General features: G+C 73.7%; 36 protein-coding genes and 1 pseudogene (1 of these 37 running past the window's edge). 18 read left to right on the plus strand and 19 right to left on the minus strand.

Going from position 1 to position 44,363, the window contains the following annotated elements; translation table 11 throughout:
• From RNC47_RS01975 to RNC47_RS02035, 13 genes are all read right to left on the minus strand, one after another.
• Nucleotides 1–497: the 5' portion of a YoaK family protein gene (locus RNC47_RS01975; protein WP_311594864.1), read on the minus strand. The gene continues 166 nt to the left of window position 1, outside the view; only the first 497 of its 663 coding nucleotides appear in the window; it begins with the start codon at nucleotides 495–497; the stop codon falls past the left edge of the window.
• 7 nt (nucleotides 498–504) lie between these two features.
• Nucleotides 505–1,602: an acetamidase/formamidase family protein gene (locus RNC47_RS01980; RefSeq protein ID WP_311594866.1), complete on the minus strand. Its 1,098-nt coding sequence runs from the start codon at nucleotides 1,600–1,602 to the stop codon at nucleotides 505–507.
• Complete coding sequence (locus RNC47_RS01985; protein WP_311594868.1) at nucleotides 1,599–2,360, minus strand: cysteine hydrolase family protein; 762 nt, start codon at nucleotides 2,358–2,360, stop codon at nucleotides 1,599–1,601. Before RNC47_RS01985 ends, RNC47_RS01980 begins: the two co-directional genes overlap by 4 nt.
• A complete protein-coding gene (locus RNC47_RS01990) occupies nucleotides 2,345–3,928 on the minus strand; it encodes an amidase (RefSeq protein ID WP_311594869.1) in 1,584 nt (527 codons plus the stop codon). The genes RNC47_RS01985 and RNC47_RS01990 overlap by 16 nt, the downstream gene beginning before the upstream one ends.
• An 8-nt stretch (nucleotides 3,929–3,936) precedes the next feature.
• Nucleotides 3,937–4,362, minus strand: a complete 426-nt coding sequence (locus tag RNC47_RS01995) for a cupin domain-containing protein (protein WP_311594870.1) — start codon at nucleotides 4,360–4,362, stop codon at nucleotides 3,937–3,939.
• A gap of 10 nt (nucleotides 4,363–4,372) precedes the next feature.
• Nucleotides 4,373–5,158 (minus strand): creatininase family protein, encoded by a 786-nt coding sequence (locus RNC47_RS02000; protein WP_311594871.1) that lies wholly within the window; start codon nucleotides 5,156–5,158, stop codon nucleotides 4,373–4,375.
• Nucleotides 5,159–5,171: 13 nt separating this feature from the next.
• Nucleotides 5,172–6,563, minus strand: coding sequence for an FAD-binding oxidoreductase (locus RNC47_RS02005; RefSeq protein ID WP_311594873.1), 1,392 nt, complete (start codon nucleotides 6,561–6,563; stop codon nucleotides 5,172–5,174).
• Nucleotides 6,563–7,738 carry a hypothetical protein gene (locus tag RNC47_RS02010; protein ID WP_311594875.1) on the minus strand — a complete coding sequence of 392 codons (1,176 nt, stop codon included), beginning with the start codon at nucleotides 7,736–7,738 and terminating at the stop codon, nucleotides 6,563–6,565. The genes RNC47_RS02005 and RNC47_RS02010 overlap by 1 nt, the downstream gene beginning before the upstream one ends.
• Before the next feature lie 58 nt (nucleotides 7,739–7,796).
• Nucleotides 7,797–8,672 (minus strand): ABC transporter permease, encoded by an 876-nt coding sequence (locus RNC47_RS02015; RefSeq protein WP_311594877.1) that lies wholly within the window; start codon nucleotides 8,670–8,672, stop codon nucleotides 7,797–7,799.
• Nucleotides 8,669–9,415 carry an ABC transporter ATP-binding protein gene (locus RNC47_RS02020; protein WP_311594880.1) on the minus strand — a complete coding sequence of 249 codons (747 nt, stop codon included), beginning with the start codon at nucleotides 9,413–9,415 and terminating at the stop codon, nucleotides 8,669–8,671. Before RNC47_RS02020 ends, RNC47_RS02015 begins: the two co-directional genes overlap by 4 nt.
• A 107-nt stretch (nucleotides 9,416–9,522) precedes the next feature.
• Nucleotides 9,523–10,719, minus strand: coding sequence for an amidohydrolase family protein (locus RNC47_RS02025; protein WP_311594881.1), 1,197 nt, complete (start codon nucleotides 10,717–10,719; stop codon nucleotides 9,523–9,525).
• Nucleotides 10,716–11,624 carry an MBL fold metallo-hydrolase gene (locus RNC47_RS02030; protein ID WP_311594883.1) on the minus strand — a complete coding sequence of 303 codons (909 nt, stop codon included), beginning with the start codon at nucleotides 11,622–11,624 and terminating at the stop codon, nucleotides 10,716–10,718. The genes RNC47_RS02025 and RNC47_RS02030 overlap by 4 nt, the downstream gene beginning before the upstream one ends.
• Nucleotides 11,621–12,145 (minus strand): flavin reductase family protein, encoded by a 525-nt coding sequence (locus RNC47_RS02035; RefSeq protein ID WP_311594885.1) that lies wholly within the window; start codon nucleotides 12,143–12,145, stop codon nucleotides 11,621–11,623. The genes RNC47_RS02030 and RNC47_RS02035 overlap by 4 nt, the downstream gene beginning before the upstream one ends.
• Nucleotides 12,146–12,320: 175 nt before the next feature.
• Here RNC47_RS02035 and RNC47_RS02040 point away from each other — a divergent pair, with 175 nt between their 5' ends.
• Nucleotides 12,321–12,983, plus strand: a complete 663-nt coding sequence (locus RNC47_RS02040; RefSeq protein WP_311594887.1) for a helix-turn-helix domain-containing protein — start codon at nucleotides 12,321–12,323, stop codon at nucleotides 12,981–12,983.
• A gap of 78 nt (nucleotides 12,984–13,061) precedes the next feature.
• Here the strand turns inward: RNC47_RS02040 and RNC47_RS02045 are convergent, their stop codons facing one another.
• Nucleotides 13,062–15,914 carry a helix-turn-helix transcriptional regulator gene (locus RNC47_RS02045; protein WP_311594888.1) on the minus strand — a complete coding sequence of 951 codons (2,853 nt, stop codon included), beginning with the start codon at nucleotides 15,912–15,914 and terminating at the stop codon, nucleotides 13,062–13,064.
• Nucleotides 15,915–16,028: 114 nt separating this feature from the next.
• Here RNC47_RS02045 and RNC47_RS02050 point away from each other — a divergent pair, with 114 nt between their 5' ends.
• Nucleotides 16,029–18,902, plus strand: coding sequence for an AAA family ATPase (locus tag RNC47_RS02050; RefSeq protein WP_311594890.1), 2,874 nt, complete (start codon nucleotides 16,029–16,031; stop codon nucleotides 18,900–18,902).
• Between the two features lie 482 nt (nucleotides 18,903–19,384).
• Here RNC47_RS02050 and RNC47_RS02055 read toward each other — a convergent pair whose 3' ends face one another.
• Both RNC47_RS02055 and RNC47_RS02060 read right to left on the minus strand, forming a co-directional pair.
• A complete protein-coding gene (locus RNC47_RS02055; RefSeq protein WP_311594892.1) occupies nucleotides 19,385–20,770 on the minus strand; it encodes a cytochrome P450 in 1,386 nt (461 codons plus the stop codon).
• Nucleotides 20,771–20,993: 223 nt separating this feature from the next.
• On the minus strand, nucleotides 20,994–22,352 hold the full coding sequence (locus RNC47_RS02060; RefSeq protein ID WP_311594893.1) for a tetratricopeptide repeat protein: 1,359 nt from the start codon (nucleotides 22,350–22,352) through the stop codon (nucleotides 20,994–20,996).
• A 401-nt stretch (nucleotides 22,353–22,753) separates the two neighbouring features.
• Here RNC47_RS02060 and RNC47_RS02065 point away from each other — a divergent pair, with 401 nt between their 5' ends.
• From RNC47_RS02065 to RNC47_RS02125, 13 genes are all read left to right on the plus strand, one after another.
• On the plus strand, nucleotides 22,754–23,860 hold the full coding sequence (locus RNC47_RS02065; protein ID WP_311594894.1) for a polyprenyl synthetase family protein: 1,107 nt from the start codon (nucleotides 22,754–22,756) through the stop codon (nucleotides 23,858–23,860).
• Nucleotides 23,857–24,921 (plus strand): polyprenyl synthetase family protein, encoded by a 1,065-nt coding sequence (locus RNC47_RS02070; protein ID WP_311594895.1) that lies wholly within the window; start codon nucleotides 23,857–23,859, stop codon nucleotides 24,919–24,921. Before RNC47_RS02065 ends, RNC47_RS02070 begins: the two co-directional genes overlap by 4 nt.
• A gap of 37 nt (nucleotides 24,922–24,958) precedes the next feature.
• The gene (locus RNC47_RS02075; protein ID WP_311594896.1) at nucleotides 24,959–25,981 is read left to right on the plus strand and encodes a terpene synthase family protein; all 1,023 of its coding nucleotides are present in this window, start codon (nucleotides 24,959–24,961) and stop codon (nucleotides 25,979–25,981) included.
• Nucleotides 25,978–27,438: a protoporphyrinogen/coproporphyrinogen oxidase gene (locus tag RNC47_RS02080; protein WP_311594897.1), complete on the plus strand. Its 1,461-nt coding sequence runs from the start codon at nucleotides 25,978–25,980 to the stop codon at nucleotides 27,436–27,438. Before RNC47_RS02075 ends, RNC47_RS02080 begins: the two co-directional genes overlap by 4 nt.
• Nucleotides 27,435–28,808, plus strand: coding sequence for a protoporphyrinogen/coproporphyrinogen oxidase (locus tag RNC47_RS02085; RefSeq protein ID WP_311594898.1), 1,374 nt, complete (start codon nucleotides 27,435–27,437; stop codon nucleotides 28,806–28,808). Before RNC47_RS02080 ends, RNC47_RS02085 begins: the two co-directional genes overlap by 4 nt.
• Before the next feature lie 116 nt (nucleotides 28,809–28,924).
• Complete coding sequence (gene mvk / locus RNC47_RS02090; protein WP_311594899.1) at nucleotides 28,925–29,929, plus strand: mevalonate kinase; 1,005 nt, start codon at nucleotides 28,925–28,927, stop codon at nucleotides 29,927–29,929.
• Entirely contained in the window at nucleotides 29,916–30,962 is a 1,047-nt protein-coding gene (gene mvaD, locus RNC47_RS02095) for a diphosphomevalonate decarboxylase (protein WP_311594901.1), read from the plus strand. Before mvk ends, mvaD begins: the two co-directional genes overlap by 14 nt.
• Nucleotides 30,962–32,095, plus strand: a complete 1,134-nt coding sequence (locus RNC47_RS02100) for a phosphomevalonate kinase (RefSeq protein ID WP_311594902.1) — start codon at nucleotides 30,962–30,964, stop codon at nucleotides 32,093–32,095. Before mvaD ends, RNC47_RS02100 begins: the two co-directional genes overlap by 1 nt.
• On the plus strand, nucleotides 32,092–33,150 hold the full coding sequence (gene fni / locus RNC47_RS02105; protein WP_311594904.1) for a type 2 isopentenyl-diphosphate Delta-isomerase: 1,059 nt from the start codon (nucleotides 32,092–32,094) through the stop codon (nucleotides 33,148–33,150). Before RNC47_RS02100 ends, fni begins: the two co-directional genes overlap by 4 nt.
• A complete protein-coding gene (locus RNC47_RS02110) occupies nucleotides 33,147–34,232 on the plus strand; it encodes a hydroxymethylglutaryl-CoA reductase (protein WP_311594905.1) in 1,086 nt (361 codons plus the stop codon). The genes fni and RNC47_RS02110 overlap by 4 nt, the downstream gene beginning before the upstream one ends.
• The gene (locus RNC47_RS02115) at nucleotides 34,222–35,397 is read left to right on the plus strand and encodes a hydroxymethylglutaryl-CoA synthase (RefSeq protein ID WP_311594906.1); all 1,176 of its coding nucleotides are present in this window, start codon (nucleotides 34,222–34,224) and stop codon (nucleotides 35,395–35,397) included. The genes RNC47_RS02110 and RNC47_RS02115 overlap by 11 nt, the downstream gene beginning before the upstream one ends.
• A 5-nt stretch (nucleotides 35,398–35,402) precedes the next feature.
• Entirely contained in the window at nucleotides 35,403–36,419 is a 1,017-nt protein-coding gene (locus RNC47_RS02120; protein ID WP_311594907.1) for a 3-oxoacyl-ACP synthase III family protein, read from the plus strand.
• A gap of 198 nt (nucleotides 36,420–36,617) precedes the next feature.
• Nucleotides 36,618–36,980, plus strand: a complete 363-nt coding sequence (locus RNC47_RS02125) for a hypothetical protein (protein WP_311594908.1) — start codon at nucleotides 36,618–36,620, stop codon at nucleotides 36,978–36,980.
• A 318-nt stretch (nucleotides 36,981–37,298) separates the two neighbouring features.
• Here RNC47_RS02125 and RNC47_RS02130 read toward each other — a convergent pair whose 3' ends face one another.
• Nucleotides 37,299–37,670 carry a ClpX C4-type zinc finger protein gene (locus RNC47_RS02130; protein WP_311594910.1) on the minus strand — a complete coding sequence of 124 codons (372 nt, stop codon included), beginning with the start codon at nucleotides 37,668–37,670 and terminating at the stop codon, nucleotides 37,299–37,301.
• Between the two features lie 1,250 nt (nucleotides 37,671–38,920).
• Here RNC47_RS02130 and RNC47_RS02135 point away from each other — a divergent pair.
• A complete protein-coding gene (locus RNC47_RS02135) occupies nucleotides 38,921–39,277 on the plus strand; it encodes a serine hydrolase domain-containing protein (protein ID WP_311594912.1) in 357 nt (118 codons plus the stop codon).
• Nucleotides 39,278–39,310: 33 nt separating this feature from the next.
• Here the strand turns inward: RNC47_RS02135 and RNC47_RS02140 are convergent, their stop codons facing one another.
• Entirely contained in the window at nucleotides 39,311–40,717 is a 1,407-nt protein-coding gene (locus RNC47_RS02140) for a glucoamylase family protein (RefSeq protein WP_311594913.1), read from the minus strand.
• An 876-nt stretch (nucleotides 40,718–41,593) separates the two neighbouring features.
• On the opposite strand from RNC47_RS02140, the pseudogene RNC47_RS02145 reads away from it, so the two are divergent.
• Nucleotides 41,594–41,894, plus strand: a pseudogene (locus tag RNC47_RS02145) (hypothetical protein); the annotation flags it as partial.
• 23 nt (nucleotides 41,895–41,917) lie between these two features.
• Here RNC47_RS02145 and RNC47_RS02150 read toward each other — a convergent pair.
• The gene (locus RNC47_RS02150) at nucleotides 41,918–42,859 is read right to left on the minus strand and encodes a LysR family transcriptional regulator (RefSeq protein WP_311594915.1); all 942 of its coding nucleotides are present in this window, start codon (nucleotides 42,857–42,859) and stop codon (nucleotides 41,918–41,920) included.
• Nucleotides 42,860–42,942: 83 nt separating this feature from the next.
• Between RNC47_RS02150 and RNC47_RS02155 the strand changes: the two genes are divergently transcribed.
• Nucleotides 42,943–44,253: an aspartate aminotransferase family protein gene (locus tag RNC47_RS02155; protein WP_311594917.1), complete on the plus strand. Its 1,311-nt coding sequence runs from the start codon at nucleotides 42,943–42,945 to the stop codon at nucleotides 44,251–44,253.
• Nucleotides 44,254–44,363 lie beyond the last annotated feature (110 nt).

The raw sequence follows: 44,363 nt of genomic DNA on the forward strand, positions 1-44,363 counted from the left end.
CGGCGTGGCCACGGCTGGGCCCGGCCGGCCCCGAGTGGGGAGTCGGCGGAGAAGGCGGTCAGGGTGGAGGTGACCACGACCGTGGTGACGTCCCTGACCGCGAGTTCCCTGGCCGCGGCGGCCTGCGCCCCCATCGCGAGGGCCAGGGCCCCCGCGACGGGCACCTCGGCTCCCCCGGCGAACAGGGCCGCGCCGGAGCCGGCGGTCGCCAGGCCGCCGCCGCCGACCAGCGCCGTGTGCCGGACGTTCCAGCCCGGCGGGGAGGAGCGCAGCACGCGCCCGCCGGCCGCCGCCCCGAACACGAAGCACGCCAGGGTGACCCCGGGACCCACGGCCGGCAGGTGGTCCGCGCCGGTGATGGCGGCGCCGATGATGATCACGTTGCCGGTCATGTTCCCGGCGAAGACACCGTCGAGGGACAGGAAGGAGACGGCGTCCACCATTCCGGTGGTGAAGGTCAGGACAAGCAGCAGCCGGAGGTGGATCTCGGGGCGCATCGTCGGATCACCGGTCCCCGGCCGCGGTCCCGGCCGGAGGCGCCGTCAGGTCCGCCTTGGTCATGCGGCCGTGTACCCCTTTCACCCCGTCCACCACCTGGGAGATCTGGAAGTCGGCGGCGGCGCTGAGGTAGGCGAGACCCACCGGGCCCGGGATGCCGTGGCGGTGGTCGAGGAGCGTGAGGGCGTCGCGGACCGCGTGCCGCACCGCCTCGTCGAGATCGGTGTCCAAGCCGAGGACGATGACCTCGTCCGCCGTCTCGGCATAGGGCGCCCGCAGCCGCGCGGCCAGAGCGCGCGCTTCGGGGTCACTGTGCAGGGTCAGGCGCAGCGTGGCGCGGAGCGGCGCCTCGAACGCGGTGAGGGCCACCTCCCCGTCGCCCTGGGCGAAGTGGGGGTCGCCCGCGTAGAAGAGGGCGTCGGGGACCTGGACGGGCAGGAACAGGCGGCTGCCGGCGAGGAGGTGACGGACGTCGAGGTTTCCGCCGTGCCGGCCCGGTGGCACGGAGTGCACATGGGCCTCGGTGGCGGGGGCGACGCCCATGATGCCGAGGAACGGGCGGAGCCGGAACGACAGGTGGCGGCCGTCACCGACGGCCAGCCTGCCGCGGCCGTCGTCGCTGACGGTGGCGACCAGGCTGTGCACGGTGGCGGGTGGTTCCGGGTACTCCGTCGGCAGGGCGCCCCTGCCATGCCGGTTGCTGATCACTCCGTAGGGTGCCCGGCGGCGCAGACTCAGTACCTCGGCCTCCAGGACGTCACCGGGGCGTGCGCCGTGTACCGCGATCGGTCCGGTCACCACGTGCGGGCCCCGGGTCGCGGCGTCGTGCTCCCGGGGCGAGGCGGCCAGCGCGACGGCGTCGGCCAGGAGCGCCGTGCCCGGTATGCCGGCGGCGCCGAAGAAGGCGGCCGGGTCGCGCCCCTGGTCGGCGAGGATCCCCTCGTGGCTGATTGTGTCAAGGGTGACGGTCTCCCCGGAACGGATGGTCAGGGCTGGCTCCGACCGGGCGTTGGGCAGGAGGCCCCAGTGCACGACCTCCGGATCTGCCGGCAGGTAGTGGTCCCCGTCGACGGGACCGGCCCCGGGCTGCAGCAGGACCGTCACAGGGACTCCGCCAGGGCCGTGCCGGTGAGCGTGAAGCCGAAGCACTGGCGGACGTTGTAGAGGGTGGCGTCCAGGCAGAACGGCGGGGAGGTGGTGGCGACGGCGTCCTGGAGCACGAGGACGTCGTAGCCGAGGTTGGCGGCGTCCATCAGGGTCGCCAGGACACACTGGTCGGCGTTGACCCCGGCGAAGAGCAGGGTGTCGACGCGCAGGTTGCGCAGCACGCTGTCCAGTTCGGTGTCCTGGAAGCCGCTCATCCGGTACTTGGCGACGTGCACGTCGCCGGCCGCGGGTTCGAGTTCCGCGACGACGGCGGCGGAGGGGCTGCCTCGTTCCAGGACGGGCCCCCGGCCATCGGGGAGGACCGCGCCGATGCCGCCGCCGGTGCCGTCGGCGTCGTAGACGTGGAGAACACCGGGCGGGAGGTTGGCGCGGTCGGGGCGGTTGCCCCAGTTGAGCCAGACCACGGGGACGTCGGCGGCGCGCAGCCTCGGCAGCAGGTCGGCGAGGACGGGGATGGGCGAGCGGGCCGGGGTGATGTCGACGCCGATGGACGCGAGCCAGCCGTCTGCGGCGCAGAAGTCGTTCTGCATGTCGACGACGATCAGGGCCGTTGCCGCGAGGTTCAGGGTCACGGTCTGGGGGAGCGCCTCGACGGTGACGGGGCGCGGGGCGCGGGCAGGGCGCAGCAGGCTGACTCCTCCGGGCCTCGCTGTCCACGCGTTGCGGCGGTTGGGACCTATCAGGCCGTCGGGCACCTCGGGAGTCCTTCCGGGCGGGCGGCCTGGGCGGCCAGGTTGAGCAGGGACAGGTCGGCGCCCGGCTCGCCGAGGGCGCACAACCCCACGGGCAGGCCGTGGACGGCGAGCAGCGGGGAGACGACCGCGGGCAGTCCGGCGAGCGAGGCCAGGTGGGTGAGGCGCAGGGTGGCGGCGCGGGTGTCTTCCACGTCGGCCGGCGGGGCTCCGACGCGGGGTGCGGGGCCGCTGGTAGCGGGGAGCAGCAGCGCCGTCCCTGGCGGGAGCGCGGAGGTGATCAGGGAGCGGGCGTCGGCCAGTTCCCCTTCGGCGGCGGTGAGCTGGGCCGGCGTCACCTCCCGCCCGGCGGCGAAGCGGGCGGCGACGTCCGGTGCCAGCGCCCCGGGGTGGCGGTCGATCCAGGCGCCGTGGCGTTCCCACGCCTGGGCGGCCTGGACGGTGCGGAAGGCGCGGAACCAGGCGTCGAGCCGTTCGGTGCCCGGTACGGCGAGGCGGGTCAGGGGGAGGCCGGTCCGCAGCGCGAGGGCGCGGCAGGCGGCCTCGAGAGAGGCGCGGACCCCGGGCTCGGCCAGCGCGGTGAGGCGGTCGTCGACGGCCAGCACGCGGACGGGCTCGGGGGCGTCCGCGCTGTCCGGCAGCAGTGTTCCGGCGGCGGTGCGCAGCACGTCCGCGTCGCGGGCCAGCAGTCCCGCGGTGTCGAAGGCGGGGGCCAGCGGGAGGAGTCCGCGGGTCGGCACGGCACCGTGCGTGGGCCGCCAGCCGTAGAGCCCGCAGTACGAGGCGGGCACCCGGATGGAGCCCGCGGTGTCGGTGGCCAGGCCCAGGTCGGCCCAGCCGCGGGCCACGGCCGCGGCGGGTCCGCTGCTCGAACCGCCGGTGATCCGGCCGGGGGCCGCCGGGTTGGCGGGGGTGCCGTAGTGGGTGTTCGTCCCGGCGAGGCCGAAGGCGAGTTCGTCGGTGTGGGCGATGCCGGCCAGTTCGGCCCCCGCGTCCAGCAGGGCCCGTACGGCGTCGGCGTGGCGGTCCTCGGCGGGGGCTTCCGCGAGCCACCGGGGGTTGCCGGCGCCGATGGGGTGGCCCGCCACGGCGAAGAGGTCCTTGACGGCGACGCCGACCCCCGACAGTGGGCCGTCCGGCGCGCCAGCGGCGAGGGGTTGGCCGCTGACGCGCCAGACGGCCGGGTCGGGCCCTGGTTCCGGGACGCGGCGCGGGACGGCGCTGACGTGGGCGGCCCGGACCCGCCAGCCGGCGTCCGTCCGCTGCCACACCTGGGTCTGCAACCCTCGGGAGCCGTCGGCGCGGCGGGTCTCGGCGATCACCACGGCGGTGTCGGATCGGACCCGGGTCGTGTGCACGCGCTCCACCACGCGGGCGGGAGCGCCGGCCCGACCGCGTCGGAAGTCCGCGATGGCCTGGTGGCCGGTCAGGACCGTGGTGCCCTCGGCGCGCAACGTGTCGGCGGCGTCGAGGAACCAGTGGTCGAGGGCCGCGACGTCGTCGGCGGCCAGGGCCCGCTCGTACGACCAGAAGGCGTCAAGGGGTCCGTCGGCCGGGGCCGGGTCTGTCACGGTGGCGCTCACCGGGCCCGGAGCACGGCCAGGTCGTCCTCGTCGAGGGCGGTCGCCGGGCCGTTCTCGATCAGTTCGGCGAAGCCCTCGTCGGGGGACATGACGGTGAGCGTGTAGAGCCGCTCGGTGGCGGAGGCGTTGGTGATCCGGTGCCGGGATCCGGCGGGCAGGACGAGGACGTCGCCGGGTGCCAGGTCACGGGTGTGCTCGTCGCTCTCGGCGCGCCCGTGCCCGGCCAGGACCACGAACGTCTCGACCGAGTCGGTGTGCGCGTTGAACGGCTGGGCGCCGCCGGGCTCCCACACCTCGAAGACGACGGTGGTCGGCGAGCCGTCGCCTGGTCCGGTGAGGACGGCGAGTTTGACCGTGTCGCCGGCGGTGATGTGATGGGCGGTGATCTCGTTCAGCGGCCTGAGCAGCGGGGGAGTGGTCATGGCGGTCTCCCTAGGGGGTCGGGCGGGGCGCGGGACAGAAGCGGGCGCACTCGCGCAGCGCGGCGGCGCCACGGGCCACGGCGGCGTCGACGAGCTTGCGGCCGAGTTCCGGGGTGGCGCCCGTGGGGTCGCCGACGAGGCCGGTACCGGTGGCGAAGTCGTCGCTGGTCCAGCCGAACGCGACCGGCTTGCCGAAGCCGATGTACTCGTAGCCGGTCAGGTGCTCGGGGACGCTGCGGCGGGCGAGGTCCATGTGGACCAGATCGGGCCGCAGGTGGAGCAGGGCCGAGGTCTCATTGTGGCCGCCGTGCACGCCCATGCCGTGCTCGGTCGCGGGTGAGGTCCCGCCCTGGTCGGCGGGCAGGGAGGCGTGCAGCAGGAACGTGGCCAGGCCGTGCCTGGTGCGCAGTTCACGCAGGGCGACGGCGAGCAGGGCGCTGTTGCCGCCGTGCGCGTTGAGGAACGCGATCCGACGCACGGGACCGGCGGCCAGCGAGCGGCCGATGTCATCCAGCACCGCGAGGAGGGTGCGGGCGCTCAGCCACAGGGTGCCGGGCGACCAGGCGTGCTCGTCGGACTTGGTGTAGGCGAGACCGGGCAGCAGGGTGATGTCGCAGCTGTCGGCGGCGGCGAGGGCGGCACCCTCGGCGACCGCCTCCGCCACGATGTAGTCGGTCGCCACGGGGAGATGGGGACCGTGCTGTTCGATGGCGCCGACCGGCAGCAGGGCGACGGTGTCGGCGCTCAACTCGGCCACGTCGGGGGCGGTGAGTTCGGTGAAGCGGGTGAGGGCCAAGGCTGGCTCCCTTTCAGGCGCTGAGGAGGTGGCCGGGGTTGATCAGGCCGAGCGGATCCGTGGTGCGGGCCGTGGCGCGCACCAGGTCCACCCGCCGGTCCACGTACCACTGGTGCACGTCGTGGACGCCGACGCCGAGGGCGTTCAGCGCCTCGATGCCCCGGTAGACGGTGTCCGGGTCCTCGTAGCGCGCCATGAGCATGCCGACGGGGCCGGCGCGCATGCCTTCGAGGTGGAGCACGGTGTCCGGGTAGACCGCCTTGACGGCGGACGGGTCGCCCAGCAGCACGTCGCCGCTGATCTCCAGGTGGAACCAACCCTGCTCGGCCTTCATCAGGTGGTACGTCGGGTGGTTGAAGGAGAGCGAGCTGATGAGGGCGGGGCCGCGCGGGGCCGGGCGGGTTTCCAGGACGCGCCCGCCGTGGCGTTCGACCAGGGCGCGCGCCTCCGGCTCGGCGCGCTCCTCGACGATGGACCGCAGGCTCAGGGCGTCCGGGTCGAGCGCCGGGTCGGGGGCGAAGGTGCGCACGAGACCCGGCTCGTCCATGGAGACCAGGCGTGGGGCCGGTTCGAGCCGTACCAGGGCGGCCAGGGCGGCGGTCGCGGACTCCCAGGCGTCGAACGCGGCGAAGAGGCCGGTCCAGGCGCGGGCCCGCTGGAGGCTCACGGTGGCCGTGGCGATGATGCCGGTGGTGCCGTAGGCGTGGATGTACGGCAGGGCGGCCTCGTTCCGCACGGTGAACGGCTCGGCCTCGGCGGTGCAGGGCACCACGGTCAACTCCCTGACGAAGCCGTCGCCGTTGGTGCCGTTGGACAGGGATCCGGTGCCGCCGTTGCCGCCGGCGAGGAAGCCGCCGAGCGTGGTGCCGAAGGTGGAGGGGAACATCCACAGCTCCTGGCCGAGCGAGCGGGCGTGGGCCTCCAGATCCGACATCTTGGCGCCCGCCTCGGCGCGGATCCAGCCGTCTCCCGCGTCCAGGACGCGGTCGCAGCCGGTCAGGTCGAGCACGGCACCGCCGCGCAGCGGAATGGCCTGCCCGTAGTTGCCGGTGCCCTTGCCGCGCGGGGTGACCGGGATCCGGAGACGGTGGGCGAGGGCGACGACGGCGGGAACGAGCTCGTGCCGGGAGGGGCGCAGCACCACCTCGGCGCGGCCGGCGGGCAGCCTGGCGGCGAGGATCGGGGACATGTGGGCCCAGTCCGTGGACGCCTTGTCCAGTGCTTCCGCGTCGCGGATCACGGCGTCGGCCCCGAGCAGCACGGCCGCGTCGCGGCAGAAGTCCTCGATGCCCGGCGTGCGGGTGCCGGCGGGCGCGGTGGGAACCCGCCGTTCGTCGGCGACGAGTTCGGTGAGCCGGCGCACCTCGTCGGCCGACAGGGTGGCGGGCTTGGGCTCTGCGGCCATTACTCCATACCGATCGTGGGGTCGATGAACTGGTTGGTGGCGAGGTCTTCCGCGGTGAGGTCGCCGGGGACGGCGGCCCCGCTCTCGGTGATCAGCGGGGTGAAGTCCTGGCGGATCTGCTCGACACGCTCCATGTCGAAGCCGCCGATGCTGCCGTCGGCCTCGTTGGCGAGAATGCCGAGGTTCACCATCTCCTCGGCGGCGAACGCGCCGGTGTCCTGGGAGTAGACCCAGCCGGTGTTGTACTGCGTGACGAGCTCGGATATCAGGTCGACGGCCGGTCCCGGATCGGCGGCGAAGTCGGCGGCGGAGCGCTGGAGGACGGGCACCAGCCGTTCCAGGCAGGGGCTCAGCTCCTCCAACGCCCCGGTCCTGGCCGAGAGCGCCTGCGGGTAGACGGTGTAACCGACGTCCGCCAGGAGCTGGTACTCCACCGGCTTGTTCCAGGCACCGATCTCGTGCTCGTAGACGTACGGCTCGGCGGTGGCGAAGCCCTGCTGCGCGATACCGGGGTCGGAGACGAAGCGGGAGGGCGAGCCGTCGTAACTGGCGTCGAGCTGACTCTCCTGGATCAGGCCGTCTGCCACCAGCATCGAGGCGTAGGTGTTGCCGGCGACGTAGACGACCTTCTCGTCGGTCTCGCCGATGTCGGCGATGGTCTCCCAGTCGGGGTGGGTCTCCGGGTCCCACATCAGCATGATCGGGCTCTTCTTCATCAGCGCCATGACGGCGGTCACGGGCTGGTCGGCGGCGGCCGTGATCGCGCCGTCGGTGGTGACGGTGCCCAGGGTGATGCTCTCGTCGACGTACATCTGCGAGGCGACGCTCTGGTAGCCGATGGCGGCTCCGCCGGCCCGGACCTCCACCTCGACGCCGGTGTCCTGACCGTCGATCACCAGGGGGCCGGTGACGCGCTTCTGGTCGGAGTCGATGCGGTAGCCGGGGCCCAGCAGGTTGTACAGCGGGCCGTGCTCGGCCTCGGGCTCCCAGTCGGTCTGCAGGACGACGGTGTCCGGGCAGACGCCGTCGAGGCGCAGCTCCGGCGGGGCGGACTCGATGGCCTCGCCGGAGGCGGCGGACTGCGCGCCACCTCCGCAGGCCGAGGCGACGAACAGGGCGAAGACGGAGAAAGTTGAGAAAAGGGACGTCGTGCGGGCGCGTCTGGTCAAGGGCATGGCGAACTCCGGGGAAACGCGGCGGGGACGAGGGGACCGGTGTGCGGATGCGGGGGCGTCAGCGGTTGCTGGCGGAGCCGTGCCAGGAGCCGACCGCGAGCCGGTTGAGGAAGGTGAAGAGGGCGAAGACGGCGACGCCGAACAGGGAGGCCAGGATGATGGCGGCGAACAGGTCCTCGGACTGGAGCCGGGCCCGGTAGACGTCGAGCAGGGTGCCGATACCCGGGCTGCCCTGCTTGAAGAACATGTCCCCGACGATGGCGCCGATCACCGACAACCCCGCAGACGTGCGCAGTCCGGTGAAGATCGCGGGAAGCGCGGCGGGGAGTTCCAGCTTGCGCAGCCGGTCCCAGCGGCTCGCCTTCTGCAGCGTGAACAGGTCGTGGTGGGCGCGGTCCACGGACTGCAGCCCGAACAGCGTGTTGGCGATCATGGGGAAGAGCGCGATGATCACGCAGACCACGGTCCTGCTGGTGTAGCCGAACCCGAACCACAGGCCGATCAGCGGCACGATGGCGAGGATCGGCACGGTCTGCAGGATGACCGCGTACGGATACAGCGCGCGTTCCAGCAGGCGGGCCCTGCTCATCAGGACGGCCGCGCCGACGCCGAGCACGGAGGCCAGCAGGAGTCCGATGAGCGAGACCCGCGCGGTCAGCGCCAGGGCGGACAGCATCGGCTCCAGATGGGACCAGTCCAGGAAGCTCTCGCTCAGCACCTGGTGCGGCGGGGGGACGAGGAAGCGGCGCTCGGGCCGCAGCACGACGTAGCTGACGACGTACCAGACTCCCAGCGCCCCCAGCAGCGAGCCGAGCGGCGCCAGCGGTGCGGCCCACCCTCGGCGCGCGCGGCCGGGGGCGGGAGCCGCCGAGGGCGCGGGTGGATCCTGGGCTTCGGGCACGGCCACCGTGGGGCCGACGCTCTGGACACTCACCTGGCACCTCCTCGTAGGGCGGCGGAGACCTCGCCGGCGATGGCGGCGAAGGCCGGCTCGTACCGCAGGTCGGCGGGGCGGGGATGGGGGAAGGGCACGTCGAACGAGGCGGTGACGCGGCCGGGACGAGCGGACATCACGACGACCCGGTTGGACAGGTAGACCGCCTCGGGCACGGAGTGGGTGATGAACAGGGCGGAGAATCCCTGCTCGGAGAGGATCCGCTGGAGCTCCTCCTGCATCCGCAGCCGGGTGATCTCGTCGAGCGCGCCGAACGGCTCGTCGAACAGGAACAGCGAGGGCCGCGTCATCAGCGCCCGGGCGAGCGAGACGCGCATCCTCATGCCGCCGGAGAGCTGGCCGGGGAGCTGCTTCTCGAAGCCGTCGAGGCCGACCAGCTCCAGGACCTCCCGTGCGCGCTCCCGGCGCTCGGGCTTGGGCGTCCCGGCGAGTTCGGCGGGGAGCTCCACATTGGCCAGCACGCTGCGCCAGGGCAGCAGGGTGGCGTCCTGGAAGACGAAGCCCACCGAGTCGCCGCGGGCGTGCACGGTGCCCGCGGTCGGGGAGTCCAGGCCAGAGGCCAGCCGCAGCAGGGTGGACTTGCCGCAGCCGGAGGGGCCGACCACGGAGACGAACTCACCCGCCGCGACGGACAGGTTGACGTCCGTGAGAGCCAGGGTGCCGTTGGGGAACCGCTTGTCGACGCCGTTGAAGCGCAGCGCCGTTTCCACCATGACGGACATGTCTCCACTTCCTCCTCTCGTCTCGGTTTCGGCCGGAACGCCGAATGTTGATATCATGAACATTGATTGTTTCTCGGCAATGTCGCCGCGGTGTCGATCCCCGGCATTCACGCCAACTCGCGGACCACCGTGGTACGGCTGACGATCCGCCCCGCCCGGAACACCACGCGATCAGGACAGGCCGCGCCCAGCGCCTCCGAGAGCGAACCGGCGCGCACCGCCAGCAGATCGGCGACGGCTCCCTCGAACGGGCCGGCCGGCGGCAGCCCCAGCACGGCACGGGCCCCGGCGGTCACCGTGTGCAGTGCCTCGGCCGGCGTCAGATGCCCGGCCGCCACCAGCAGCGCGGCGGTCTCCAGCGGATCGGCGCGCCCCACCGGATTGAACGGATCGCGTATGTTGTCGCCACCGGCGGCCAGCGTGACGCCGGCGTCCAGCAGGGTGCGTACGGCCGTCAGCCCACGCGGGACGGGCGCGGGGTGGTCGCGTCCCTGGAGGTACAGGTTCGTCAGCGGCAGCGTCACCACCCCGATGCCCGCCAGCGCCACCTCCTTGGCCAACCGCGCGGCCTCCTCGTCCGGCATCACGCCCAGGCTGACGCAGTGGCTCGCGGTCACCGGCCGCGAGAATCCGTCGCGCCGCACCGCCGCCGCCAGCAGCCGCAGATCCAGGGAGGCCGGATCCAGGTTCTCGTCCGCGTGCAGGTCGACGCCGACGCCGAACTCATCGGCGAGCCGCACCGCGCGCGTGACGGCCGCCTCCGGGTCGGCCGCCAGGTGTGGGCAGCCGCCCAGCACGTCGGCGCCGAGCGCGAAGGCCTCGCGCAGCACGGCGTCCGGCGCGTCCAGGTGCAGCACCGCGATCTGCAACTCGGTCCTGCCGCGCACCGCCTCGCGCAGCCGCAGCAGCGCCCGCAGCCCCCGCAGCGGGTCCTCGCCGGGCAGGACGTCGACGTGGGTGCGGACGGCGGTCGCCCCGTTCATGGCCAGCTCGTCCAGCGCCACGCGGGCGCGCAGCGCCACGTCCTCCTCGGTGACCCGCTCCGCGTGCTCGCGCCAGGCGCCGACGGCCGACGGCAGGTCGCAGGGCGGGGCACCGACCAGGTCCCAGGTGTGGGCCTTGTCCAGGTGGGCGTGTGGCTCGGCGGGGGCGGGCAGCAGCAGATAGCCGGTCAGGTCGGTCTCGGGCGGCCCGGCCGGCAGCGCTCCTCGCGGGGCGACCCGGGCCACCCGGCCGCCCTCGAGGAGCAGGTCGCGGGTGGAGCCGTCGGGCAGCAGGGCCCCGCGCAGCAGCATCGCGGTCATCGGTCCGCTCCTTCCGGTCCTTCCGGCGTGGTCGACCGAAGCGCGGTGAGCACCGCGAAGCCGTCGAAGTCATGGCGCCAAGCCGCCGTTCCGAACATGTCGGTGGCGGCCACCGGGCGGGTGCGGCCGTCCCGCACCGCCGCGAACGCCGCCGCCACGTCGGCCACGAAGCCGGCCGACTCCCGGTGGCGGAGGTTGTGACCCAGCAGCGCGGTCCTGACCGGCAGTTCGGCCAGCCGGCGGGTGGAGGCGGCGAACGCGGCCACGTCGGCGCCGGGCACATGGGCGAAGAAGGTGCCGCTGATGAGGGTGTCCCCGGCGAGCAGCAGCCCGCTGTCCGCCTCCCACAGACACAGGCCGTCCGGAGAGTGACCCGGGGTGTGCAGGACCCGCAGGCGGCGCCCGCCGAGGTCCAGCGTGTCCCCCTCGTGCAGCAGCCTGGTCGGGCGGACCGCCTCGATCCGCCAGTGCCTCAGCTCGGGCACCGGACGGACCTCGACCCGGCTGTCGGTGAGGAAGAACGCCTCGGTGTCGAGGGCGCGCAGCGCCTGGTACTTCTCCCGCAGGCCGCGCGCGATGTGCGCGTACGACTCCAGCCACTCGCGCGGCGCCGGCGAACCGTGCGACTCGGCTCCCTCGGCGTGCACGGCGAAGTCGCGGGCGACGCCGACCAGCGACGCGTTGCCGCCCCGGTGGTCGTAGTGGTGATGGGAGTTGACCACCAGCAGCGGCAGCGAGGTCAGCGCGCGGACCTCGCCGGCGAGGTCGCCGATGCCCATCCCGGTGTCGTAGAGGAGCGCGAGGTCGTCGCCCAGGACCAGGTAGCTGTTCACGTGGCCCGGCTCGGCGATCAGGTACACCCCGGGGGCCGTCTCCCGGACGGCGAACCACCGCTGGCCGGTCATCGCGCGTACTCGGCGGGGAGTTGGTGGTAGCGGCGGCCCAGGTGGACCAGGGCGCCCCCGCCCTCCGCGCCCGGCAGGACGCGCCGGACCGAGGCGACGATCAGCCGGTGGTCCCCGGCCGGCACGTCCCGGACGACCTGGCAGCTCAGCACGGCGGCGCTGTACGCGGCGAGCACCGGCACGTCCCACTCGTCGGTGGTCCAGTCCAGCCCCGCGAACCGGTCGGCGGTCCGGTCGGCGAACCGGCGGGAGAGGCTCTCGCCGTCCGCCCGCAGGATGTTGAGGGCGAACCGGCCGCGGCCGAGCAGCGCCGGCAGGGTCCGGCTGGCCTGGTCGACACCGATGGCGAGCAGTTGGGGCGAGCGGCTCAGGCTCATCACGGCCGTGCTGGTGAATCCGGCCGGCCGGCCCTCGGGGCCGGCCGTCGTGACGACGCAGACGCCGCCGGCGAGCCCGGCCATGGCGGCGAGAAAGGCGGCGTCGGTCGGGGTGGCGGAGCGATCGGTGGTAGCCGACGGCATACGGGCTCCTCGGGCTGGGGACGAATAGATTGGGGCGGACGCAGCGGAGTAGAATGTTCATCCCATCAACATCGACCCTAGGGTTCGAGTGTTTCGCCGGGGTAAACCCCTCGGCGCGTTCCGAGTCCCGTCCGCCCAGCGTCGCCCGCCGCCCGTCACCGTTGAGGAACCCGACATGCCGGTCCAGCCCACCCCTGGTACGCCGCCACAGGCCGCCAGTCGCCAGCGCGCGGACAGTGCCCAGCGCGCGGAACTCGGCGCCACCATCCGCCGTCTCCGCAAGGAGCGTGGGCTGACGCTCGTACAGCTCGCCCAGAGGTCCGACCTGTCCCACCCGTTCCTCAGCCAGCTGGAACGGGGGCTGACCCACCCCAGCATGCCGTCACTGCACCGCATCGCCCGCGCCCTCGGTACCACCCAGCAGGCCCTCCTGGCCTCGGCCGTGCGGGCCGAGCCCGACGTCACGCGCCAGTCCATCCGGGTCGTCCGCTGCGGCGAGGGCCTCGGCGTGCCCAACGTCGGCGGCATGGCCCGCATGCTCGGCAGCCCGCGACTCGGCGTTCACCCGGTCGAATACCGAGGCGCCAGAACGGACTTCGGCGACTACTACGACCACCCGGGCGACGAGTTCCTCTACGTCGTCGACGGCGACGTCGAGGTGGACCTGCTGACCGCCGACGGGCGGACCGTGCACCAGCTGTCGGCGGGCGACAGCATCAGCTACCTCGGGGGCACCCCCCACCGCTGGCGCGCCCTCGGCGACAGCGACCGCTTCCGGCTGCTGGCCGTCCAGAACGCCACGAACACCTCCACAGACGCCGCCGAACCGCACGGGTGACGCGCGGCCGAGCACCGTCAGCCCACGAATCGCTGCCCTTCCGGGAAGCCGGATGGACGGCGAGCCTACGCTCGCGAGTCAGCGCGTGCTCGAGCCGGTGCGTCCGCCCCTCGACGGGGGCAGGTCGTGCGCCGCGGCGTTCGGCAGGAGACCGAGCCTGGTCAGGCTCCCGTCGAGCCAGGCCGTGGCCAGTTCCACGCGGGAGCGGTGACCGGTTCGCTGGAAGAGCCGGGTCAGCCGCCGCTCCACCGTCTTCTCGCTGCAGGCGAGGCGCGCTGCGATCTGGCGGTTGGTCGCCCCGTTGCTGATCATCTCGATGAGGTGCAGGTCCGACTCGCTCAGCTCCGCCGTCGGCGCCCGCCGCCGCGACGCGGGGACGGCCACGTCGCGGCGGCGCGCCGACCGGCTGATCATCCCGCGGAACCGGCGACCGGCGCCCAGCCGGCGTGCGCCCTGGGCCGCCTTCAGCAACCACGGCCGAGGGGCGTCGCTCACCTCGGCCAGCCACTGGTGGCAGTGCACTTCGAGGAGGGCGTCCCCGCGCTGTCGGATCATGCGACGGGCGGCCAGCAGGCGGTCCACGTCGCGGTGCAGCACCCCTTGCGCGAGGAGCACGGCCTCGCCGGTGAGCGGCGACGCGGCCTCGTCGTGCAGCGACTCCAGCTCCCGAAGCACCCTTCCCGCCCCTCGGGGGTCGTTCTCGTCCAGGGCGTGGGCCAGGAGACGCAGCAGGATCCGCTCGACGCCGGCCAGCAGCCCGCTCGCACGCGCCCGCCGTGCCTCGCGCCAGCCGGCCTCCGGCGCCGTGTCCGGCCGTCCCGAGCCGTACAGGAGACCCATGCGTGCGCGGCCCACCAGCGGGTGGACCAGGGAGTCGGGGATCAGGTCGAGCCAGATCCTGGCCTGGCCTACATCGCCGCGGTAGCAGTGGATCTCGGCCGCGAGGGCGCGGGCCAGTTGCCCGACGCCGTGCCCGCCGCCCGACCGGCCCCGCAGCTCGATCTCGCGGGCCGCCGCCAGGGCCTCGTCCCAGCGTCCCGAGAGGTAGTCGCCGACCACGGTGTGGTAGCACGCGGCGGTGCTGTCCCCCGAGGCCGGATACCGGTCGCCGAGCACGATGTGGAGCGCACCGGCCAGGTCCCCGTAAGCGGCGGCGGTGGCCAGCGCGCCCCCGCCCGTCTCGCCGGCCGCTTCGGCGCCACCGGTCACCGCGGCCGCCAGCAGGCGACGTTCCGCCGCCACGGGGAACGGCCCCCGGGCCGTCTCGCCGGCTGGCTCCGGACCGCCGGCGCGGTCGGGTGCCGGCCCCGCCCCGACCTGTCCGATTCCGTACAGCCCGCGGAGCGCGACGAGCTCGGCGGCCCCGGGCATCCGCTCGTGCACCGTGCGGGCCGCGGGGCCGGCGCGGTCGGAGTCCGGTAGCCGGTGTTCGTGCAGCGCGGCCCACGCCCAGGTCCGGGCGGTGAACTCCAGCTCGCCCCGGCCGGCGTGGTGCGGCACGTCGAGGCAGGCGAGCAACGGCTCGCCGAGCGCCAGGGCACCGTCGTGGTCGGCGTTCCGCAGGGCCAGGCCGGCCGCCTCGCGCAGCGTGCCCGGGGTGCCGGGATCGGTTGGCGACAGTCGGCGGAGCGCCGACCGGTAGCTCCGCATCGCCTTCGCCGGGTCGCGGCGGGCGTGACTTCGGGCCACGGCCAGCAACAGCGGTGTCGCGACCGTGTCCTCGATCATCGGTCCGGCGGCGGCGACGTGATCGGCCAGGCGTGGATGGGACGCGCCCGCGGTGGCGGTGCCGAGGCGACCGGCCACGGAGCAGGCGATGCGGGCGTGCAGCTCCCGCACGTCGTGGGAGGGTGACAGGGCCCGTAACGCCGCCGCGAGCGCCGGGACGGCGAACGTGATCCGGCCGTCCTGATCGACGGTCAGCACGCCCGCGCCAGCCAGCCCTTCGAACGTCCGGGAGCCGACGTCGGCGGGCGACGCCGGGTGCCGTTCGAGGAGGTACAGATCCTCAAGGCGAAGTTCCGCGCTCCCGATCACGTGCGCCAGGGTGGTCGCCACCTCGGCACCCTCGGTGTGCGGCCCCGTGCCCCTTGGGACGAGCCGGCGCAGTCCCGCCGCGTCGGCGGCCAGCCGCAGCGCCTCCTGTGGGACGGTCAGGCCGAGTCGGCCGTCCAGTTCGAGCAGCCCGCCGGATTCCGCCGCGGCGGCCAGGAGGGAGAGAACGGCCCGGGGGTTCCCCGCCAGGGGCCCGAGTGCCCGCCGCACCGCGGTCAGCATCCCGGGGTCGGCCGGCCGGCCGAGCCGCCGCGCGATCAGGGCGGCCACCTCGTCCGGCGCCAGCGGCGCCAGGTCGAGCACGTGGCCGGCGGCGGCCGGCAGCTCGCCGGTGCCGGGCCCGGGGGGCGTCGGCCGGGCCGCCAGGACCATGGGGACGCCGGCCGGGCGGAAGACCCGCAGTACCAGCGCCAGGGCGGACGCGGTGCGCGGCGGCAGCCGCTCCAGGTGATCGCAGACGAGGGCGAAGGGGGTGCGGGAGGCGGCGTCCCGCAGGTGCTCCGAGATGGCGGACAGCAGCGTCCACTCGCCTCGACGGTCGGCGGTTCGCGACTGGGCCCGGCGGATCGCCGTCACATGTCCGAGGAGCCGACCGTCCGCCACCTCGGGGAGCGCGCCGCAGATCGCGTCGGCCAGTGCGGCGGCGCCGGCCTCCTCCGCGCCGGTGTCCCAGCTGAGCCGGAGTACCGGGACGCCCTCCCGGACAGCCGCGGCACGGCCCCGCTCCACCACCGCTGTCTTGCCGATCCCGGCCTCGCCGCGGACCAGCAGGGTCCCCGCCGCGTCGCTGGGCCGCAACGCCTCCGCGACCGCCTTGACATCCTCGTCCCTACCGATGAAGCATCCATCGGGCCGGTGCGTGATCACTGCCGTCACTCGTCTCCCGTTCTCGCGACCATCGCGTCGGCTCGCCCCCTCGTCGACGAGCCCCTCACGGACCAGATTCCTGTCGTGGTTGAGCCGGAAGGAAACCGACGGAGGCGAGTGGGAGTGACAGTTCCGTACCTGGTGGGTCACGACCTGGAGTTGGGTGAGACGAACGCTCGGCTCCGCGATCCCGGCGGCCCGCGTCTGGTCGCCGTGCGCGCCGAACCGGGCGGCGGGCGCAGCGCGTTCGCACGCGCCGTGGCCGCGCGGGTGCGCGCCGAGGGGGTGCCGTGCTCGGCGTTCACCTGTGTGGTGGGGGACGAGGGGCGTCCGCTGCTGCTGGCGCTGCGGCTGGTCACGGCGGTGCGGGGGCACCGGACGGGCGTCGCGGGGTCGCGGCAGGCCGAGCGGCGCGTGTCGCAAGCGCTGTCCGCCCTCGACGAGGGGGACGCGACGGCGATGGGGCGCGCGCTCCGTGAGGCACTGACGTGGTCACCCCCCATGGTCGTCGTGATCGACGACATCCAGCACGCCGACCCCGAGTCCATGGACCTGCTCGTCGGCGTCGGCGTCGAGCGGTGGGCGCCCCAGCTGCGGCTCGTCGTCACGGCCGTTCAGCGCGCCCCGGCGGGCGAGGCTCCGCCCACCGGGGACGAAGGCCCTCTCCACCCGCTGGTGCGCCGGGCGGCGGCCACCGTCGTGCTGCGACGCCTGGCGGCGCGGGAGGTGGGTGAGCTGCTGGCCCGGCGACTGGCCGCGACGCCTGATCCCGGCCTGGTCGGGCGCGTGCGGGAACTGAGTCGGGGCATCCCGGCGGCGGTCGACGCGCTGCTCGCCGGATGGACGCGGCGGGGCGCCATCCGGATCGTGGGCGGGCACGCCTTCCTGTCCTCCGAGGCACCGGTGCCGGTGTTGCCGGACGACGACCGGTTCATGGTGGCGCTTCGGGCGCTGGGCGAACCGTGCGGCACGGTGGCGGCGACGCTGAGCGTCCTGTGGCCGCTGGGCCGGACTGCTCCGGCGCTGGCGGCGGCGTCGAGCGGTCTCTCGACCGACGAGGTCCACGCCGGCATCCGCGGCCTGGTGGCCGCCGGTGTCATGGATCGACTGACCGGCGCGGACGGCTGCCTCACCCGGGGCTGGACCTTCCGCGTCCCGCTCGTGGCCCACGCCGTCCGGGAGCGCCTCGGGCCGGTGGAGCGCGCCCGGCTGTCGGCCGTCGCGGTGGAGGCGCTGTGGACCGCGGGCGAGCCGACGGTGACCGGCACCGGTCGCCTGCCGCCAGCGGCGGCTCTCCTTGACGAGGCCGACGCGGAGACCTATCTGCCGGACCGGATCGCCGACGCGGGGATGCTCGTCGACCGGCGGCGCGCCGCGGCCGACCTGACGGCCGCCGCGCAGCGGATCCATCCCGACCGCGAGGGGCGGGGCATGACGCGCTGGCTGCGTGCGGCGCACCTGCTCGTCGACGAGCCGGCCGCCCGCGAGCTGGCGCTGCTGCGGTACGGGAAGGCCGCCTACGTGGCCGGCGAGTATCCGGCCGCGCGGGCCGCCGCCGAGCGGATCCTGCGGGACCCGGTCGAGGGCCTGACGGCGATGACGCTGCAGGACACCGCCGTTCTGCTGGTGGCCGCGGCGGCGGGCGAGGGCAACCAGGCGCTGCTGGACCGGATCGCCGCCGAGTCGTGGTGGCGGGAGTCGCCGCTTCCGGCTGCGGCGGTCCTGTCGGGTCGGGCGCTGGCGCTGAGCCAGTCGCAGCGGTGGCGGGAGACCCGGGATCTGCTGGCGCGGACCGCGCCCCTGTGGGGCGCCGACCTGCTCGGCCGGGTGCTGCCCGAGTGGTTCTGGGCGTGCGCGGAGTGGGTGCTTGGCCGGCCGGACCGGTTCAGGCGTGTCGTCGACACCCCGCTCGCCTCCCGGTTGCCACCCGAGTGGGCGTACTCGCTGACGACCTCGCAGTTCGACCAGCTGCTTGGCGCCCGGGACCTTGGCGCGGCGGCGGCCCTGCTGTCCGCCCGGGGGCTGCCCGCTGAGGCGCTTCCCCCGTACAGCCGGTTCCTCAGGGCGCATCTTCAGGGGCGGTGGGACGAGGCGCTGGCGTTGGCCCGCGGGATGCTGGCGAACGGCCGGACGTTCAGCCCGGCCCCGGGCCATCACCTGCTGCACGCGCGGGGGGCCGCCATCCTGCTCGCCCGGGGTCGCGCCACGAGCGCCACCCGGCTGGTGCGGAGTGTGCGCGGCGACCGGGAGGGGCAGCCGGAGCTCTTCCTCGACCACGCCGAGGCACAGACGCACCGTGCCCTGGGCGACACCGGCGCGGCCGAGCGACTGCTGCGGCGGGGACTGAGCCAAGCCGAGGCGCGGGGTCTTGTCTACGGCACGGACGAGTTGTGGGCCACCCTGGCCGCTCTCCTGGTGGAAACGGGCCGGCCGGACGAGGCGGCCCACTCGGCGGCGCGCCTCAGGCATGCCGCGGAACAGCTCGGCAGCGGCCGGGCCCACCTGCTGTCCCTGCTGGTCAGCGCGGATGTCCTGCCGAGGGAGGACACGGACGCCACGCGCGGGCTGTTGCTGGAGGCCGTGGCGCTCGCCCGCTCCCGGGACCAACCGTTCGAGACCGCGGTCACCCTGTCCGCCGTGGCCCGCGCCGGGGTCGGCCCGAAGGCGCAGCTGTACGAGGCCTACGAGCTGTTCGGCGAAACGGGCGCCGCGCTGTGGCGTTTTCACACCCGGACGGCGATGCGCGAGGCGGCACTGTCCGTCCCCGGCCGCAGACAGGTCGCCGAGGAGAACGACCGGCTCCTGGCCACCCTGGTCGCCGAGGGGCTCAGCAACCGTCGGATCGCCGTTCTGCTCCGGCTCACCGAGGAGGCGGTGGCCACCCGCCTCAGCCGGCTCCTGACCCGCACGGGGCTGCGTTCCAGGGCGGAGGTGGCGACTCTGCTGCTGACCGGAGACGCGTTGACCGTCACGGACCGCCGATCTTCATTCGTGTAAGGTTTCCCTCCCTTTCCGCGTCTCCAGATGATTGCGATGGGAAACCGCAATCACGCGTGCGACCATTACTGGGTAATCGGCATACAGTCGACGTTCGTTCACGTGTAAGGAGAGAGAATGCGTCACCTTGTTCGTGATATTCCCTTCTCTGAACCCCTCCATTTCTTACACGGAAATGCGGGGACCCCGGGCGACTCCTTAAACCTGGTCCACCCCGACGGGATCTCGGTCTCGACGGTGGCCGCCATGGACGACCCCCGCCACTGGCGTCCCCGCACGCCGGAACAGGACAAGGAGAACCAGGAGAAGGAACAGCCGCCCGTCGAGCAGCGGGCGGCGGTCTGAGGAATTCCGCGGCCAGGTGACTGATCGCCCGGCGGTATGGCGGAAGAACGACGCCGAACGATCGCGGACTCGACCGCCGTGCCTCAGCGGGGTGCGTCGGCCGCGGTCGCTCGGCGGCCCACCGGGTTGCCGCCCGTTCAGGCCCCGGCGGCGGACAGCGGTCCGACCGGGGTCAGCCGGCAGCCGACGGTCCGCGCCGCCCGTATGGTGACGCCCACCTCGATCGGCACCTCCTCCTCCAGGCCGGAGAACCGGTAGCGCTGGAGCAACATCGCCACGGCCAACTTCATCTGGAGCATCGCGAAGTGGTTGCCGATGCAGGATCGCGGGCCGCCACCGAGGGGGAACCAGGCGTACCGTGGCCGGCCGTCCGCCCGCTCCGGGCGGAAGCGGGCCGGATCGTAGCGCTCGGGCTCCGGCCAGTAGGAGGGGTGGCGGTGGGTCACCCATGGACACACGTAGACGTGGGAACCCGCCGGGATGGCGTACCCGTCGACGACCGCGTCCCGTGCCGCGCGCCGGATGAGCACGGGGGCCGCCGGGTAGAGGCGCATCGCCTCCTTCAGCGCCCGCTCGACGGCCGGCATGGCGTCCAGGTCCCCGGGGGTGGGCCGTCGAGCGCCCAACGTGGCGAGCACCTCGGCGCGGGTGTCGTCCTGCACGTCCCCGTGCCGCGCCAGCAGGTGCATGGCGAACGTCAGCGAGGTGGCGGTGGTGTCCGAGCCGGCCAGCAGGAAGACCAGTGCCTGGTCGCGCAGTTCACGGTCGGTGAGTGGGCTGTCCTCGTCGCTGCGCGCGTTGATCAGCAGCGTCAGCAGGTCGTCGGCCCCATCCTGCCGCGAGGCGCCGCTCGCGCGGCGCTGCTCGATGAACCGGTCGCACAGGGCGTACAACTCCGCCTGGGCCGCCGCCGCCCGGCGGTTGGCGGGGGTCGGGACCGACCGGGGGAGGTTCAGGGGCATCAGACCGCGCTTCAGGGTGTACATGCCGAGTACCGGCATGCAGCGCCGCACCACCGCGGCCGCCTCCTCGGCGTCCGCGCCGAACAGGATGCGGGTGATCATCCGCACGGTCAGCCGGCTCATGTCCTCGTTGAGGTCGGCCCCCGTGCCACCGTCCGCCTCCCACTCGCCGCACAGTCTTTCGACCTCGTCGCACACGGCGTCGGCGTACTCCGCCACCTTCCGTTTGGTGAAGAGCGGGGAGAGCAGCCTGCGTTGACGCAGATGGTCCTCGTCCAGGCTGGACAGCAGCCCGTTGCCGAAGGTCTCGCGCATCTCGAGCGAGAAGACGTCGTCCTTGCGGAAGTCGGCGGCCTGTGAGGCGAGCACCTGCTGGGCGCCCGCGGCGGAGAAGACGAAGTAGATCTCACTGCGCAGGCCGGGAGGACCGGCCACGATCCGCACGACGTCGCCGTGCTCCCTGCGCGCGCGCTCGTAGGTTCCCAGGGGGTCCCGCCGCAGGTCCAGGATGGAGCCAAGCAGGGGAAGTCCGCTGGCGGTGGGCACCTCGATCGGATTCATCCGGTATCCCTTTCGGACTCTCGACCAGACGGCCGTCGCCGCCCCGCCCGCGCCGTGGGGCGGGGCCGGCGTGCCGCGTCTCTTCCAAGTCCACTCGCCCGCAATCACGTTCGATAGGGGGCCGCGGTGGCGGCGCGTCGTCCGTGCCCCACGTATGTGCGCTTGTGCACCGGTGCCGGTCGTGTCGGGCGGCCCCGCGTGGACCCGGGGGCGTCGCGGGCGCCTACCTGACGAGGCTCGTCGACAGGGCGTGATGGGCCTCGTAGCCGTCCAGGCGGCTGACCACGGCGCGGACCCGCGGCCGTCTCGCGTGGGGCAGCAGTCGCCTGCGCAGGTCCAGCAGCCGCTCGGCGGTGCGGGGGCAGCGGATGTGACCGCAGGTGTCGAGCAGGCGCTCGGTGCTGGCGCAGGCCTGCTCCACCCGGCCTTCGAGCAGCAGGACCTCGCTGAGCCTGGCGAGCGTCAGCGCCTGGGCCCTGCGGGCCTGGGCCGGCCGGTTCCGCAGCGAGGTGGCGAACGCCGAGGCGGCCTTCCCGTACTCACCGAGGGCCTGGTGCACCAGGCCGCGCTGGTAGTGCAGGGCCGCCACCGGGTAGCCGCCGAACGGCGTGGCCGGGTCCGAGTCCCGCCCGCCGTGGAGCTCGATGGCGTCGGAGAGCGCCGACAGCGACGGACGGGCGTCGCCGCACGCGGCGCGGGCCACGGCGAGATGGCTCATCAGGAACGATCTGACGGCCGGCGGGGAGTCCTCGGGCGCGGCCGCCAGCGCCAACTCGGCCAGCTCCGTGTCGTGGTGCCCCAACTGACCGAGCTGCGCGCTCATCGCCCGCAGGGTGACGGCGTACAGGGTCCGGTCCCGCGCCTCGATCGCCAACTGGGCGGCGACGTTGAAGTACTGCTGGGCCGCGCCCGCCTGGCCGCAGTCCACGCACATGCGGGCCAGCAGGTGGGTGAGCCGCGACAGTTGGCCGAGGATCCGCTTCTCCGTCTCCGGATCGGCCCTCGCGGTGAGGAACGCGGCGCCGTCGGTGGCGAGGTAGGCGGGCAGCGCCGTGCGCCCGTGCCCGGCCCCGAAGGTGTTGATGGTCTCCGCGTAGTAGGAGGTGGCGTACGCGAGGGCGTCCAACTCGCCGGCACCCAGTTGCCGTGCCCCCGTCATCGGGGCGGGGCTCGGCTCCGACCAGGCCGGGGGCACGTTGGCCAGCCGGAAGGGAAGGGCACGGAACGCCCGCCGGGTGGCGGGGCCGGTGTCCGCCGCGGTCAGCATCGCCAGCGCGGCACGCGCGCAGCCCCCGGTCGCCCGTAACGCGTCCATCGGCTGGTCGGGGACGAGCGAGAGGCCCGTCTCCTGCACCGTGACGAGCCGGCCGGTGTGCCGGGAGAGCGCCTCGGCCACCAGGGCGGGGACCGGCGCCGGTGGTCGCGAGCCCGCGAGCCAGCTCGCGACGGACTTCCGTGTGTAGCGGAGCACCCTGTTGGTCTCCGCGGCGGCCTGGTTGACGGAGCGAGCCAGTGCTTCGCCGGACAGCCCCGCCTCCGATAAGAGTCGCTTCAGATCGTGGTTGGGCTCGTTGCGGGCCAAGTCAACTCCTGTAATCCGGACGGTGAGGGGAGCGCGCGGGTGACGCGGGCCGGATAAGGGATGCCGTGCGGTACCGGGGGCCGCGGTGCGGCCGGCCGACCTGTTCTCAATCGTCATCGTTTCCACCGCGCTCGTAAAGAGGGCCCCCCTTTTGTTTTCGGCCTGTTGGCAGATGTGGAACGTCGCCGCAACGCGAATCTCACAAGGGCACAAGAAGGGGACTCGTCCGACATCGACGACACCCGGTAAGTCTTGGACCGCCGGGCGGTTGCCGGTTTCACTGGAGTGGTCGCCGAGCTCGGCGAAATCGACCCTGCGCACATCCACGGCATGTCCCCACTTAGCGCGAAGCGGCTCTCTGGGCCGGCCCCGGAAAAGCACGGGAGCGGGAGATAACCCCCATGAAGGATGCAAAGGCCCCCATCGGCACGGCCACGGACTTCGTCAAGGAGACGCTGGCCGAGTGCCGTCAGGCGACTCTGCCCGCGCTACGCGAGGCGGTCGAGGGACTCCACCCCCGACTGGCCCGCGTCGGCGCCTACCACCTCGGCTGGTGCGAACGTGACGGCACGCCCACCGACCTCCACCCCGGCAAGCTGATGCGGGCCGCCCTGACGCTGCTGTCGGCGCGCGCCTTCGGCGCCGGCACGGCGACCGCCGTGCCCGGCGCTGTCGCGGTGGAGCTGGTGCACAACTTCTCGCTGCTGCACGACGACCTGATGGACGCCGACGAGACGCGCCGCGGCCGCCCGGCGGCCTGGGTGGCCTTCGGGCCCGGGCTGGCCGTCCTGGCCGGCGACGCGCTGCTGAGCCAGGCGACGTCTGTCCTCGCCGACGCGGACGGCGCCCCGCCGCACCGGGCGTCCCGGGCGCTGGCGCGGGCGGTGGACACCATCATCCGGGGCCAGGCGGCGGACCTCGCGCTCAACCACTTTCCCGTGGACCGGGTCACCGGTGAGGACTACCTGGCGGCCTGCGCCAAGACCACGGGGCTGTTGTGCGGCTCGGTCGAGGTTGGCGCCGCGCTGGCCGGCGCGCCTCTCCCGGCCGTGCGGGCGCTCAGCACGGCGGCCTGGAACCTGGGCGTGGCCTGGCAGGTCGCCGACGACATCGAGAGCGTCTGGGGCGACGCCGCCGCCAGCGGAAAGCCACCGCTCGGCGACCTGCGGCAGCACAAGCGCACGTACCCGGTGATCGCCGCCCTCAGGTCGGGCACCCCCGCCGGCCTCAGGCTGGCCGAGCGGTTGGACTCCGACTCCGGGAAGGAACCCACGGACGCCGAACTGCTCGCCCTCGCCGACCTCGTCGAGCGGGCGGGAGGGCGGGAGGCGGCCGAGCGATCCGCCCGGGACCACCTCGACCGCGCGCTGCGGGCGCTGGACCGGGCAGTGGACCCGGCCACCGCCGAGAACGGCCTCACGGCCCTGTTCCGGCACGTGGTCGACCGGCACGACTGGCGGCGGCCGACGGCCGAGCCGGGCCCCGTGGCGGAGGGAGCGGCCACATGACCACGACCGACCCGGCACGGGTACGCGAAGCGGTGGCGGCGCCCGGCGACGACGCCAGCCCCGAGACCTGGCTGCGCTACGCCAGGGAGGTGACCGACCCGGTCCTGCGCGCGGCGGTCTCCGCCCTGCACGAGCGGGCGCGGAACGTCGCCGGATACCACCTGGGTTGGTGGGACGAGCAGGGCCGGCCCGGGCTGGCCGGCTGGGGCAAGGCGGTGCGCCCCGCGCTCGCCCTACTCGCCGCCCGCGCCGTCGGCGGCCGTCCCGAGGTGGCCGCGAACGCCGCGGCGGCCGTCCAACTCGCCCACGACTCCTCGCTGTTGCACGACGACATCATCGACAGGGACGAGACACGCCGGCACCGGCCCACCGCCTGGAAGGTCTTCGGCGTCCCCGGCGCGCTCCTGGCGGGCGACGCGATGCTCACCCTGGCGGTGTCCCTCGTCCAGCGGCACGACCTCGGCGCGCGCGCCGCCGCGGCCCTGAACGAGGCGGTGCAGCAGTTCATCGGGGGACAACTGGAGGACATGGCCTTCGAGGCGCGGACCGACGTCTCGCTCAGCGAGTGCACCACGATGGCCGCGCGCAAGACCGGCGCCCTGATGGGAGTCGCCTGCCGTCTCGGCGCGTTGGCCGCGGGCGCCGACGAGGCCCGAGCAACGTCGCTGGACGCCTTCGGCCGAGCCCTGGGCCTCGCCTTCCAGCACGTGGACGACCTCCTCGGCATCTGGGGCGACCCGGGGCAGACCGGCAAGCCGGCGGGCGCCGACCTCCACGCCAGGAAGAAGAGCCTGCCGGTGGTCGCCGCCCTGGCCGCCGGATTCCCGGAGTCCGCCGAGCTGGCCGACCAGTACGCCCGCGACCCCGCGCTGGACGACGCCGAGAGCCTGCGCCACACCGCCGACCTGGTCGAACGCGCCGGCGGGCGGCGGGCGTCCGCCGACGGCGCCCGCCGCCACCTGGCAGAAGCCCTGCGCCACCTGGACGACGCCCGCCCCGCGGAGCCCGACGCCCGGCCGCTACGCGCCCTGGCCGGGTGGCTCGTCGACCGCGACCACTGACGCCGCCACAACCACGCCACAGACAAGGAGAAGCACCGTGCGAAGTCCCGTCCCGGACCCGGTCCTGGCGACCGTGCTGCCGCGGTGGCCCTTCCCCGCCGCGCCCTCGCGGGACCCCGACGAAGTCGAGGCCGTCGAGCGCGCGGGCGAGGAGTGGGCCAGGCGGTTCGGCCTCATCGACTCCGGGCCCGCCCCGCACCCGCTGCGCCGGCTGTGCGCCGGCGAACTCGTCAGCTACGGCTACCCCCACGCCGACGCCGGCCTGCGCGTCCTCATCACCCAGTGGACGATCTGGTACTTCAACCTCGACGACCACTTCGAGGACGGCGCCGCCGGCGCCAGCACCGAGGCCGCCGAGCGGGCCGCCGCGCCGCTGCGCCGGATCGTGGACGCGGCCAGGCACGGCGGCCGGGCGCCGCGCCCCGAGGACGCCCTGCAGCGGTCGTTCGCCGACCTGCTGGAGCGCACGGGCGCCGTCATGGCGCCGGTGCAGTTCCACGAGCTCCTCACCCACCTCGACGACTACTTCACCTCCCTGGTCGTGGAGTCCGACTACCGGGCCCGCGGCGTCCTGCCGGGCGTCGACGCCTACATCGAACTGCGCAGGGACACCGGCCCCGTGCTCCCGCTGCTCGACTTCGTGGAGCAGACGGAGTCCGTGCGCCTCCCGGCCCGCTTCTACGGCACGCCCGAGTACACCGAGATGATCGGCTGCGCCGCCGACATCGCGTCCTGGATCAACGACCTGTGCTCGGTGTCGAAGGAACTCGACCGGCCCGACGCGTACAACCTGGTGGTCCTGCTGCACCGCCTCGAGCACAAGTCGCTGCAGGACGCCGCCGTCGAGACCCTCGACCGGATCGGGCAGCGGGTGCGGTCGATCGAGGAGGCGCTGCGCCGGATCGCGGAGCGGGGCGCAGGCGACGCCTACACCGGTCCCGAACGCGCGGCCATCCGGGCCTGGGCCGGCGGGCTGCTCTCCTTCCAGAACCACGTCGAGTGGTACCTGCGGCACACCAGGTACGACCGTGCCGAGCCGGAGCGGGAGATGTCCGCATGAGCGGCGTGCTGCCGGGGACGGCGAGGAGCGGCGCCGAGGTGTCGGACGGCCGGCCGCACGTCGTCGTGGTCGGCGCCGGCATCGCGGGGCTCACCAGCGCCTACCTGCTGCGGCGGCGCGGCTGCCGGGTCACCGTGCTGGAGCGCTCCGCCCCCGAGTACGTGGGCGGACGGATGTCGTCCGTCCTGCGGGACGGCTTCCACCTCGACACCGGCGCCTCGCTGCTGTCCCGCAGGTACCGCGCGATGCTGCGCCTCGCCGACCTGGCCGGCATCCGGGACCGGGTGCTGCCCTCGTCCGACGTCGTCGGGCTCATGCGCGGCCGCCGGGTGCACCACGTGCGGGTGGGCTCGCTGCCCCGGATGGCGGCCGGGCTGCTGCGGTTCGCGCCGTTCCCCACCGACCTGCCGAAGCTGATGGCCGACCACCTGCGGATCCGCCGGTCGCTCGACTGGTACGACATGTCGGCGGCGGCCCGGCACGACGGGGAGTCCGTCGCCGGCTACGCGGCCCGCCGCGGCCTGCGCCCCGGCACCGTCGACCACCTGCTCGACCCGCTGTGCATGCTGGCCTCGCTCCAGGACGTCGAGCGCACCTCGTCCATCGCGCCCTTCATGCTGCTGAACTCCCTGCTCGGCGGCGGCGGCCTCTTCACGTTCGAGGAGGGCGTCGGGCAGCTGCCGCGCTCGCTCGCGGCACGGCTCTCCGTCACCTACCACGCGCGGGTCAGGCAGGTCGAGGAGAGCTCCGCCGGGGTGTCCGTCAGCTGGGAGGCGGCGGACGGCGGCGGGGAGCGCACCGAGCGCGCCGACGCCTGCGTGCTGGCCGTGCCGGTCCCGCAGACGCTCGACCTCTACGGCCAACTGGAGCGGCCGTTCGCCGAGTTCTTCCGGCAGGTCGAGTACACCGGCAGCGTCCACGTGGCCTTCGGCCTCGACCGGCCCACCGCGGAGCGGGCCGTGATGGTCAACGTGCCGCGGGCCGAACACCCGGCGCTGGTGGGCGTGATCCTGCCGCACAACACCGCCCCCGGCCGGGTGCCGGAGGGCCGCGGCCTGGTCATGGCGCACTTCCGGGGCTCCTGGTCGGACCGGCACCGGGACCTGCCGGAGGAACGCCTCGTCGAGCACGCCCGCGCCGCGCTGCGGTCCGTGCGACTGGCCCCCGAGATCGAGGACCACACCGTCATGACGCACGTGCTGCGGCCCGGGCAGTGCGTGGTCTTCCGACGCCCCGGCGACTACCGGGAGCTGGCCAGGCTCAGCGGCGCCTGGCCTGACGGTTCCCGCGTCCGGCTCGCCGGGGGCGACTTCTTCACCCAGTCGAGCACCCACCACAGCATCTGCTCGGGCGCCGCCGCGGCCCGCCGGATCGCCGACCGGCTCGGCCTGGCCGCCGGCGACCGCCGTTCGCACGACCTCATCCCCGCACCAGCCAGGACGAAGGGACGACCGTGAACACCACCGCAGGAACCGGAGAACCGATCATCGTCGTCGGGGCCGGCATCGCCGGCATGACCGCCGCCTTCCGCCTCCAGCAGGCCGGCCACCCGGTCCGGGTCCTGGAGGCCGAGGACCGGGCCGGCGGCCGGATGCGCACCGTGGAGCGCGGCGGCTACCACATGGACCTCGCGGCGATCCTGCTCATCCAGAACTACACGCAGATGCTCGACCTGGTCCGCGACCTCGGCATCGAGGACACCACCCTGCCCACCAACAACGTCGTCGGCATCAAGCGCGACGGCCGGGTCCACCGCATCCGCGCCAACAAGCCGACCGACCTCAAGCGCTCAGGTCTGATGCCGTGGTCCTCGATGCCTGCGATGACGCGGCTCCAGGCGGACCTGACGAAGCACCAGGGCCGGCTGCGGTGGGACAGCGACCTCGGCGAGGTCGCCTCGCTCGACACCGAGACCGCCGCCGACTACGCCGAGCGCCGCCTCGACAAGGAGCTCCGCGACTACCTCGTGGACCCGATGAGCGCGATGTTCTTCAACTCGCCGCCCGACCTGTCGGTGATCAACTTCCTGTTCTCGATGCCGGCGGTCAACGCCGAGTGGTTCAACTTCCATGACCGGGTCGACACCCTCACCACGAACCTCGCCGCCCGGCTCGACGTGGAGACCAACGCCGAGGTCACGCTGGTCGAGGAGGTCGCCGGCGGGGTCCGGGTGCACTGGAGCCGCCCCGGCGAGCCGGACCGCGTGGAGGAGGCCGCGGCCGCCGTGGTCGCGCTGCCGGGACCGATCGCCGCCCGGCTCTGCCCGGGGCTGGCGCCCGCGAGCCTCGACTACCTGGAGAACCTGCCGTACGTGCCGGACATCCACGTCTACTTCGGGGTGGACCGCAAGCCGAGCGAGACGGCCACCTGCGTCCTGTTCCCCACCAGGGAGCACGCCGACCTGGGCGTCATCACCTTCAACCACAACTTCGCCCCCGGTCGCGCCCCCGAGGGCCACGCCCTGCTGACCAGCTACTACCGCTACCCGTGGGCGATCCGGCACTGGGACACCGACGACGACACGGTGGTGGAGCTGACCCACGAGGTGCACCGGCAGGCGTGGCCCGAGCTGGCCAAGCACATCGAGGCGCACCAGGACATGGCCTACGTGCAGCGCTGGAAGAACGGCGTCATCCTGCGCAAGCCGGGCGACTACGCGCGGCTGCGCGAGTTCAACCGCGGGCTCGACCCGAGGTCCCGCGTCCAGCTCGCCGGGGACTACCTGGCCTTCAGCGCCACCAACTCGGCGCTCGTCACCGGGGAGCGGGCGGCCACCCGGGTGCGGCAGGTCGTGACCACGGGTGCGGTCGCCGCCGGCCGCGGCTGACCGCTCCGCCGCCGCCCCTCCCCGGCGCGCCGGGGAGGGGCGGCGGCGAAGCCCGGCAACGGTCCTTCTCCCCGCAGGACCCCCGCAGGACCCCAGCAGGAGGGAACCCCGCAACCGTGTCCACACACCAACTGCCCCAGACCGAGGAGCGGCGGGCCGCGACGGGCAGGGCCCACGGCAAGGTCATCGTGCTCGGCGAGCACGCGGTGGTCTACGGCGCACCGGCGCTGGCGCTTCCGGTGCCGGCCCTGGAGTGCCGGGCCACCGTGCGGCTCCTCGACCGGCCGGACCCCGGGCCGCTCCTGATCCGCCGCGCCGTCTCCCCGGCGTGCGGGCCCGCGGAGCCGGCTGAGGAGGGCGCCCCCGAGGAACTCCGGCTGCTCGTCGACGCCTTCGCGCGGCGCGCCGGACTCCCGGCGGCCCCGGACGTCGAGGTGCTGATCGAGAGCCGGGTGCCGCCGGCGCGCGGGCTCGGCTCGAGCGCGGCGACCGCGCGCGCCCTGGTCCACGCGCTCGACGCGCTCTTCGCCACCGGCCTCGGCGACCGCGAGCTCTTCGACTTGGTCCAGGTGGCCGAGCAGTCGGCGCACGGCCTGGCCAGCGGCATCGACGCGCTGGCCACCGGCTCGGACCGCCCCGTGCTGCTGGCGAACGGCTGGACCAGCGCCCCGCCGGTGGGCGCCGCCTGCCAGGTCGTCGTCGCGGACAGCGGCGGCGGCCCGGGTACGCGGCGGGCCGTCGCCATGCTGCGGGCCGCCTTCACGCGGGCACCGGCCAGGCGCGCCGCGTTCCTCGACCGGTCGGCCAAGCTGGTCGGGGCGGCGCTCGACGACCTGGCCCACGGGCGTCTCGCCGATCTCGGCCGGCGGCTCACCGACTACCACCGCCTGCTCGCCGGCCTCGGCCTCACGACGGACCGCACCGAGGCGCTGACGCGTTCCGCGCTCGCCGGTGGCGCGCTGGGCGCCAAGATGAGCGGCGGCGGCCTCGGTGGCTGCGTCATCGCGCTGACCGCGACGCGGGACGAGGCCGACGCGGTCGCCGGGCTGCTCGCCCGCGAGCACGGCGTCCCCACGTGGACCGTGCCGGTGGCGAAGGGGGCCGGCCATGGCGGTTTCTGAGGTGCGGGCGGCCGGCCCCGCGGGCGCCGAGCCGACGGGGGAGGGGCGCACGGTCGCGGTCGCCCACCCCAACATCGCGTTGGTCAAGTACTGGGGCAAGCGCGACGAGCGGCTGGTGCTGCCGTTCACCGACAGCCTCTCGCTGACCCTGGACGTGTTCCCGACCACGACCTCCGTGCGGCTGGCGCCGGCCGCCGGGTCCGACACGGTGGTGATGGACGGGGCGCCGGCCCGGGGCGAGCAGCTGCGGCGCGTGACCGCCTTCCTCGACCTGGTGCGGGAGCGGGCCGGGCGGCGGGAGCGGGCCGTGGTCGACACCCGCAACACGGTGCCGGTGGGCGCCGGGCTCGCCTCGTCGGCCAGCGGCTTCGCGGCCCTGGCGCTGGCCGCCGCGGCCGTCTACGGGCTGCCCACCGAGCCGCGCGCGCTGTCCAGGCTGGCGCGGCGCGGCTCGGGCTCGGCGGCCCGGTCGGTCTTCGGCGGCTTCGTCGTCTGGCACGCGGGCCCGGTGGACGCCCTGGACCCCGACGCGGCCTCGTACGCGGAGCCGCTGGGCGACGCCTATATCGACGCCGCGCTGGTGGCGGTGGTGCTGGAGGCCGGCCCGAAGGCGGTGTCCAGCCGGGAGGCCATGCGCCGCACGGTCGCCACCTCCCCGCGCTTCCCCGAGTGGGTGGCGGCGAGCCGCGCCGACCTGACGCGGATGCGGGCGGCGCTGCGCGCGGGCGACCTGGAGACCGTGGGCGGGATCGCGGAACGCAATGCGATTGGCATGCACGCGGCAATGGAGGCCGCCTCGCCGCCGGTCCGCTACCTGACCGACGCCTCGGCCACCGCCCTCGGCACCGTCCACGAACTACGCCGGGAGGGCGTCGGCGCCTGGGCCACGATGGACGCCGGACCCAACGTCAAGGTGCTGTGCGCCGCCGCCGACGCGGAGCGGGTGGCCGCCCGGATGGCCACCGTGCCAGGCGCCCGGGTCGTCGTCGCCCGCCGCGGCCCAGGCGCCACGCTGCGGACGGAGGGCGGCTGATGCCGGAACCGGTGACCCGCAGCGCGCCGGGCAAGCTCCTCGTGGTCGGCGAGTACGCGGTCCTCGAACCGGGGCGGCCGGCGATCGTCGTCGCGGTCGACCGGTACGTCACCGTCACCGCCTCCGCCGCCGTCGAGGGCCACGGGGACGCCGAGGTCGTCGTCGACTCCGACCTGCTCGACCACGAGGTCGCCTTCCGCCGGGACCGGGGCCGGCTGCGCCCCCTCGACCCGGCGGACGCCGGACACCCGCGTGGCGCGCTCGCCCACCTCGTCTCCGCCGTCGAGGTCGTCGACCGGCTGCGGACCGAACAGGGCCTGCCGCTCATGCCGTTGCGGCTCACGGTGCGCAGCGGCCTGCACCAGCGCGGCGTCAAGACCGGGCTCGGCTCCAGCGGCGCGGTCACCGTCGCCGCCGTCGAGGCCGTGACCGACCACTACGGCATGCGGCTGCCGCGCGAGGACCGCTTCCGGATCGCCCTGCTGGCCGGCGTCCGGATCGACGCGGGCCCCTCGGGCGCCGACCTCGCCGCCAGCACCTGGCACGGCTGGATCGCCTACCGCGCCCCCGACCGGGACGCCCTGCGGCGCGGCCTGCGCCACCGCGGCGTCGCGAAGACCCTGGCCGCCCCCTGGCCCGACCTCTCGGTACGGCCGCTGCCGCCGCCCGGCGGCCTCCACCTCCAGGTCGGCTGGAGCGGCAGCCCCGCCTCCACCTCGGCCCTGGTCGCCGACCTCACCGCCAGCGACTGGTGGCGCGGCCCCGCCCGGGCAGGCTTCGTCCGGGACAGCGAACGCTGCGTGACCGCCGCGGTGACCGCCCTCGAACAGGCGGATCCCGACGGCCTCCTGGACGCCGTCAGGACCGCCCGCCGGCTCCTCGCCCGCATGGACGCCGACGTCTCCCTCGGCCTCTTCACCGAACGGCTGACCCGGCTCTGCGACGCCGCCGAGTCCTGCGGCGGCGCCGCCAAGCCGTCCGGCGCGGGCGGCGGCGACTGCGGCATCGCCCTGCTGCCGGCCGACCGCCCGCCCTCGGCCCTGCGCGCCCGCTGGGCCGGGGACGGCATCACCCCGCTGGAGCTCGGGGTGACCGACCCCCCATCCCACTCCCCCCGAGGACGCCCCCGATGACCGGAAACCGAAAGGACGAGCACGTCGCGCTCGCCACCGCCCAGCACTCCCCTGAACAGCCGCCGGCGCCAAGCCAGTTCGACGAGGTGCGGTTCCTGCACCACGCCCTCGCCGGCACCGACCGGGCGCACGTCTCGCTGCGCACCGGCTTCGCCGGCGTCGAGTGGCCCGTCCCGCTCTACATCAACGCCATGACCGGCGGCAGCGAGCGGACCGGGGAGATCAACCGGGACCTCGCCATCGCCGCCCGGGAGACCGGGCTGCCCATCGCCACCGGCTCCCTCAGCCCCTACCTCAAGGACCCGTCCACCGCCGGCACCTTCACCCCGGTGCGCCGCGAGCACCCCGACGGGTTCGTGATGGCCAACCTCAACGCCAACGCCACCCCGGACCAGGCCCGCAGGGCGATCGACCTGGTCGAGGCCGACGCCCTCCAGATCCACCTCAACACCGTGCAGGAGACCGTGATGCCGGAGGGCGACCGCTCCTTCGGCCACTGGCCGGCCGCCATCGAGGCGATCGCAGCCGCCGTCGAGGTGCCGGTGATCGTCAAGGAGGTCGGGTTCGGGCTGAGCGGCCGGACCGTCGAACGGCTCGCCTCGCTCGGCGTCCGGGCCGCCGACGTCGCGGGCCGCGGCGGCACCAACTTCGCCCGCATCGAGAACGGCCGCCGCGCCCGCCCCGACTACGGCTACCTCGACGACTGGGGCCTCAGCACCCCCGCCGCGCTGCTCGACGCCCGCGGCCACGGCCTGCCGCTGCTCGCCTCCGGCGGCGTGCGCCACCCGCTGGACGCCGCCCGCGCCCTCGCGCTCGGCGCGCACGCCGTCGGCGCGTCCGGCGGATTCCTCACCGTCCTGCTCGACGGCGGAGTGGCCGCGCTCGTGCGCCACATCACCGACTGGCTCGACCAGCTCACCGCCCTGATGACGATGCTCGGCGCACACCGCCCGGCCGAGCTCGCCGACTGCGACGTGCTGGTCACCGGCTCGCTGCGCGCCTTCTGCCACGACCGCGGCATCGACCTGGGAACCGCGAAAGGAGACCCCGCATGACCGTCACCACCGACACCGCCAGGTCGGGCCAAGGGCTCGCGACGGCGGCGATCCCGCTCCGTTGGGTGGGCCCGCTGCGTGTCTCCGGCAACGTCGCCACCACCGAGACCGAGGTCCCGCTCGCCACCTACGAGACCCCGCTGTGGCCCTCCGTGGGACGCGGCGCCAAGATCTCCCGGCTGACGGAGGACGGCATCAGGGCCACCCTCGTGGACGAGCGGATGACCCGCTCCGTCCTGGTCGAGGCCACCGACGCGACCGCCGCCCACGCCGCCGCACGAGCCGTCCACGCGACGCTGGACGAACTGCGCGCCGTCACCCGGCGCAGCAGCCGGTACGCCGAACTCCTCGCGGTACGCCACGAGATCGCGGGCCCCCTGCTCTTCCTGCGCTTCGAGTTCTCCACCGGCGACGCCTCGGGACACAACATGGCCACCCTCGCCGCCGACGCCATCCTCGCCCACCTGCTCGCCACCGTGCCGGGGATCCGCTACGGCTCCATCTCCGCCAACTACTGCACGGACAAGAAGGCCACCGCCATCAACGGCATCCTCGGCCGCGGCAAGAACGTCATCGCGGAGATCCTCGTCCCCCGGCGGGTGGTGACCGATCGCCTGCACACCACCGCCGCCAAGCTCGCCGCGCTCAACACCAACAAGAACCTGGTCGGCACCCTGCTCGCCGGCGGCATCCGCTCGGCCAACGCCCACTACGCCAACATGCTGCTCGCCTTCTACCTGGCCACCGGCCAGGACGCGGCGAACATCGTCGAGGGCTCGCAGGGCGTCACCCTCGTCGAGGACCGCGACGGCGACCTGTACTTCTCCTGCACCCTCCCCAACCTCGTCGTCGGCTCGGTGGGCAACGGCAAGGGACTCGACTTCGTCGACGCCAACCTCCGCCGCCTCGGCTGCCAGGAGGAGCGGCCCGTCGGCGACAACGCCCGGCGCCTCGCGGTGCTGGCCGCCGCCACCGTGCTCTGCGGCGAACTGTCGCTGCTCGCGGCGCAGACCAACCCCGGCGAACTGATGAAGGCCCACACCCGCCTCGAACGCCACACCGGAGACCCCCATGCGCACTGACTACGCCATCGGCATCCACGACCTGTCGTTCAGCACCACCAGCCTGGTGCTCAGCCACGCCGAGCTCAGCCGGCACAACGGCACCGACCTCGCCAAGTACCACGTGGGCATCGGACAGCGCGCGATGAGCGTGCCCACCCTCGACGAGGACATCGTCACCATGGCCGCGGCGGCCGCCGCCCCCGTCGTCGAGCGCCACGGCACCGACCGCGTCCGCACCCTCGTGCTCGCCACCGAGACCGCCGTCGACCAGTCCAAGGCCGCCGGCATCTACGTGCACTCGCTCCTCGGCTTCCACCCGAACGTCCGCGTGGTCGAGGTCAAGCAGGCCTGCTACGGCGCCACCGCCGGGCTCCAGTTCGCGACCGCCCTGGTGCACCGCGACCCCGGCCAGCAGGTCCTCGTCATCGCAAGCGACGTGTCACGCTACGACCTCGACAGCCCGGGCGAGGCCACCCAGGGCGCCGCGGCCACGGCTCTCCTGGTCTCCGCGAACCCGGCGCTGGTCGAGATCGACCGTCCCTCGGGGCTCTTCACCTCCGACGTCATGGACTTCTGGCGCCCCAACTACCGTTCCACCGCCCTGGTCAACGGCAAGGAGTCGATCGCCGCGTACCTGGAGGCGGTCGACGGCGCCTGGCGCGACTACAGCGCCCAGGGCGGCCTGCCGCTGAAGGACTTCCGCGCCTTCTGCTACCACCAGCCGTACACCCGCATGGCGTTCAAGGCTCACCGCCAGTTGCTGGAGACCTGCGGCGAGGCGCCCGACGACGCGGCGGTGGAGCACGCCGTCGCGGCGACCACCGGATACAACGAGACGGTCGGCAACAGCTACACCGCCTCCATGTACCTGGCACTGGCCGCGCTGCTGGAGGGCGAGGACGACCTGACCGGCGAGTCCGTCGGCCTCTTCAGCTACGGCTCGGGCCGCGTCGCCGAGTTCTTCGCCGGCCATGTGCGGCCCGGCTACCGGGAGCACCTCCGCGGGGACGCCCACCGGGCGGCGGTCGACAGGCGACGCCCCGTCGACTACCCCGCCTACCGCGAACTGCGGGAGCAGACCCTGCCCACCGACGGGCGCTGGCATGACCTGCCCCACCAGACCCAGGGCCCGTTCCGGCTGGCCGGCATCCGGGACCACCAGCGCGTCTACGAGGCGGCGTGACCACCATGAGCAGCCCCACCGCCATCGGAATTCTCGGCACCGGATCCTGCCTGCCGAGCAACGTCGTCACCAACGAGGAGGTCGGCACGCCGGCCGGGGTGACGGACGAGTGGATCGTCCGCAAGACCGGAATCCACGAGCGCCGCTGGGCCAAGCCGGACGAGGCCACGTCCGGCCTCGCCACGACGGCCGCGCGGCGGGCGATGGCCGACGCCGGCATCCACGCGCGGGACGTCACGCTGGTCGTCGTCGCCACCTCCACCCCGGACTCCCCGCAGCCGCCCACCGCGACCGCGGTCGCCGCCGACCTCGGCGTCCCTTCGGGCACCCCGGCCTTCGACATCAACGCGGTGTGCAGCGGCTTCGTGTTCGCCCTCACCACGGCCGAACGGATGCTGCGCGGCACCGGCGGGCACGCCGTCGTCGTCGGGGCCGACATCTACTCCCGCACGCTCGACCCCGCCGACCGCTCCACCGTGGTGCTCTTCGGCGACGGCGCGGGCGCCGTCGTCCTCGGTCCCAGCACGGGCCGGGGCGTGCTCGCCACCCGCCTCGCCAGCTTCCCCGAGAAGCGGGACCTGATCCGGGTTCCGGCGGGTGGCTCGGCCATCCCCGCCTCGGCCGAGTCCCTCGCCCGTGGTCTGCACTACTTCACGATGGAGGGCAGGGCCGTACGCGAGTTCGTGGAGAGCCGGGTCGGACCGCTCATCCGCGACTTCCTCGACGCCCACCCCACCGACGACGCACGACAACCGCACCTCGTGCCGCACCAGGCCAACGGCCGCATGCTGGAAGCGCTCGCGGCACACCTCGGGTTCCCGCCCACCCACACGCACCTGACGGTCCGGCGGTACGGCAACACCGGAGCGGCGTCGGTGCCGATCACCCTGGACCACGCCGCCGACCGCCTCACCCCGGGCGACCTGGTGGTACTCGCCGGCTTCGGCGGCGGCATGGCCGCGGGTGTCGCCCTCGTCGCGTGGGAGACCCGACGCGCCCGGCACCACGACGCCGGCACCTGAGCCCCGGACCGCGTCCGTCGCCAGTCACGCGGAGGCCCCCTCCCTCGCGGAAGGAGGCCCACTGACCGGCCCGCGAGGGGTACGCGGGCCGGTCACCGCCTCGTCCAACTCCGGCGGCCCGCCAGGCCAGACAGCCCCGCGGCTGAGGGTGCCGCGGACGCCCAGGTCGCGCTCGCTCTCCTCTGGAGAGGGCTCCTCGTGAACGAGAACTTGCGCTTCGGCATCCATCTGCCGCCGTTCGACCCCTTCGGCGACCCCAACGTCCTTGTCGAACTGACAGTACGAGCGGAGGCCACCGGGTGGGACGGTGTGTTCCTGTGGGATCAGGTGGTCACCGAAGCGATGCCGATCGCCGATCCGCCAAGGCATCTCCCTCAGCGTGACATGGGGCATCTGGCAAGGAACGGTTGGACGACTGGCAGTGTGAGGTCGATGCGGAGGAACGCGTCGAAGTGCCCGCAGTTGGGCAGTTCGGGCGGTGTTCGGGGCTTGAGCGGCGGTCTGCCGGATTGCGGGGAGTTGAGGGTCACGGTCGCCAGCGAGCAGGAGCACTGGCGATGAGGAATGAGCGAGTGCGTGTGGGTTCGCCGCCTGCATCGCGCTTCGCATCCATACCGGTAGTGGTCCCTGGCGCTCCGGCATGTCGATGAATGGTGCGGTTCCCTGGATGACCCGCACGCCGTGGTGCTCGACACCGAGACCACCGGACGCGACTCCAAGGCGCGGATCGTCGAAATCACCGCCATCACGCGGGCGGCGACATCCTGCTGCGGCTGGCCAGCATCCTGCGCGGCGCTTCTCGCGTCGTCGCCTACAACGCCTTCACTAGTCAAGCCTGCTGTCGGAATCGCGGCTGTCGGGACCGGTCAGCGTTGATCGTCATTCGTCGCCGGAGAACCGCTCCCAGGCCGATTGACGGGAGATGCCCAGGGCCTGGCCGATGCGGGCCCAGGTGACGGCCCGGCTGCGCAGCTCGCGGATCCAGGAGTGCAGATTGGTCTCGACTTGGTCTGCGACCGTGGCGACGCGCGAGATGTGGCCGAGCATTTCGTCGTCGGTCATGGACTCCCAGCGCGGCAGTTGGGGAGTGGTCGTCTTGTCGCCGTGCTCCTTGATGATGGCGGCTGCGAGCCCGACGCATCCGTCGCAGATGTACACGCCGGGCCCGGAGACGAGCTTGTCGACTTCGCTGGTGGGCTTGCCACAGAAGGAGCAGTGGGGAACTCCGGGGGTGGTGTTCGAGGTGGCCATCAGGACCTCCATGTCAGGGGAACCCTGACACGGGGCGTAGGGTGTCAGGGACACCTTGACAAGGGGTACCCTGCAGCGTCTTAAGGCGGTTTCTTCTTGGGCTCCGCGGCGGGGCAAGTGGTAAGACCAAGTGACGACCGCGGTTCCGATTCGACCACTCATCGGTATCCGGCCGGCGGGCCGTCCGCCAAGCGGTGACGTCATTGCTCGTGAGCATCCGCGAGCGCCAAGATCGCTGTCTGCTGCCCAAACCGGCGTTCAAACGCTGCTGCTTGAAGTGAACGAAGCCAACCGCCAGCCGTAAGTGCCCCAGTGAGGGGGCACGTTCAGCCTCTGGCACGATCGGTGCTATGCCGCATCTCATCGAGCCGGTGATGCCTCCTGGCCGTCTGTCTGGAATGGAGCAGCCGGTGCTGGACGCGCGGGAACGACTCATCGTGCGGCCGTGGCAGCCCGCAGACGCGTCGGCCGTGCGGCTCCACGCCGTCCGGCAGCCCTCTCCCGGGCTGAACGACAGCCGCTCGGGCTGCCCCAACAGGCGGCGCAGCCGGTGCACGTGAATGTGAAGCCGCTGCCCTGCCCGGCCGTCCGCCCGCTCCCCCCACACACACACAGCGCGTCGGTCAACGTCGCCACGCTCAACGGCTGGCCCGCCCTAGCCAGCATCACTCCGAGCAGGATCTGCTGCAGTCGTCCCGGGCACCCTCTCGACGCCCTCACCGCGCCCGATCCCGATGGGGCCGAGAACCTGAAACTCCATCGGACGAGCCCTCCGCACCGTTCAGTCCTGACGCCTCAGTCTGGCGCACCCCGGGCGGTCTCGCCCCGAGTCGGCGGCCGTCGGGCGATGAGGGCGTAGGAGCGCGGCAGCGCCTCCCTGTTCTTAGGGCCGTCACCCTGCGACTGTTCGAGCTCGGTGATTCGGACGGGCGGTACTTGTTCTTCAACCTCTGCACATCCCCAGTGCTCCCTCTTAACGGGTGACCATGGCGACCTGGTCAGACACAGTGGTTCGGGGCAACACGATGAAGAACAGCCATTGTCCGGCGGCAACGTCAGCGATGGTGTCGTTCGAGTCGGAGATACCGCCCGCCGTCCGGCCGGACCCTGGACTCCTGCAGTCCAGGCCTTGCTCACCTCGTCCTTTGGGTCTCGACGAACACGGGCGCGAGGTCCTGACTTTCATGACGGGACATGTGGTCTGGCCCGACCGATTCTCTCTGCTGGAACCCGCTCGGCAACTGGCTCGCGTGGCACGACTGATCCGGCACTTCCACGATGCGGTGCAGGACTTCACGGCACCACCCGACGCGCACTGGCAGGTGCTGATCCCCGCCGAGGCCATCGCGCTCACCCACTCCACTGCCCACCCCATGCGCGGCGACGTCGCCGCCCACCCCGGTTGGATCTCCCCGCGGGAGCGGCCCGCAGTGGGCGGGCACCGGGCGCTGTTCCACAACGGCGGGACGGGCGGATACCGCTCACTGGTCGCCATCGCACCGGACCACCAGGCGGCGGTCCTGGTACTCAGTGCCAACGCCCGGTCCGTCGACCGCGCCGGGTTGCAGCTGCTGCGGCGGTTGGTCACGACGGACCGCAGGGCGTAGCCGCCGGTCCCGGTGTCGAGGCGCTGGGCTCGCTCAGATGCTGAAGCGTTCCCTGCCCAGCAGGGGACGCACCCGGGAGCCGAAGCCGCCGGTGCGGAAGGGGCGTTGCAGAAGACCCGGTCGGAGTCGCTGGGCCAACGCGGCGGCGATCATGCCCTGGTCGAGGGCGAGGACGAAGTCGCTGACGCGGCCCGTGGCGACGTTGACCGAGTCGCGGAAGCCGTAGCGGTCGTCGTAGGCGCCGAAGTCCCGGGCCAGGGCCCCGAGGTTGGCCAGGGCCTCCGGTTCCGCGTAGGGGAGGGCGAGGAAGGAGGCGTGGGGGGTGACCACCCCGAGGGAGTGGTAGCCGTCCTCCTGCATGCCGATCGCGTCGACGCCGTACTCGCGGTAGCCGCCCTCCGGGATGTTGGCGGGCGAGAACCCCCAGTAGCCGTACTCCTCCTCGAGCAGACCGTGCTCGATCTGGCTGCGGACGTGGCGCCGGTGATTGGTGCCCCACGAGCGGGGGGACCATTCGGCCTCGGAGACGAACAGCGGCACCATCAGGGCCTCGAACATCGACCCGCCCCAGGTGGGGACGAGGGCACGGCCCCGGTGGGTGTAGTGGCCCTGCCACACGCGTACGCCGTCCACCGTGACATACCTGCCCTCGGGCTCCTGTTCCTGGCCCATGCCGGGCAGCAGCGTGCGGAACATGTGCCAGTAGTGCTCGCCGGGCAGGCTGCCGTCCGCGATGCCGAGGTAACTGGCCATGCGAGGCTCGGTGTTGAGGGCGCCGTAGTGGTGCCCTGTGGGCTCGCCCTTGCCGGGCCGGTCGGGCCAGAAGCCGCCCCGCAGCTGACCGGGGCCCGCGACCGGGTCGGCCGGGTCGTAGGGCGTGTAGTAGTACGACCAGTCGGCGCCGTCGAGCAGGGCCGCGACGCGCGGGCGCAGCGTGCCGTCGGCGTCGGCGGCGATCATCAGCCCGGTGACCAGCCAGGCGTTGTCCACGCTGGACAGGAACGGCCGGACCGGCGCACCGGTCTCCGGCCAGGTCGTCAGGAGCGAACCGTCGTGGGCGTCATACCAGTTGAACCAGAACCCGTGGGCGCGTTCCAACCTCTCCACGGCCCCGACGGTGCGGGCGAGACGGTCGCGCATGGTGGCGGGGGAGATCACGCCGAGACCGGCCGCGGCCACCGTGGACCACAGGCCGCACCCGATGTTGGTCGGGGAGGTCTGGCGGGAGGGCACGGGGGTACCGGGGCGGCTCACGTCGATCCTGTCCGCGGTGAGGCCGAGGTCCGTGGTCATGGCCTCGATGGACCGGTAGGTGGCCGCGAACACGGTGCTGAGCGTGGGGGAGGCGGCGCGGGGGCGGGGCCCGCTGAGGGCGGTCGCCGAGGTGGTGGAGGCCGCGGCACAGACGGCGGCGGCCGAGAGTAGACGACGACGGTTCATGGGGCTCACTCCTCAATGAGGGCCGATCGGAGGGGGCGGTGCCGTGCGTGTGGTGCGCCGGCCCCGGGTGCTGGGGGGATGCCGGCGGCGTCAGGCCATGTGGGGAGGCGGTCGATGACGGCTCGACAGTCGCCGCTGGCGTGGCGGGGGCTGCCAGGTGTAGTCCTGTCGGCCGGGGTGCCAGTCGCCGTGCCACGCGGCGTACTGCTCCATGGTGCACTCCGCGGTCCACCGGGTGCCGGCGGGGACGGGCCGGCCGACGCCGCGGGCGCGGCCAACTCGTTGTCGAGGATGCCGATGTCGAAGGAGGCGTTCCAGGTGACGAGCCGGCGCCCGGCCAGGGCATCGTCGAGGAGGACGTCGCCGGCGACGTTCACCACGGCGTAGTCGGCCCGTTCCTGGTTGAGACCGGTGCAGCCCCGCCTCGCTGCGCCGTCGCGGCGGAGCTGGTTGCGGGTGGCGAGGTGTGCGGGGGCCTGTCCGGCTCGGTACACCGGCAGGCCGTGCTCGTAGCGCAGGATGGCGGCCGACGGGCGGCTGGTGGGGCCGTCGGTGGTGGTGGCCAGGTCGGATCCCTTTCGTCGTCGGGCCTGTCGGCCGTGGGCGGCGCCCCGCCGGGGTGTCCGGCGGGGCGGCCTGCGCGGGGTCAGTGAGGGACGGGGATGTGGCGCAGCAGGACTTCCACGCCGCCGATGAAGGTGCCGGGGATGCCGATGTGCGCGGCAGCGTTTAGCAGCGTGGTGGAGTCGGGAGTGGGCTCGGTCACGAGGTCTCTTCGGGGCGGTGGGACGGGGGTGCGCCGGCACCGCCGCAGGGCGGCGAGAACTGCCGGCCGCGACGCGGGCGCTCCAGGTGTGCCAGACGTAGCCGTCGCGGGTCAGGTACTCCGACGTGGGCGTCAACGACATCAGCGGCTCGCACCTGCTGACCAGGAACGGCTCGGCGTACGTCGTCTACCACACCGACAAGGCTGACGGCGGAACCATGAGGATCGCCGAGGTCGGCGCCGACTTCTCCCGCCGCGACCATCTGGGCGTCTTCCACTGCCCGTTGGCCGGCGCTCCGGACAACGGCCGCTCCGCGGCCCCGGCGTTCGGCACCGACCGCAGGCGTCCCCTACATGACCCACAAGGCCGACGAACGCCTCGCCGGCAGCATCGCCATCGCCCGCGGCTGAGCCACCCCGCACCCGCCGCGCACCTACCCGTCGCCGCCGGTCGCCGGGAAGTCCGGCGTCACGTCGCGCCGCCAGCGGTCGGCGGCCCGGCGCAGGTGCGCGGCGGCGGCCGTGACGAGCGGGTCGCGGTGCGGGTGTCGGCGGGCGTGCAGCACGACGCGCCTGCCGACCACGGGGTCGGTGAGGGGCCTGGCCACCACCGTGGCAGGCAGCGCGACCGCCGCGAGGCGCGGCAGCACGGTGATGCCGATGCCGGCGTCGACGAGGCTGAGCGCCGCGTGGTGGTCGTCGAGCCGCGCGACGTGGCGCGGCGCGAAGCCGGCGGCGCCACAGGCGTTCTGGATGATCCGCCCGATCGGGCTGTCATAGATGTCGTGGTCGATCCACGGCTCCGTCCGCAGCCGGCCGAGCGGGATCGATCGCGCGCCCGCCAGCGGGTGGTCGGCGGGCAGCACCACCAGCAGCTCCTCGGTGAGCAGGTCGTGGCGCCGGTAGCCGTCCAGACAGATCCCGGCGCCGCCCACCGGCTCGGTGCGGATGTCGAGGTCGGGCCGGCGCCGGCCCCGCCCGTCGACCGGTTCGTTCAGGCTGACCTCGACCGTGATGTTCGGCCGGTCCGTACGGACGGCACGCACCACCTCGGGGATCAGCCGCTCCGCCGCCGAGGCGAAGCAGGCGATCGCCAACCGCTCGGCCTGGCCGGCCCGCAGATCCGCGACGGTGCGTTCGAGACGCCCGAGGTCGGCGAGCAAAGGCCCCGCCTCCTCGGCCAGTTGGAGCGCGGCGGCGGTCGGCGCGACGCCCCGCCCGTCCTTCTCCAGGAGCGTGAGCCCCGTCTCCCTGGCGAGCGCCGCCATGTGCTGGCTGATCGTCGCGGCCGAGTAGCTGAGGTTCCGCGCCGCGGCGCTGATCGAGCCGGCCTCGACGACCGCCCGGAGGACCGCTAGCCGATGCGTGGTGAGCATGGGCGCCACCGTAAGCCACCACCGAACGGTCCGGCGGTTTTTGTCGCTTGTTACGGACGGTCGAGGAGGCGAGGGTGGTGGCCGTGGACTCACGATTCTGGGAAGACGCCGACCGCCTGCTGATCCGCTACGGCACGACCTTCAGCCCCCGCGTCATCGAGCGCGCCGCCGGCGCCCACGTGTACGACACGGCGGGCCGGCCGATCCTCGACTTCACCTCGGGCCAGATGAGTTCGGTGCTGGGCCACGCCCACCCCGACATCGTCTCGGCGGTCTCCACGGCGATCTCCACCCTCGACCACCTCTACAGCGGCATGCTCAGCCGCCCGGTCCTCGACCTCGCCGAGGCACTCGCCGCCACCCTCCCTCCCGAACTGGGCAAGACGCTGCTGCTGAGCACCGGCGCCGAGTCCAACGAGGCGGCGATCAAGCTCGCCAAGCTCTACACCGGCCGCTACGAGATCGTGTCGTTCGACCGCTCCTGGCACGGCATGAGCCAGGGCGCGGCCTCGGCCACGTACTCGGCCGGCCGCCGCGGCTACGGCCCGCCCACCCCGGGCAACTTCACCCTGCCGACGCCCAACGCCTACCGCTCGCCGTTCCGCGCCGCCGACGGTTCACACGACTGGCGGGCGGAGCTGGAGTACGGCTTCGCGATGGTCGACCGACAGTCCTCCGGCAGCCTCGCCGCCTGCCTGGTGGAGCCGATCCTCTCCTCGGGCGGCATCATCGAGCTGCCCCCCGGCTACCTCGCCCGCCTCCGGGAGCTCTGCGACGAGCGCGGGATGCTGCTGATCCTCGACGAGGCCCAGACCGGCCTCGGCCGCACCGGAACGATGTACGCCTTCGAGCGCGACGGCGTCGTCCCCGACCTGCTGACGCTCTCCAAGACCCTCGGCGCCGGCCTGCCGGTGGCCGCCGTCCTCACCGGCGAGCGCGTCGAGCGCGTCTGCCACGAGCGCGGCTTCCTCTTCTTCACCACCCACGTCTCCGACCCGCTCGCCGCGACCGTCGGCGCGACGGTCCTCTCCGTGATCCAGCGCGAGGGACTGGTCGCCCGCGCCGCGGCCCTCGGCGAACAACTCGCCACCCGCCTAGGAGAGTTGCGTGACCGCTACGACATCGTCGGCGACGTCAGGGGCCGCGGCCTGCTCCAGGGGCTCGAACTCGTCACCGACCGGCAGAGCAGGACCCCGGCCGACGAGATCGGGCAACGGATCACCCACGACTGCCTGGCCCGCGGCCTGCACCTCAACATCGTCCAACTCCCCGGCATGGGCGGCATCTTCCGCATCGCCCCACCACTCACCGTGACCGAGGCCGAGCTGCACGCCGGCCTGGACATCCTCGCCACCTCGATCGAGCGGGCGGCGGTGGCGGCGCTGGCGATGTGAGCGTGGTGGGCTGGTAACGGCGGCGGTGGCTTGCCGGGCGCGTTGACCCGCTGCTCCAGCGATAGTTGGGTGAACCCGGGAGCCGGATGGTGGAGCCCGTCGGGGTCCTT

Origin of the sequence: Streptomyces millisiae (genome assembly GCF_031845425.1) — a bacterium.
Lineage (GTDB): Bacteria > Actinomycetota > Actinomycetes > Streptomycetales > Streptomycetaceae > Streptomyces > Streptomyces millisiae.

Bases quoted from the DNA above. Each gene is read 5' to 3' on its own strand.
- RNC47_RS02040 (WP_311594887.1), top strand. From the start codon at position 12,321: ATGCCGGTCCAGCCCACCCCTGGTACGCCGCCACAGGCCGCCAGTCGC.
- RNC47_RS02120 (WP_311594907.1), top strand. From the start codon at position 35,403: ATGAGCAGCCCCACCGCCATCGGAATTCTCGGCACCGGATCCTGCCTG.
- RNC47_RS02080 (WP_311594897.1), top strand. From the start codon at position 25,978: ATGAGCGGCGTGCTGCCGGGGACGGCGAGGAGCGGCGCCGAGGTGTCG.
- RNC47_RS02010 (WP_311594875.1), bottom strand. From the start codon at position 7,738: ATGCCCTTGACCAGACGCGCCCGCACGACGTCCCTTTTCTCAACTTTC.
- RNC47_RS02110 (WP_311594905.1), top strand. From the start codon at position 33,147: ATGACCGTCACCACCGACACCGCCAGGTCGGGCCAAGGGCTCGCGACG.
- RNC47_RS02035 (WP_311594885.1), bottom strand. From the start codon at position 12,145: ATGCCGTCGGCTACCACCGATCGCTCCGCCACCCCGACCGACGCCGCC.
- RNC47_RS01995 (WP_311594870.1), bottom strand. From the start codon at position 4,362: ATGACCACTCCCCCGCTGCTCAGGCCGCTGAACGAGATCACCGCCCAT.
- mvaD (WP_311594901.1), top strand. From the start codon at position 29,916: ATGGCGGTTTCTGAGGTGCGGGCGGCCGGCCCCGCGGGCGCCGAGCCG.
- RNC47_RS02025 (WP_311594881.1), bottom strand. From the start codon at position 10,719: ATGACCGCGATGCTGCTGCGCGGGGCCCTGCTGCCCGACGGCTCCACC.
- RNC47_RS02115 (WP_311594906.1), top strand. From the start codon at position 34,222: ATGCGCACTGACTACGCCATCGGCATCCACGACCTGTCGTTCAGCACC.
- RNC47_RS02140 (WP_311594913.1), bottom strand. From the start codon at position 40,717: ATGAACCGTCGTCGTCTACTCTCGGCCGCCGCCGTCTGTGCCGCGGCC.
- RNC47_RS02020 (WP_311594880.1), bottom strand. From the start codon at position 9,415: ATGTCCGTCATGGTGGAAACGGCGCTGCGCTTCAACGGCGTCGACAAG.
- RNC47_RS02150 (WP_311594915.1), bottom strand. From the start codon at position 42,859: ATGCTCACCACGCATCGGCTAGCGGTCCTCCGGGCGGTCGTCGAGGCC.
- RNC47_RS02100 (WP_311594902.1), top strand. From the start codon at position 30,962: ATGCCGGAACCGGTGACCCGCAGCGCGCCGGGCAAGCTCCTCGTGGTC.
- RNC47_RS02130 (WP_311594910.1), bottom strand. From the start codon at position 37,670: ATGGCCACCTCGAACACCACCCCCGGAGTTCCCCACTGCTCCTTCTGT.
- RNC47_RS02030 (WP_311594883.1), bottom strand. From the start codon at position 11,624: ATGACCGGCCAGCGGTGGTTCGCCGTCCGGGAGACGGCCCCCGGGGTG.
- fni (WP_311594904.1), top strand. From the start codon at position 32,092: ATGACCGGAAACCGAAAGGACGAGCACGTCGCGCTCGCCACCGCCCAG.
- RNC47_RS02005 (WP_311594873.1), bottom strand. From the start codon at position 6,563: ATGGCCGCAGAGCCCAAGCCCGCCACCCTGTCGGCCGACGAGGTGCGC.
- RNC47_RS02055 (WP_311594892.1), bottom strand. From the start codon at position 20,770: ATGAATCCGATCGAGGTGCCCACCGCCAGCGGACTTCCCCTGCTTGGC.
- RNC47_RS02070 (WP_311594895.1), top strand. From the start codon at position 23,857: ATGACCACGACCGACCCGGCACGGGTACGCGAAGCGGTGGCGGCGCCC.
- RNC47_RS02065 (WP_311594894.1), top strand. From the start codon at position 22,754: ATGAAGGATGCAAAGGCCCCCATCGGCACGGCCACGGACTTCGTCAAG.